This window comes from Agrobacterium sp. ST15.13.015 (genome assembly GCF_027871645.1).
GTDB classification, from domain to species: Bacteria; Pseudomonadota; Alphaproteobacteria; order Rhizobiales; family Rhizobiaceae; genus Agrobacterium; species Agrobacterium leguminum.
Genome location: NZ_JAQAHF010000024.1, coordinates 1 through 53,597 on the forward strand (window position 1 = coordinate 1; position 53,597 = coordinate 53,597).

The window sequence follows — 53,597 nt, forward strand, 5'->3', positions numbered from 1 at the left end:
GCAATAAGGTACCGATCTCGCTGATGAAATCAGGAGGCTCAACCAGCCCGCCTCCCTGAATGAAGCCGGAAAACTCTAGCCTCAGATGGTCCAGAAACCTGGGGCGGTTCATGTATTTCAGGGGTCAGGCGAAGCTCGAAAAGCAGCGCCGCCGGCGACCAACGAGCAATTTTCGAGCGACCGGCGTGAGCCGGACATTTTTTAGCGTCGCAGAAAGCAAGGCCTGTCGCTTTTCACAGCGCGCCTTTCCCATGGCGATGAGCGACATGAAACGGTGTTTTGATGACGAGCAGGCGGATTAAAAAAGCGACATGGAAACGGAGCCTGTTTTCATCGCTCCTCAGGGACCGCGCGGGTACCTTCGCCATCATGACCGCGCTGCTGCTGCCGGTCTTTATCATTTTGCTGGGGCTGCTTTTTGAGGGTGGCAGGGCGCTGGCCTATTACAACCAGTCAAAGCGGGTCATGGCCATGGCATGCGAAAGAGCCACCAAGCCGACACGTACCTACACGTTGCTTGACACTGTCCGGCGCGACAATGTGACCGCGGCCTTCGATGCGATGATTCAATCCACGAAGCAGAAGGTCCTCTCGCGCGACGTGCAAGTGAAATGGACTGAGACAAAAATCAATGCCGAGTTCAGTTACGGGCTGATTTTCTCGGAGATGTTCAATCTCGAGAAGCTGAAATATCGCCTTGCATACTCTTGCGAGGGCATCCCGCCCTATCCCGAGGATGATGCGGTCATCATTGACAATATGTTCGAGAGCAACGCTCTCGGCGTCGAGCGGGTTCTGAAAAACGGCGTCACCAAGGAAACCCCCGGCGGTTGCTGGGGTGTCTATCCCTATTCGGAGATCGGATGGGATGGCGGGACCGGCCCCGGCGTCGAGTTGCAGGATTGGAGCAGCCCCTGCTGCCGCCGCAATCACAACTGGCAGGGCTATCCGGCGGGAATGCAGAGCAAGAAACTCAACGAGGCCCCTACCGCCAACGACAAAGCCTGTACTTTGAAGGAGGTCGATAAGGCAAAGACCACCGACAAAATCGAAATCGACAAGGATCCGGGCACCGAGCTCTCATTGCCAACCCGTTATGTCATGGAGCTCGATAGTGACTGGGGGCCGCCTGCGCCCGGCAAGAAAAAAAATATCGAAGCCAATAGCTCGATCTACAAGGATGTCGAGCTTCATCCCGGAATATATAAGATCATGGTTTGGTATAATGGGCGCCGGGCCGTCGAGGACGTTGAGAAAACAAACGGAATCAAGATCTCGCTCCAACAGCTCCTTCCTGACCTGAAACCCCAGCAGCGGGTGTGGGAGTTGACCCAGGATAAAAACAGTATTGCCTGGACGCCGAGGGATTACAGTTTCAGGGTCAAGGCCTACTCGATCTATCGGGTGACGATTGAGGCAACCGGCCTGAGCGACAGCTTTGGTGGCATCATCACCGGTTTCCAGCTCATCTACGTGGATCGAATGGAAGAGGGCTGAGATGAAGTCCTTACTTTCCCCGCGTCGGGATAAAAGCCGTGGTGGCCCGCGCAGATGCCGGGTCGCGCATGCCAAATGTTATCGGCTGCTCGGCGACCGAAAGGCAGCAACGGCGGTGGAGACGGCTCTGCTGTTGCCGCTGTTTTTTGCGCTGATTTTCGGGACGCTCGAAATCGGCCTGCTGATGCTCTATTATCTTTATCTCTCGTTCGCATCGAATGCGGGTATCGAATATCTCCGCAAGGCGGCGTCGGACGGTAAACCGGCGACCGAGATTGCGTTGCGCAAGGCAATCGCCTCCAATTTCATTGGAGGGACTGACGAAACCACTCTCAAGATCGCCCTCTTGCCGATTCCCGACGACGATATTGCCGAAGCCAAAGTGCCCATACCGATCGTGAACGATTTTCGCCCACCCGCCGATACCGCCGGGCAGTACATTCTGGCCATCGGTTACAACTGGAATTTTTTGATGCCGACGACGCGTTTCCTCGTGCCGGACACGGGCGGCATTCATCAGTTGCGCAACATTTCCCTGGCGATCACTGCCGTGCGGGTGACGGAATGAAAAAGACGACATGGTTTTTGCGTCTTGCTGGTTTCGGGCGTTGCCGTTCTGGCGCTGCGGCGGTGGAAATGGGGCTTTTGGCGCCGCTGCTCGTCCTTATGCTTGCAGTGATCATTGAGGTCGGGCGGGGTTGGCTGAGCTATGACCGGTTCATGACGATAGTCGACAATTCAGCGCGCTGGGCGGCAAGATTCCCCGAATTCGAGGAACGGGTGCGCACGGGGGTTCCGAGCTTCGTCGTCCTTTCCGGCAGCGGCATTCTCCAGACGGGCAAACTCGACCTGACGCTGAGAAGCGTCAAACTGGTGGACAAAGTCGCCCGGCTGCAGTTTCCCGCCCACAATTTTCTGGGATCTGCCGAAGATGTGCCTTGGGAGAAAACCGTGATCGCCAACGGTTTCGTCGCTCAGGACGCTATCATTGTTGTCTCTGGGCGGTACAGCTATCGGCCTCTGATCACTGCGGTGGCCGATATCACGCTCAAATTCGAATATGTTGCGGCCGTCAACCCGTTCTTTTCCCAGCGATATCCTTACCGGAGCGGCAAATCGGATTTCGCAAAGTGGAACCTCAAGCGCTCGCCATTCAAACCGAACTGATCGGCCTCAGACAGCCTCTGTCGCGACCTGGCTTTCGCCGAGCCACGCCGCACAATCCCGCAATGCCCGCGCTGCAATGAGCTGGCGTTTCATGATCGTCTTGTCCTTGCCGCGAAAACGCTTCACGCCCTCCGGCTTGACGATCGAGCCCGGCTCCAGTTCCGGGAAAAGGCCGAAATTGATGTTCATCGGCTGGAAGGAGCGTTTGCCCGGCTCATCATCGGAAGAGAGGTGGCCGCCGGTGATGTGGTTGAGGAGCGAGCCGAGCGCGGTGGTGGCCGGCGGCAGGCTTGGGCTCTCACCCTTTTGCTCGGCGGCGGCGAAGCGTCCGGCGAGAAGGCCGACGGAGGCACTTTCCACATAACCTTCGCAGCCGGTGATCTGGCCGGCGAAACGCAGGTCCGGCCGCGATTTCAGCTTCAGCGAGCGGTCGAGCAGGATCGGGGAATCGATATAGGTGTTGCGGTGCAGGCCGCCGAGGCGGGCGAACTCCGCATTTTCGAGGCCCGGTATCATGCGGAATACATCCGCCTGAACGCCGTATTTCAGCTTGGTCTGGAAACCGACCATGTTGTAGAGCGTGCCGAGCGCATTGTCCTGTCGCAGCTGCACGACGGCATAGGCCTTGACCGTGGGGTTATGGGCGTTGGTCAGTCCCATCGGCTTCATCGGGCCATGGCGCAGCGTTTCGCGGCCGCGCTCGGCCATGATCTCGATAGGCAGGCAGCCGTCGAAATAGGGCGTGCCTTCCCATTCCTTGAAACCCACCGTGTCGCCGGCAATCAGCGCGTCGATGAAGGCGTTGTACTGCTCCTCGTTCAGCGGGCAGTTGATGTAATCCTTGCCGGTGCCGCCGGGGCCGACCTTGTCGTAACGCGACTGGTACCAGCAGATATCCATATTGATGCTGTCGCGGTGGACGATGGGGGCGATAGCGTCGAAGAAGGCGAGCGCATCCTCACCCGTCTCGGCCTGGATGGCGGCTGCGAGATCCGGCGAGGTCAGCGGGCCGGTGGCGATGATCGAGTTGCCCCATTCCTTCGGCGGCAGACCGTTCACCTCTTCGCGCACGATCGTCACCAGTGGGTGACTTTCCAGCTCTTTCGTTACGGCCTCGGAGAACCCGTCGCGATCGACGGCGAGCGCGCCGCCGGCCGGCACCTGGTGCCTGTCGGCGCAGGCCATGATCAGAGAACCGGCAAGCCGCATTTCGGCATGGATGACACCAACCGCATTGGCCGTCGCATCGTCGGAGCGGAAGGAGTTGGAACAGACCAGTTCCGCCAGCGTATCGCCCTTATGCGCGTCCGTCCCGCGCACCCCGCGCATTTCATGCAGGATGACGGGCACACCGCTTTGCGCGATCTGCCACGCGGCTTCCGAACCGGCCAGTCCGCCGCCCACGACGTGAATGGGAGAAGTGGTCTTGTCTTGCATGCTGGCGTCCATGTGCCTCCGCGGGGCAAAGGCTCCCGTCCGGCGGCTGTCTTTCGAGTGATTATTCCGCGCGGGTCCCGAAGGACGCGGCATTGTTTGCGGATGCACTAGCATGCATGGCCGGGGCAGCCAAATGTTTTTGAGGATGGGGATGTGAGAGAGGATGTGGTCTTTATGCTCGCGAGCCGCCCGAACGTAACGAGCGATCTCGTTTCCGTCCTGGATGTGTAATTTGCTGTGATGGTTGGCAGCATTTTGGTAGTGGACCATCTTCCTCCGTCATTCCGGCCTTGAGCCGGAATCCAGCCAGCCCAGGTCTTTGGGCTGAAAGGACTCTTCCCACGGCGCAGACGCGCCGTGACTGGATGCCGGATCAAGTCCGGCACGACGGGAGAGGAGCGTAGCGAACCAGCCACCGACAAGAAAGGGGGGCGGTGCCGCATGGCATGGTTCGCCGGGCCGATGTTCGTCAATCGCCGACTGGCGAGAATTTCCAGTAGATCCTGCCAGAATCAAAAACGGCGCCAGAGGCGCCGCTTTTTTACCTGTCGCTCAATCGTCGCGCCCTGGAGGTCGGGCAGCGGGACGATCGTTTACGCCTTAGCGGAACGAACGGGCTGCTACGTTACGGATGTCGTAACGGGTCAGGCCGATGTCGCTCAGAGCCTGGTTGGAAAGGCTGCCAAGTTCGTTGATCGTGCGGCGGTAGGAGATCCAGTTCTTTGCGATGCGGATGGGGTTCATGGTCGTTTCCTCAATCTATCTCTGTTGATTTCGTCTGCCGGCTCAGCGTTTCTCTGTGCTCTCGGCTGTTGAGGTTTATATATAGACATTGAGCCATGTTGTGCAGTGCAGAATTTAGGCTACTGCCATGCATTTGTGCACTATGTCGGCTAAATTTGCGGCTTTGAATATCACCTGAGCAAAATATGAGCGGAAATGCCTGTGTTTCAGGCGGTTTTGACAGGTTTGGCAGCCTTTGGCGGCGCTAAAGGCGCTTTTCGGTGTAAAAAGGCGCGTCGGGAGGGGGCTCTGACGCTATCCGGGCGCTGCGCAGATGATCGGCCATCGATGCATTTTTCATCTGCCGACCCCGCGAGCGGCTGTGGCAATGCCGCTTCGACCCGGAGAACCGCCCAAAACGAAAAAAGGCCGGAGGCGGGAGCCTCAGGCCTTTTTGGGTAGGTCGTCTCGCATCCGCCGCAAGAAGCGGCGGTGCTTATAATCAGAAGCCGACGGCGGTCTTGGCGACGCGGCGGATGTCCTGACGGCCAATGCCGAGGTCACTCAGTTCGCGGTCGGTCATGCGGCCGAGTTCGGTTACGGTCTGACGATACTTGCGCCAGTTGGTGAGCGAGCGTGCAATGTTCATTTTCATCTTCCTCTTCGTGCTGTTCAGTCTCTGCGGCCAGTCTTGGGAGGCTTTGGTCCGGGGCTGAACTCGATCTCTGTATGACCATGAATATAATCGGTTTAATCAAAACAAAAACAGACAAAGCAAGATGTCACCTATGCACGCATTGCAATGCAAGCCGATGAAACAGGCCGATTGCGGCGATTCATGCATAATTTGTGACCAATTTGTGTGCTTTTGGTGGTCGCCTGGGTCTTCGGCAGTGCGAAGGCGTGAGGGATGACCGTATAAGTGGCGGGGCAGGTTGCGGAAGCCCATCAATTGCTGGTCTGGAGCAGGGGCCGGCAATGCGGTAACCGGGCTGCGGCGCGCGCTATATATAATGTCAATGTAGCCGCATAAATATTGCCTGTTTTCTCCGCCCGCCTGCATGCGATGCGCCGGGCCATGTGGATTGGGAAGGCGATGGGAGGCGGATGCGGCGCGGCTTGCCGTTTCCGCCCAGAATCGCCCCTGTCCGGCTGTTGCGCCCTGTTCCCCGGCGCGGGTGGCGAATAAGCGGAGAGCGCGGCCGCCTCCTGCCACTGGCGCGGGGGATGAGAAAAGTCCGGAGGAAACGAAAGGCGGCGATAAGGCGTGCTTGACCCTTTCTGAACATTGTGACATACCGCCGCCCAACGTGCGGGTATGGCGGAATTGGTAGACGCATTGGTTTTAGGTACCAACGCTTCGGCGTGGGAGTTCGAGTCTCTCTACCCGCACCACAAGCAAGGCATGGCTGCGCCACGCTTGCGCCAGAGTGCATCTTTATAAGATGCGGGGAGCTTCGGGGTTCATTTCTCCCCTTTGGTCTTTTTTCCGGTGCAGGCTAAACGGCGTCCGGCAGGGGCTTGTGTAAAGAAATAAGGGAAGCCACGGCCGGGCAACGATGTTTCCGGCGCAGTGCTCGAAAGTAAACCAACGGCTGTCTGAGCACCGCCGCCATGATGTGAAGGTTAGGAAAATGCAGGTTATCGAAACGCTCGCTGAAGGGCTGAAGCGCGAACTCAAGGTCGTTATTCCGGCTGCCGACATGAAGGCCCGTCTGGACGAGCGCCTGGTTGACGCCAAGGACAAGGTTCGCATCAACGGTTTCCGTCCCGGCAAGGTGCCGATGGGCCACCTGAAGAAGATGTACGGCAAGTCCATCATGGCCGACCTCGTCAACGAGCTGGTTCGTGAAAAGCCGACCGAAATCCTTTCCAGCCGCGGCGAAAAGTCTGCGACGCAGCCGGCCATCTCCATGACCGAAGACGAGCAGGAGGCCGAAAAGATCCTGTCGGCTGAATCCGATTTCGAATTCACCGTTGCCTACGAAATCATTCCGGCCATCGAACTGAAGGCCAATGACGGCATCAAGGTTACCCGCGAAGTTGTTGAAGTCTCCGAAGACGAAATCAACGAGCAGATCCTCAAGATCGCCGAAAGCGCCCGCACCTTTGAGCCCAAGAAGGGCAAGGCCGCCGATGGCGACCGCGTCACCATGAACTATCTCGGCAAGGTTGACGGCGTTGCCTTCGACGGCGGCGCGGCCGAAGATGCCGAACTGGTTCTCGGTTCGGGCCGCTTCATCCCCGGCTTCGAAGACCAGCTGGTCGGCGTCAAGGCTGGCGATGAAAAGACCATCACCGTAACCTTCCCGGCCGACTACCCGGCTGCGAACCTTGCCGGCAAGGAAGCCAACTTCGACATCACCGTCAAGGAAGTTGCTGCTGCCGCTGCTGTTGAAATCAACGACGAACTGGCCACCAAGCTCGGTCTCGAATCGGCTGAAAAGCTGAAGGAAATCGTCAAGGGCCAGATCGAAAGCCAGTACGGCAACATCACCCGCCAGAAGGTCAAGCGTCAGATTCTCGACCAGCTGGACGAAATGTACAAGTTCGACACGCCGGCTGGCCTCGTCGACGCCGAGTTCGACAACATCTGGCGCCAGATCAACACCGATCTCGCTCAGTCCGGCAAGACCTTCGCTGACGAAGACACAACTGAAGAAGAAGCCCGCGAAGAATATCGCAAGCTGGCTGAACGCCGCGTCCGTCTCGGCCTCGTTCTCTCCGAAATCGGCGAAAAGGCCGGCGTTGAAGTGACCGAAGAAGAAATGCAGCGTGCGCTGTTCCAGCAGCTGCAGCAGTTCCCGGGCCAGCAGAAGGAAATCCTCGATTTCTTCCGCAACACCCCCGGCGCTTCCGCTTCGCTGCGCGCTCCGATCTTCGAAGAAAAGGTTATCGACAAGCTGCTCTCCGAAATCTCGGTAACGGACAAGACCGTTTCCAAGGAAGAGCTTCTGGCTGACGACGCCGAAGAAGCAACGGAAACCAAGAAGAAGGCCCCGGCCAAGAAAAAGGCCGCTGCCAAGGCTGACGACGCCGCTGAAGGCGAAGAATCCGCTCCGAAGAAGAAGGCTCCGGCCAAGAAGAAGGCCGCTGAAGGCGACGCCGAATAATCTTCTTCAGTGCAAGCTGATTGAACAAGGGGCCGTAGCGAAAGCTGCGGCCTTTTTGTTTTGGGCGTCCGGTTTCTGGGCGGTCGCGCGGGCTTCCCTGCCTTCGTCCCGATCACAATGCAGTGCAGCATGATTTTTTGCTGCATCTGCTCTTGTTCATCTCCCGTTCATCTGGCACCCTGCGCAGCATGATTTGCCCCGGCCGCTGCATGCGGTCGTTCGGGCATTATGTGCCGCTCTTGTGCGGCCTTATCGCTGCCAAACCATTGGCCTTAAGCTTTTACCGTGCCTGCCGGGTTCTCCCGGTGCGCCCTTAATTTGCAAGGGGACAAGATATGTCGCCACGAACGGGTTTTACCCTTCTATTGTCTCTTTTCACCGCCGCTGGCACCGCGGCACACGCCGATGAGGCCGGGCTGATCTGGAAGCCGGTCAAGAATTCCGACCGTTCCTATACGGCGCGTATCGGCGCGAAACTGCCGGTCGATACGCCCATTCGAGCAGGGCTGGAGATGGGCATGAGCGCTTCCAAGACGGGGCAGGTGGTGGATGCGCCGGTGCGGGTGTGGGGTAATGTCACGCTGCTGGCCGAACAGTTGCCAGGCGTCTCGCTCGCTCGCGATGTCGGCGTCATCTTCAATGCGCTGACGGGGTCGAGCAGCGTTTCCGTGACCTCGCAGCAGAAGCGCATCGTTACGCCGGAGCTGGATATCGAGGCGAACCGCAATTTCACCGTGCGTTATGACGGCACGGCGCAGCAATGGAACGGGCTGGATGTGTCGCAGTCGCTGCGCCTTTCCCGCTCCGAGACCGGCACGGCCTTTGTGCTGACGGGGGCGAGCCGTAACAGTTTCAACGAGTTCAGCAGCGGCGTGGCGGTGGAGCAGAAGATCGGCGACAATCTGACTGTGCGGGGGACGCTCGATCAGGGCTATGCGGATCATTTCCGGCCGGGGGTGAGTGCGCGGTATAGTATTCGGTGGTGAGGGGCGGGCTGGCTGTATACGGTTAGTTCGCAGGTGAGAAAGTCTCTTTAGGGGCGAAAACCTTTCCTCCGTCATGCCGGGCTTGACCCGGCATCCAGTCACGGCGAGTCTGCGCCGTGAAAGAGTCTTTCGCTATCAAAGACTTGATCGCGCTGGATCCCGGCTCAAGGCCGGGATGACGGGGTGGGGATGCTATGCTTTCTCAAAAGGCCGATTACGGCAACTCCGCCGTCTCAAAAGCCGCCCCCCGGTGCAACCTCAATCCTTCTTGATCTCACCCATGCGGTTCCACGCATCCAGCCCGGCAATCTTGTAAGCCTCGGCAAGGGTCGGATAGTTGAACGTATTCTCGACGAAATACTCCACAGTGCCTTTGAGGTTCAGCACCGCCTGGCCGATATGCACCAGTTCGGTGGCACCTTCGCCGACGATGTGGACGCCGAGCAGGCGGCGGGTTTTGAGCGAGAAGATCATCTTCAACAGCCCGCTGTCGAGACCCATGATGTGGCCGCGTGAGGTTTCGCGGAAATGGGCGATGCCGCATTCATAGGGAATGCCGCGTTCGATGACTTCTTCTTCCGTCAGGCCGCAGGTGGAAATTTCCGGTACGGCATAGATGCCGTAAGGGAAGAATTGCGGCGGTTCGCCGGCCGGTGCGCCGACGGCGTGGCGGGCGGCGATGCGGCCCTGTTCCATGGAGGTGGAGGCAAGGCTCGGGAAACCGATGATGTCGCCGGCGGCATAGATGTTCGGCACCGAGGTCTGGAAGGTTTCGGGATCGACCTTCAGACGGCCGCGGCTATCGGCCTCCAGCCCACAGGCCGAAAGATTGAGCGTATCGGTGGCGCCGACGCGGCCGGCGGCGAAGAGGACGGTCTCCGCCTTCAGGACGCGGCCATTGCCGAGCGAGACGAGGCACTTGCCGCTCTCGTCGCGTTCCACCTTTTCCGCCTTCTGGCCGAAGATCAGTTTCATGTTGCGGTCGCGCAGCTGATAGGCGAAATCCTCGACGATTTCCTTGTCGATGAATTCCAGCATGGTTTCGCGCGGCTCCACCACCGTCACCTGCGTATCGAGCGCGCTGAAAATGGTGGCATATTCGATGCCGATGACGCCGGCGCCAACGACGATCATGGAGCGCGGCAGTTCCTTGATTTCGAGAATCTCGTCCGAATCGAGCACCGCTTCGCCATCGAAGGGAATATGCGGCGGCCGGTAGGGGCGGGTGCCGATGGTCAGCAGGATGGAGGTGCCCGTCACGGTCATGATCTCGCCGTCGCTTTTCACCACCTTCATGGTGTTGGCGTCGATGAAGCTTGCCGTGCCGCGAATGTGCTGCACGCGGTTGCGGGCGAACTGGTGTTCCAGCACTTCCACTTCGTGATCCAGCGTGATGAGCAGGCGGCGGCGCAGGTCTTCGGCATCGATCTCCTGCTTGACGCGATAGGCGCGGCCGTAAAAACCGCGCTCGCGCCAGCCGGTGAGGTTGAGCGCCGTCTCGCGCAGGGTCTTCGATGGAATGGTGCCGGTGTGCACGGAAACGCCGCCGACGCGGCTGCCCTTCTCGATGACCAGAACCCTCTTTTCGAGCTTGGCGGCCTGAATGGCGGCCCGTCTTCCCGCCGGACCGCTGCCGACAACAATCAGATCGAACTGGTGCATGAAAAACCCCGGAACAGAATTATTGCGATGACCGGATGTCGCATCCGGCATGGCGTCGCCGCGAAATGGTCGTGATGCCATTTTGACGATGGGGAGTGATTCCCCTTCAGCCTTGCCCGCAAGAGTGCAATGCAACAAACGCCTGCGTCAATCTGTAGCGTAAGAATCTGACGGATTCGTAACTGGGGGTGGGGTTTCAGGAGGTTGTGCATTCATGGAGGGAGGAGGAGCGTGTGGCTTACCCCCCTCTGCCCTGCCGGGCATCTCCCCCTCAAGGGGGGAGATCGGCAGGAGGCGCGACCACCAGTTCATTCGCAAATGTAGAGATGGGCGAAACCTGCCCGCGAGTCGATCTCCCCCCTTGAGGGGGAGATGCCCGGCAGGGCAGAGGGGGGTAAGCGGCTTCAGTCCTCCTTGCGGGTGACATGGCGGTGAAGTGCTGCAAGGTCCTGACGGAGCGCGGCCAGTTCGGCCAGCACCTTCACATCGATCTTTTCATGCAGGGAAAGAACCTCAAGCTCGGCCTTCAGGTTCACCTCATAATCCTTGGCGGCCTCGAAACGGTCGCGGGCGGCCTGGCGGTTCTGCGACATCATGATGATCGGCGCCTGAATGGCCGCCAGCATGGAAAGCAGCAGGTTGAGGAAGATGAAGGGGTAGGGATCGAAAGCGCCGGTCGTCAGGATGATGGTGTTGATGACAGCCCAGAAGATCAGGAAAAAGCAGAAACCGAGGATGAAACCCCAGGAGCCGCCGACCTTGGCGATATTGTCGGCCAGCCTGTCGCCGAAACTCGCGCCAGCGGAAAATTCCGCATTGGTGTCGCTCGAAATCAGTTTCTTCTGGTGCGACAGTTCCAGAATGCGCCGCTCCACTTCGCCGATTTCGCGAGAGGAACGCTTGAAATGCGAAACGATATAGTCGGAGATATCTGACACGGTGTGTCTCCGGTTCTGATGGGGCGATGCGGATGTTATCCCGAGATAAACCCGCATGGCGGCGGAATTCAAACGATTTCCACCGCCATGCGGTTCAGGCGTCCCCGCCGAAAAACATCAGACCGATGGCGCGCCTTCGTGCAGCCAGTTGAAACCGGGGAAGAAGCGCTCGCGGCCATATTGCTGGCCGAACATCATGTCGAATTGCAGCAGGCGGTAGTCGCGCACCACGTCGGGAACGGCGTTCGGGGCAATTGACCAGTCGGGCAGGGCCTTGCCGTCGGTTGCCACCAGCATATGCCGGTCAATGACGGAAAAGGCCTGCTGCACGTCGCCCAGCGTGCCGGTGTAGAAGGGATCGGAGAAGCCCGCCGTTTTCAGCACGTGATAGGGCAAAAGTGCCGGGCTGATGGTGCCGATATTCTTGCGCACGCCCTGCTTTGAGGACCAGACGACGAGCGGCGTCTCGTGTTCCTTCTTCATCACCTCCAGCGGCGCGCGGCGGCTGGCCACCATGCCCGGCATATAGCCGCTTTCCACGAATGTCTGGCCGAGCGGCGGCAGATGGTCGCCGAACAGGACGACGATGGTTTCGCGGTCGCGCTTCTTCGCCCAGCGCATCAGTTTCAGCAGCGCTTCGTCAGCCTCCGCCACCCCTTGCGAATAGGTGGCCAGCGCCTGCGAGGCCGAGGCGGAAAGATCGCCTTCGACGCCGATGGTGTTTTCGGCATAACGGGTCGCCTCGTAGGGACCGTGTCCCTGAAGGGTGACGGCGAAGAGGAAGAGCGGGTTCTGCGCCTTTTCGGCCGTCGCCATGATCTCGTCCATCAGCGCATCGTCGGAGGCGAAGTTGCCGCGTTTTTCCATCGTCGGGAGCGTCTCTTCAGAGCGGAATTCCTCGAAGCCGAAGTTTTTGTAGACCTGCTTGCGGTTCCAGAACCATTCCTGGAAGGGGTGCATGGCGATGGCGGAATAACCTTCGCCACGGAAGAAGCTGGCGAGCGAGGGCACCGGGCGGCGGATATATTGCTGATAGGGAATGCTGCCATAGGGCAGGAAGGCGTTGGAAAAGCCGGTCAGTGCCTCAAATTCCACATTCGCCGTCATGCCGCCGAACTCGGGGGAAAAGACGTTGCCGGACTGTTTGGCGCGGATCGTCGGCATGGGATCGGCGGAGAGGTTCACATTTTCCAGCCGCGTCGGATCCCACAGCGATTCGCTCATCAGCATGATGACATCGGGGTAATCGCCCTTGTTGGCGGCAAAAGCGGCGGGTTCGGAGGTCAGGTCGGCAATGGTGTTTTCGCCGTAATCCTGCGGCGCCGAGACATTGGCCATCGGAATATTGAAGGCAAAGGCCATCAGGAAGCCGTTATGGCGGTAATTTTCCTGCTGATCCCACATCATTGGAATGATGTTGAGGCGATCGCGCACCCAGGAGTAATGTGAATAGTCCATAAGCGAGGCGAGACCCGCAAGGAGCGGCAGCGCCATCGCGAGACCAGCGGCGCGTTCGCGCCAGCTCAAGCCCGGTGAATGGCGGCGCGCCAGCAGCCACAATGCTGCGAGAGCGGCAATCGTGGCGCAGATGCCGAGGGCGACGAGTGCTGCCGTCATCGGCTGGGCCTTCAGCATGGTCGGCAGAAGCTCGAGAATCTGGCGGCCGAACAGCAGGTCGGATGGATAAAGCGGATCGGAAAGATAGGTCTGTTTCTGTGCCGAAATCAGCCCCGTCAGCGCGCAGAGCGGCGCAAGCGCGATCAGCGACAGGTAACGCCTGCCAAGAAGTGCATCCAGCGCCACGAGAAGGGCAAGCACGGCGGCAATGGTGGTCATGCCGGGGCGGGCGGAGGAGGTGAGGAAAGCGCCGACATCCGTGAGCGAGCCGCGGGCGATCCACTCCAGCGCCACGACCAGCACGACGGACGCGATCGTCAGATTGGCAAGCGGATAGGCGATGCCCGAAAGCTTGGAAAGGCTCCTTGTCCATGCAGGCGAAAAGACGAAACCAGCCTTTTCGGAAGCCGTTGTTTTTGGCGCCGAATCTCTCAAACCCATACTCCGGTATTGCAGGCGGCACGGCCGATCCGGGGAGGTGAATCGGGTGTCGCAAAAGTGTCATGTAACTGTCACATAAGCGCGATGAACGCGACATGAACTTTGAAGAGTCTGGCCGGGGCGGCGATAACCTTAGCGTGAACGCGTGCGGACGAAGCGTAACGGACGCCGCCATGCAATTGCCGCGTTGCGGAGCGGCCACGGGCGCGGTATTGAAAAGCCATGAGCGACAGACACGATATAGAGAACCATCTCCGGATTGCCGTCGGGCAGTTCAATCCCACCGTTGGCGACGTGGCGGGCAATCTCGCCAAGGCGCGCGAGGCAAGGGCAGATGCGGCGACGCAGGGCGCCGATCTTCTGCTTCTGACCGAGCTGTTCATATCGGGCTATCCGCCGGAAGATCTGGTGCTGAAGCCGGCTTTCCTGAAAGCATGCCTGAAAGCCGTGGAAGAGCTGGCGGCGGAAACCGCCGATGGCGGTCCGGGCGTCGTTATCGGTTTTCCGCGACAGGGTGAGACGGGCCGGCACAATTCCGTGGCGCTTCTGGATGGCGGCAAGATCATCGCGCTGCGCGACAAGATCGACCTGCCGAATTACGGCGAATTCGACGAAAAACGCGTTTTCTCCGAGGGCTCGATTTCCGGTCCCTATAATTTCCGCGGGGTCAGGATCGGCATTCCGATCTGCGAGGAAATCTGGAACGATATGGGTGTCTGCGAGACGCTGGCCGAAAGCGGGGCGGAAATCCTGCTGGTGCCGAACGGTTCGCCCTATTATCGCGGCAAGCTGGATGTGCGCCATCAGGTGGCGCTGCGGCAGGTTATCGAAAGCGGCCTGCCGCTCGTTTTCGCCAACCAGCTGGGCGGGCAGGACGAGCTGGTGTTCGACGGCGCGAGCTTCGGCTTCAATGCCGATAAGACGCTCGCTTTCCAGATGAGCCAGTTCGAGGCAACACTTGCCGTCACCGACTGGAAACGCACGGCAGACGGCTGGCATTGCGATAGCGGACCTTTCTCGAAGATTCCCGAAGGCGAGGAGGCGGACTATCGCGCCTGCATGCTGGGCTTCCGCGATTACGTCAACAAGAACGGCTTCAAGAGCGTGGTTCTCGGCCTTTCCGGCGGCATCGATTCGGCGATCTGCGCCGCCCTTGCCGTTGATGCGCTGGGTGAGGAGCGGGTGCGCTGCATCATGCTGCCTTACCGTTATACTTCGGAGGAATCGCTGAAGGACGCAGCCGATTGCGCGAAAGCGCTGGGCTGCCGTTACGATATTGTGCCGATCGTCGAGCCGGTGGAAGGATTCCTCTCGGCGCTTTCCGATCTCTTCGAGGGCACGGAAGAGGGCATTACCGAGGAAAACCTGCAGAGCCGCACGCGCGGCACCATTTTGATGGCCGTCTCGAACAAGTTCGGCTCCATGGTGGTGACGACGGGCAACAAGTCGGAAATGTCGGTGGGTTATGCGACGCTCTACGGCGACATGAATGGCGGTTTCAACCCCATCAAGGACCTCTACAAGATGCAGGTCTATGCCATTTCCAGCTGGCGCAACGCCCATGTGCCGCCCGGCGCGCTCGGCCCTTCGGGCGAGGTGATCCCCGCCAATATCATTTCCAAGGCCCCATCGGCCGAATTGCGCCCCAACCAGACCGACCAGGATTCGCTGCCGCCCTATCCGGTGCTGGACGATATTCTGGAATGCCTCGTCGAGAAGGAAATGTCGGTTGAGGAAATTCTGGCTCGCGGCCATGATGTGGCGACGGTGCACCGGGTGGAGCATCTGCTCTATCTCGCCGAATACAAGCGCCGGCAATCGGCCCCGGGCGTGAAGATCACCAAGAAGAACTTTGGGCGTGACCGGCGTTATCCGATTACCAATCGGTTCCGGGATAGGTGATTGAAGGAAGGCGCGGGTAGCGGATGTTTTGCCCGACGTTGCTGCTCGTTTCTTCTCCCGGGGAGAAGGTGGCCCGACGGGTCGGATGAGGGGGCAACGTTGCCGTAACTCACTGCCCTTGCCCCTCATCTCGCTGCCGCGGACTTCTCCCCGGCGGGGAGAAGAAACAAGGGGCATTCGCTCGTTCCATAACCTTCGCGTTTAAGCAAGCGGCGCGGAGAAATCCCCGCGCCGTTCGCTGATCTCAAATAACCTGCCCCACATCGATGCGGTTGCCATCCGGGTCCTCAAACACAAAGGCCCTGAGACCGTAATCCTTGTCTTGCAGGCCCTTGATGATGCGCAAGCCCTCACTCTTGCAGAGCGCATGCAGCGCATTGACATCGCTCACCATCATATGCGCCACATTGAAAGGCGCTGCCTTGTGGGTGGGCTGCAATGTCAGGTGCAGCTCGGCATTGCCCTGTTTGAGAATCATGAAGCCGACGGGAGTGCCGTTTTCGAAGGTTTTTGTGAAGCCCAGCACACCGACATAAAAGTCATGGGCTTTTTCGATATTTTTGACAGGAAGCATTGCGGCGATCCGGCCGAAGCGGATGCCGTGATCGGCGATGGTATTCATCGCGGAACCTCGGTTTTAGGAGAAACGGCAAGGGTCACGGACGGTGCCGGAGCGCTGGCGTTTTTTCCGGTTTGAATTTGCAGGACGGTGCCTGCCGCCCTAGGATCATAATCGAGGCGATGGTGGATGCAAACGGAATGTCTGCATTGCCGGGCGCTTTGAACGAGACACGGACACGCCCGGGAGGCAGAATGCGCAGCTCCATCGAAATCTTCAACATCCGCACCCGGCAGATGCGGGTGGTGTGGCAGACGCCTGATCTTTTTGAAGCGCCGAACTGGTCGCCGGATGGAAAATATCTGCTGCTGAACAGCGAAGGGCTGCTTTACCGCCTGTCACTTGCCGGTGATGTTTCGCCGGAAAAGGTCGATACCGGCTTTGCGACGCTCTGCAACAACGATCACGGCATTTCGCCGGATGGTTCGCTTTACGCCATTTCCGACAAGGTGGAATTTGGCAAGAGCGCCATCTACCTCATGCCCTCGGTGGGCGGTGCGCCGCGGCTGATGACGAAAAATCTTCCCTCTTACTGGCATGGCTGGTCGCCGGATGGGAAAGGTTTTGCCTATTGCGGCATTCGCGATCAGGTCTTCGATATCTATTCGATGGATATAACAAGCGGCGTCGAGACGCGGCTGACCCATGGCGAGGGCCGTAATGACGGGCCGGATTATTCGCCTGACGGTGAGTGGATCTATTTCAATTCCAGCCGCACCGGGCGAATGCAGATCTGGCGCGTGCGGGTGGATGGTTCAGCCGTCGAGCGCATTACCGACAGTCCCTATGGCGACTGGTTTCCGCACCCGTCTCCGAAGGGAGACAAGGTGGTGTTCGTTTCCTATGACGGCGACGTTTTCGACCATCCGCGCGATCTCGATGTGCGGGTGCGGCTGATGGATATGGATGGCGGCGATGCCGAGACGCTATTCGAACTTTTCGGCGGGCAGGGAACGATGAATTCGCCCAACTGGTCACCGGATGGGGATGAGTTCGCTTATGTCCGGTATTTCCCGGTGGAATAATGGGGGTGAGGCGGGCCACATTGCCGCACCACCGGCAGGATGCTTGCATTCGCAAACTTTTTTGCCCATAGCTTGCCTGTCAGGTGCCTGCCCTTGCGGCGGGAGAATCGGGAATCCGGTGAAAGACCGGAACGTGCCCAGCGCTGTGAGGCGGACGTTCTTTTTTTAAAGCCACTGGAGCAATTCGGGAAGGCGAAAAGGGCGGATGAAGCCTAGTCAGAAGACCGGCCTGACGGGGTAGACCGAACCGCGCGGACGGCGGCAGGTTGTTGTCGAGGCGGGGTGCGCATTTGCGCCCGGCCTTCGCATTGTTGGGGATAGACGATGCCAGCCAGTTCGTTCGATCATGCGCTCTCGCCCGCCCGCCCGTTTTCCTGTGAGGAACGCGAGGCCATTTACCGCGCCATCGAGACCCGTCGCGACGTGCGCGACCAGTTCCTGCCGGACCCGCTGCCGGATGATCTGGTGGAACGTCTTTTGAAGGCGGCTCATTCCGCGCCCTCGGTCGGTTTCATGCAGCCGTGGAATTTCACACTCATCACCGATGGCGCGATCCGTCAGGCGGCCTTCGTGGCCTTCAGCCGCGCCAATGAGGAGGCGGCGGCGATGTTTACGGGCGAGCAACAGGCGCTTTATCGCAGTCTCAAACTTGAAGGCATCCGCAAGGCGCCGCTCAGCATCTGCGTTACCTGCGATCCGACGCGTGGCGGCAAGGTGGTGCTGGGCCGCACCCATAATCCGCGCACGGATGTCTATTCCACCGTCTGCGCCATTCAGAATCTCTGGCTCGCGGCGCGCGCCGAAGGCATCGGCGTCGGCTGGGTGAGCATTTTCCACGATAGCGACATTCGCACCATTCTCGATATTCCCGACCATATCGAAATCGTCGCCTGGCTTTGCCTCGGCCGTGTCGATGCGCTCTATAACGAGCCGGAACTGGCGGTGAAGGGCTGGCGACAGCGCGTGCCGCTGGAGGAACTGGTGTTTCGTAACCGCTGGGGCGGGGTTTAGAAGCGGAGGCCTGTGAACAAGGCGGGGCCTTGCCGTGTGTTTCTTCTCCCCGCCGGGGAGAAAGTGGCCCGAAAGGTCGGATGAGAGGGCAAGCTCTCCGAATATCGCTGACGCCGCACTCTCATCGCGCTGCCGCGGAGTTCTCCCACTCGGGGAGAAGAAACAAGCGGCGCCTGCTCGCTCCGCGATTTATGTCACTGCTGCGGCTGTATACCCTTCAATGCCGGGTTCTTCAGGTCGATCCGGCCCGTCTGGTCGGGCAGGAATTTCGGGCCTATGACGCGGACGCGGCTGTCGTTGGGGTCATAGTCGCGTTCGGGAACGGGCTGTTCCGGCGGCTTGGCGGCCTGTCGCTGTTCGGTGGGTTTCTCAGCCTTGTCACCTTGCGGTGATGGAATGGTGGTGATGCCGGAATAGGGTTTTTCGGGCTGCGGCCGGGCGGCCTCTTCCTGCTTTTGCATTTCCTTGTGATAGGCGGCCATGTTGCAGGCGCAGCCCGGCGCTTTTGCCGTGGCGTTCCTGTAGGCGAAGGCGGTTGGCAGGTCCCTGTAGGGCTTGCCTGTTTCCGCAGACACCATGTCGGCGGTTTCCTGATCCGTCATGGAATGGAAATAAAGCTCCGTCTCGGTGCCCGGACACATTTTCTCGCACTGCTCCGCCTGGGCGCGGAAATCAAGCGGCGAGGCATTGGACGCGATGGGGAAAAACGAGCCGTCGCAGGTGCGCACGCAGAGTGTGCGAAGCCCACCCTCGGCGGCGGCGTTGGGGTAGGGCGAAAGCCCAGCCTGTCCCGGCTCGTCGTCGTTCTGCGGGCCATTCTGCCGAAAGGCGTCGGGATAACGCGTCACGTCCGGAGGCGGAGGCAATTGTGTTTCCGTTTGCGGCAGGGTGTTGCAGCCATTGGCATCGAGGGCGGCGAGGATGCGCTGACGCCTGATGTCGCCGTCGTTGTCACGCGCGGCCGCCATGGCGTCGTCGCGGTCACGGATGATGGCGTCGCGCTCGCTTTCCGCTTCCGCCAGCGCATCGCCGATCTCGGCGCAGATACCGGCATTGGGATTGCCATAGACGATGACGCTGCCGGATGAGCAGCCATAGCCGCGCAGGTCGTTCCTGATCTTGCGGATGACGATGTTCTGGCGGGCGAGCGCATTGGCATAACGGCGCACCTCTGCCGTGTTGCCGATGACGCGTGGTGGTTCGCGCAATTGCGCATAAAGCGTATCGCAGACCTGATCCGCGAAGGCGGCCGCCGGGGCGAGGAAAACAAGGGGAAGCAGGAGGCCGATGATGCGGCTGCGGCGGGTCAATTGTTCGATCCGTTCGATGTCCCCGGCTGGTGGCAGGGGCGTTATACTTCACGACATCCGTGTTTCGGGAAGATAACATAAGCTGTTGCCGCAATGCGGCAACAGCCTGTTCAAAATTACGTTAATGCGCCCGCAGCATCACACCGAAGGGTGCGAGGCCTGCACCACGGCAAACGCCGCCATGTTGACGACGCCGCGCGAGGTGACGCTGGGCGACAGGATATGGGCGGGCAGGGCCGTGCCGAGCAGGATCGGGCCGACATGCAGGCCTTCCGTCAAGGTGCGGGTGACGCCGAGCGTGATGTTGGCGGCATCGAGGTTCGGGAAGACCAGCAGGTTCGCTTCGCCGGTCAGCACGCTGTTCGGCATGGCGCGCTTGCGCAGCGCTTCCGAAAGGGCCGAGCCGCCCTGCATTTCGCCATCCACTTCCAGTTCCGGTGCGGCCTCCTGCACGATCTTCAGGGCGCGGCGCATCTTGCGGGCGCTTTCGGAATCGCGCGAGCCGAAATTGGAATGGCTGGCGAGGGCGATCTTCGGCGTGATGCCGAAGCGGCGGATTTCCTTGGCCGCGAGAATGGCCATTTCCGCCACTTCCTCGGAGGTCGGGTCGTAATTCACGAAAGTATCGGTGAGGAACAGCGCACCCTGCTGGGTGATGAGCAGGCTGAGGCCCGCGAAGGAACGCACGCCTTCCTGCTTGCCGATGATCTGGTTGACGTCGCGCAGGTGGCGGTCGTAACGGCCTTCGAGGCCGCAGATCAGCGCATCCGCTTCGCCGCGCTTCACCGACAGCGCGCCGATGACGGTCGTGTTGGTGCGCACGATGGTGCGGGCTGCTTCCGGGTTGATGCCGACGCGGCCGACAAGGGCGAAATAGTCATCGACATAGTCGCGGTAGCGCGGATCGTCTTCCGGGTTGACCACGGCGAAATCCGTATGCGGGCGGATGCGCAGGCCGAAGCGCTTCAGGCGCGTTTCGATGATCTGCGGACGGCCGATGAGGATCGGGATGCCGGTGCCTTCTTCCAGAAGCACCTGGGCGGCGCGCAGTACGCGCTCGTCTTCGCCTTCGGCAAAGATGATGCGCTTCTTTTCGGCGGCTTTCGCGGCATTGAAGACCGGTTTCATGATGAAGCCGGAACGCCAGACGAAACGGTTCAGCTGGTCGAGATAGGCTTCGAAATCGGTGATCGGCCGGGCGGCGACACCGCTTGCGGCCGCAGCGCGGGCAACGGCTGGCGCAATGCGCAGGATGAGCCGCGGATCGAAGGGCGAGGGGATGAGGTAGTTCGGGCCGAAGACCGGCGTTTCGCCGCTATAGGCCTTTGCGGCCACTTCTGAAACTTCCTCACGCGCGAGTTCGGCGATGGCCTGCACGGCGGCCATCTTCATTTCCTCGTTGATCGTGGTTGCGCCGCAATCCAGCGCGCCGCGGAAGATATAGGGGAAGCAGAGAACGTTGTTCACCTGGTTCGGGAAATCCGAACGACCGGTGCAGATCATCGCATCCGGACGGGCCGCACGCGCCGCCTCCGGCATGATTTCCGGATTGGGGTTGGCAAGCGCCAGGATCAGCGGGTTCTCCGCCATGCGCTCCAAGAGTTCCGGCTTCAGCACGCCTGCGGCGGAAAGGCCGAGGAAGACATCCGCGCCGTCGATGGTTTCGGAGAGAACGCGCTTGTCGGTCTTCTGGGCGTAAACTTCTTTCCACTCGTCCATCAGCGTGTTGCGGCCATCGTAAACGAGGCCTTCAATGTCGTGGACCCAGATGTTTTCTTTCTTCGCGCCCATGGAAACGAGCAGGTTGAGGCAGGCAAGGGCTGCCGCACCGGCGCCCGAGGCGACGATCTTGACGCTCGAGAGCGATTTTCCGGCGAGTTCCAGCGCATTGGTGACGGCGGCGGCGACGATGATCGCGGTGCCGTGCTGGTCATCGTGGAAGACCGGGATGTTCATCTTTTCGCGCAGCTGGCGCTCAACCTCGAAACATTCCGGCGCCTTGATGTCCTCAAGGTTGATGCCGCCGAAGGTGGGCTCCAGCGCTGCGATGGTGGAGACCATGTCGTTGATGCCGGGCGCATCGATTTCGATATCGAAAACGTCGATGCCGGCGAATTTCTTGAAGAGGACGGCCTTGCCTTCCATCACCGGCTTGGAAGCGAGCGGGCCGATATTGCCGAGGCCGAGCACCGCCGTGCCGTTGGAGATGACGGCGACGAGGTTGGCGCGGGCGGTATATTCCGCCGCCGTTTCCGGATTTTCATGGATGGCGAGGCAGGGGGCGGCAACACCCGGCGAATATGCCAGCGCCAGATCGCGCTGGTTGCCGAGCGGTTTGGTGGCCTGGATTTCCAGCTTGCCGGGGCGCGGATAGCGGTGGAAAAAGAGCGCCTGTTCCTCGATGTCGGCCTTTGCCGTGTTGGCGGGCGTGTTGTTCTTATCGTGAGAGGTCATTCTTCCACCGTCATGTCTGGTTCAATTCCGGACCCCTGAATACAACAAACTTCCCCGTGGTACAGCCGTTATTTGACCGCACCTTATGCAAATGCGGCCATGGCTTATTCGCGTTTTCGTGAAGGCTTTCGTCATATTCCCTATAAAAACCGGCGTCTGTCATGTTGCTGAAACACGAGTCTGGTTCTGAGAGGTAAGAAAGCCGCAGGGACGCAACCGAACAGGGGGATGAAATCCGTGGCCGGTCAAATCGAAACCAGACAGTTCAGAACGCTTTTCATTTCGGATGTCCATCTTGGCTCCAAGGCGGCCAAGACGGATTATCTGCTCGACTTCCTGAAACATCACGAGGCCGAAACGATCATTCTCGTCGGCGACATCGTCGACGGCTGGCGTCTGCGCCGCAGCTGGTACTGGCCGCAGGGCTGCAACGACGTGGTGCAGAAGCTCCTGCGCAAGGCCCGCAAGGGAACGCGCATCGTCTATATCCCCGGCAATCACGATGAATTCCTGCGGGAATTTCCGGGCATGCATTTCGGCGGCATCGAAGTGGCCGAGCGCATGATCCATGAGGCCGCCGACGGCAAGAAGTACCTGATCATCCATGGCGACGAGTTCGACGTGGTGGTGCGCAACGCCCGCCTGCTCGCCTATCTCGGCGACTGGGCCTATGACGCGGCAATTGCGCTCAACATCGCCATCGCCGCCGTGCGCCGCCGCATCGGCCTGCCTTACTGGTCGTTCTCGGCCTGGGCCAAGCTGCAGGTCAAACACGCGGTCAACTTCATCGGCGAATTCCAGCGCGTGGTGGCCGACGAGGCGCGACGCAACAATGTCGACGGCGTGATCTGTGGGCACATCCACCACGCTGTCATGGAAGACATGGACGGCATCCGCTACATCAACACCGGCGACTGGGTGGAAAGCTGCACGGCGATTGCCGAAAATGCCGATGGCAGCTTCGAGCTGATCACCTGGATGCAGACGAGCGACGTTACCGCCGAACACACATCGGACGAGATGGAGCCGGTGGATATTCCAGGGCTGATCGGGAAGCACGCGGCCTGAGTCGGCGCGTTTGGTTGCAGGCTCACCTGTAAACGAAGTGTTTGGCAAAAATTGTGGCATCCGCATACCGTCATCCCGGCCCTGAGCCGGGATCCAGTGCGACCAAGTCTTTGATCGCGTAAGACCTATTTCTCACGGCGCACACGCCGTGGCTGGATGCCGGATCAGGTCCGGCATGACGGAGGTGAGGCTTTAGAGCCTTCCCAGTAACCTTCCGGTTAGGCACCGGCGAGATGGTGCGAACGCAGCCTCTCGACACGAACCCAGTGCGGACCCTTAACGAGAGTTCTACCCCCACAATTCCGGCCGTGCCGGATAAACCAGCGAACCCTCATAAACCAGCCCCGGCTCACGATCCTGCGCCAGCAGCAGCGGTCCGTCGAGATCGGCGAAGGCCGCGCCCTGCGCCGCCAGCACGGCGGGCGCCATGCCGAGGGAGGTGCCGAGCATGCAGCCGACCATGATGGTGAAGCCGAGCCGTTCCGCTTCCGCCTTCATGACAAGCGCTTCGGTCAGGCCGCCGGTCTTGTCGAGCTTTATGTTGATCGCATCGTAACGGTCGCGCAGGGCGGCGAGGTCCTTCGTGGAATGCACGCTTTCGTCGGCGCAGATCAGCACCGGATGGTCGATGCGGGCGAGGATGTCATCCTTGCCGGCGGGTAGCGGCTGCTCGATCAGCGATATCTTCAGCTCTGCCGCAAGCCGCAGATAATATTCGATATTATAATCGTTCCAGCCCTCATTGGCGTCGATGATGATGCGCGCTTCGGGTGCGGCGGCGCGCACGGCCCTTAGACGCGCTTCGTCGTCCGCCGTGCCGGTCTTGATCTTCAGCAGCGTGCGGCCTGCGTTTTCCGCCGTTTTCGCGGCCATGGTCTCGGGGTCGGCAAGCGAGATGGTGTAAGCGGTGACGAGCGGCTTTGCCGCCTGTCGAACGATGCGCTCGGCAACGGTTTTGCCGGTGATCTTGGCTTCGAGGTCCCACAGCGCGCAATCCACCGCATTGCGGGCGGCGCCGGGTTGCATCGCCTGTTGCAGTTCCTGCCGTGTCACACCGCCGGCGATCTGCTCCGCCATCGCCTCGATATCGGCAATGACGCCTTCAATACTTTCGCCATAACGCGGATAGGGCACACATTCGCCGATACCGGTAAAGGAACCATCGCGGATGGTGCACGTTACGACATCCGCGTGGGTGCGGGTGCCGCGTGAAATGGTGAAGCTGCCGGCGACGGGAAAACGTTCCGTTGTGGCTTGAAGGTAACGGGGCATGTTTTTTTCACTTCCGATTGGGCGGCAAAAGACACATGACGCCAAATTTATCACGAATTGTCGGCCGTCACTGTGGCTTGCCGGAGGCCAAAACGTTATGAAACCTTTAAGAATCTCGTGACGGCTGCACTCGCTCGGAGCATTATGCAAGAACAGGACACACGGCAACAGGCGAACCCGGCCGCAATCACCGAAGACGATAGCGTCTCCGGCGGCGGCTTGCGTTTTGTCATGAGCGGTTCCTGGCGCAACAGCAATCTCGCCGGTGTTTTCCCCAGTCTTGAAAAGCTCGAAAAGAGCAAATCGGCCGGCCCGGTGGAAATCGATCTTTCTTCCGTCGAGGCCATCGATACGACGGGCGCATGGATCATCCAGCGCCTGCGCAAGGACCTCGAGGCAAATGGCGCCACCGTCACCGTGACGGGCAATGACCGTATCGAAGAGGTCATCGGCCAGTTGCCCGAAAAGGTGGAGATGGAGGGCGAGGCGCCCAAGAAGGTGGGGCTCGCCGAGCGTATTTTTGCGCCCATCGGCAAGGCCGTCATTCAGAACGGCGCGGATTTCCTGGCGGGCATGTATATTCTCGGCTCGGCCGTGCGCGGCGCGCAGATGAAGCTCGGGCGCGGGCGCGGCGTCTCGCCGGCGGCGATCGTCAACCAGATCGACCATATGGGCGTGCGCGCCGTTCCGATCATCATGCTGATGTCGTTCCTGATTGGTGCGATCATCGCCCAGCAGGGTGCGTTTCAGCTGCGTTATTTCGGTGCGGAAGTCTTCGTTGTCGATCTGGTCGGCATTCTGCAATTGCGTGAAATCGGTGTGCTTCTGACCGCGATCATGATCGCCGGCCGCTCCGGCAGTGCCATCACCGCCGAAATCGGCTCCATGAAGATGCGCGAGGAAATCGACGCGCTGAAGGTGATCGGCCTCAACCCCGTCGGCGTGCTGGTGTTTCCGCGGTTGGTGGCGCTCACCATCGCGCTGCCGCTTTTGACCATTCTCGCCAATTTCGCAGCGCTTTTCGGTGCGGCCATCGTGGCCTTTGCCTATTCCGGCATAACCTTCGAGGTGTTCCTGTCGCGCCTGCATGGTGCCGTGGAGGAATCGACCATTGCCGCCGGCATGATCAAGGCGCCGTTCATGGCGCTCATCATTGGCATCGTCGCGGCCGTTGAAGGCATGAAGGTGGGCGGTTCGGCCGAATCGCTCGGCCAGCACGTCACCTCCTCGGTGGTGAAGTCGATCTTCGTCGTCATTCTGGTGGATGGTCTTTTCGCCATCTTCTACGCAGCCATCGATTTTTAGGGAGGGCGCGTTGGAGAAACTGGACCAGAAACCGCATGAGACAAGAACCGGGAAAGACGGACGCGAGGTGGTGCTTTCCGTCGAGGGCGTGACTGTCGGTTTTAACGGCCGCAACGTGCTCGAAAATCTCGACCTCGATGTCTATCGCGGTGAAATTCTGGGCTTCATCGGCCCCTCCGGCGCTGGCAAATCCGTGTTGATGCGCGCGATCTTGCGGCTGCTGCCACGGCAGGCGGGTGCTATCCGCATTCTCGGCACCGATTACGACAAGGCGAGCGAAGACGACCGCATGATGCTCGACCAGCGGCTTGGCGTGCTGTTCCAGCAGGGCGCACTGTTTTCCGGCCTGACGGTGAAGGAAAACATCCAGCTGCCAATGCGGGAATATCTCGACCTGCCGAAGAAGCTGATGGACGAGCTTGCCTACCTCAAGATCGAGATGGTGGGGCTGAAGCCCGATGCGGGCGACAAGTACCCTTCCGAGCTTTCCGGCGGCATGATCAAACGTGCGGCCCTTGCCCGGGCGCTGTCGCTCGATCCCGACCTCGTCTTCCTCGATGAGCCGACATCCGGCCTCGATCCCATCGGGGCGGCGGAATTTGATATGCTGATTGCGCGCTTGCGCGATTCGCTCGGCCTGACCGTCTATATGGTGACGCACGACCTCGACAGCCTGTTCTCCGTCTGTGACCGCATTGCGGTGCTGGGACAGAAGAAAGTGCTGGTGGAAGGGACATTGCAGGACATGTTTGCCTGCGACGACCCGTGGGTGCAGTCCTATTTCCGCGGCAAACGGGCCCGCTCTGTCGTTCTTCCGGACGGCAGACACGAAAATCCGGTGGAGTAACAAGAAGCATGGAAACCAAGGCGAACTACACCATAGTCGGAATTTTCACGCTGATCGTGATCGCCGCCGCATTCGGCTTCGTTTACTGGATGGCCGAGTTTGGCCGAGGTGGCCCGACGGCGCAGCTTGTCGTGCGTATTCCCGGCTCCGCAAACGGTCTTTCCGTCGGGTCTCCCGTGCGCTTCAACGGTATCCCGGTCGGAACCGTGCGCGGGCTTGCGATCGACCGCGACGATCCGGCCTATTCCATCGCCTTTACCGAAGTGCAGGCCGATGCCCCGGTTTTCCCGTCCACTCGCGCCGTGCTTGAAATTCAGGGCCTGACGGGTGCTGCCTATATCGAGCTTTCCGGCGGTAACAAGGATGGCGAGCGCATTCTGCAGAAAGCTGTCGAAAGCGGCGTTCCGGCCGAGCTGACAGCCGATCTTTCGAGCGTTACCAACCTGCTCGCCACCGCCGACAAGATCCTGAAACGCGCCGATGGCGCCATCGGCGAATTGCAGGGTTTCGTGCAGGATGCGCGCGGCCCGCTGACGCAGACGGTGCGCAATGCCGAGAAATTCTCCGATGCGCTGGCGGCCAATTCCGACGGCATCAAGAATTTCATCGCCAGCCTCAGCTCGCTTTCCACCACCGTGCAGTCGGTCTCGGTGCGTCTCGATGGCACGCTCACCGCTATCGAGGATCTGGTGAAGGCGGTGGATGCCGGCAAGATCGATTCCATCCTGTCGAATGTCGACAAGGTGACGAAGGATGTGGCGTCCGCCTCCAGCGATATTCAGGGCATCATGGAGACGGTACAGAGCACGGCGAAAAACTTCGAGGCGGCGAGCACGGAAGTGCAGACCGTGGTGAAGCGCGCGGATGAGCTTCTCGCCTCCGTTGATCCCGCCAAGGTGGGCACCGTGGTTGATGACGTTTCCTCTGCGACCGCCGATGCGCGCGATGCCGTGGCGAACTTCAAACGCATCGCCGACGATGTCGGTGCCCGCCGTGCCGATATCGACCAGGCGGTTTCCGACTTTACCGAAATGGGCCGCAAGCTGAACCTCGCCTCCAGCCGCGTCGACGGCATTCTCGCCAAGGTGGACGGTATGCTCGGCACCGATGACGCCAATTCGCTGTTTGCCAAGGCGCGCGAAACGCTCACCTCCTTCAAGGCGGTGGCCGACAATCTCAATGCCCGTATCGGGCCGATTGCCGACAATCTGACGCGTTTCTCCAGCTCGGGCCTGAAGGATTTCCAGGCGCTGATCGGCAGTACGCGGGTTACGGTCGACAATCTCAACAATGCCATCACCAATATCGACCGCGATCCGCAGCGGTTGATTTTCGGCGGCGAAACCGTGAAACAATATGATGGCAGAACAAGGCGCTAAGAGGGGTATGGGCCAATGACACGATCGATGAACGGCCGTCAGCGACGCGCCCTCATTCTGGCTCCGCTGCTTGCCGCCTTGATGGCCGGCTGCGCGGGTGCGCCGAAGAACGACACTTTCGATCTTTCCGTCTCTTCGGCGGCGGTTACCCAGGGGCCATCGCTGAAAAACCGGCAATTGCTGATTGCCGATCCGACCGCCCTGAAGGCGCTCGACAGCGAAAACATCGTGGTGCGCCTTTCCGGCTCGGAGGTGCAATATCTCGGCAATTCGCAATGGAGCGACCGCCTGCCGCGCATGGTACAGTCCAAGCTGGTGGAAGCCTTTGAGGATACCGGCAAGCTCGGCGGCGTCGGCCGGCCGGGGCAGGGGCTGGCAATCGACTATCAGGTCGTGACCGATATTCGCGCCTTCGAAATCGATACGGCGAGGAATATCGCCAATATCGAAATATCGGTGAAGCTGCTGAACGACCGCAACGGCACGGTGAAGGCGCAGGAGGTGTTCCGCGCCAGCGCCCGCGTCAGCGGTTCCGGCAACGCCAATTTCGTAAAGGCGCTGGATCAGGCTTTTGCCGCCGCCACGCGCGATATCGTGGCCTGGACGCTGAAATCGCTTTAAGCGTTCGGCGTCATTGCCGCCACAGGAAACCGCTTTATGTTCGCGTAGCGCCGGTCACCGATCGGCCTGTGCATAATGGTCCCGATCCGTGAGTTGGCGATGCGATTTCTGCTGCTGCTTTGCCTTATGTTTTCCGCCCTGTCTGGAACGGGCGCCGCCATGGCGGCCGGTCTTCGGCTGATCGACGTTCCAGCCGCGAACGGCAAAGCTGCCATGAAGGCTGCGGTATGGTCGCCCTGCGCGGCCGCGCCGGAAGAGGTCAGGATCGGTCCCTTCCTTTTGCCCGCCGTGCGTGATTGCCCTGTTCCTGAAGGGAAGTATCCGCTCGTCGTCATTTCCCATGGCTTTGGCGGCACCTATTTCAGCCATCGGGACACGGCGGCGGCGCTGGCGGATGCCGGCTTCATTGTTGCGGCTATCAATCACCCCGGAGACAATGCGCTTGAAATGAAGAAGGCGGGCGAGCTTTCCGCGCTGACGGGCCGGCCGTCGGATATTGCCCGGTTGCTCGATCATCTGCTTGAAGGTTTTAGCGACGCCGGTTCCATCGATGCCGGGCGGATCGGCGTCTTCGGATTTTCGCGCGGCGGCTATACCGCGCTGGTGCTTGCCGGCGGCACGCCTGATTTTGCCAATGCCGGGCTGCCCTGTCCCGACCCTCAGGCGCCGATTTGCACGCAGATGCGGCAGAATACGACATTGCCGCAGCATGGCGGTCAGGATGCGCGTGTGAAGGCTGTGGTTGCCGCCGACCCGTTGAATGCCTTTCCCGGCGCGGGCGACCTGAAGAATATCACGATCCCCGTCCAACTCTGGAGTTCGGAACGCGGCGGCGATGGTGTCGCGCCCCAGGATGTTGCAAGGCTGCGCGACGATCTGTCGGTGAAACCGGACTATCGGATGGTAAAAGGGGCGGGGCACTTTTCCTTTATCGCCCCTTGCCCCGCCGAGATGGAAAAGGCCGTGCCCCAGATTTGCAGCGATGCGGCGGGTTTCGACCGGGCTGGGTTTCACCGCAGCTTCAACGCCGAGGTGGTCAGCTTCTTCAAGGCGTCGCTGCTCTGAGGCGCTGTTCCTTTCCGTGCCGGTCAGGCGGCGTCCTGCTGCGACTTCCATTCAGGCAGCGGGAAAACCCGGTCGTAGCTCCAGTTGAAGACAAAAGCATAGACCACGTAAAACAGCGCAAACGAGATATCCATCACCAGCGCGTGGGCAAGGCTGATATTCAGATACCAGGCGATGAAGGGCATCAGCACGATCAGGAGGCCCAGTTCGAACAGCACGGCATGGGCGACCCGGAGGGCGGGCGTCTTCAGCGTCGTGCCTTTCAGCCGCTGCATGGCGTGGTCGAAACCGAGATTGTAGACATAGTTCCAAACCGTCGCCAACGTGGCGCTGACGAGGCCGACAATGCCGATATCTTCCATAGGCATGCCAAAAAGCAGCGCGCCCAAGGGAATGACGAGAAGAAGGCCGATGATTTCGAAACTGAGGGCGTGGCGGATACGATCTTGCAGGGAACGCATTTCATTCTCCGGTATGTGACCGGGCCGTCCCGCATGCTGTCGCCACTGTGGCCGAGGTCGTCCTCGCGCTGAGGCATATACAGGTTTTGGGCGAATTTTTCAAGCGCGGGCGTTGAGGACAGTCGATGTCACGGGGAGGGCGCCACTTGTTTCTTCTCCCCGCCGGGGAGAAGTCCGCGGCAGCGGGATGAGGGGGCAAGCTCTCCGCATATCTCTGCGCTAGCCCCCTCATCCGACCCTTCGGGCCACCTTCTCCCCGGCGGGGAGAAGAAACAACTGGCAGCACCTTGACCTCTCTCGGAGCAAAGAGAGGGCGATGGGGAACAAGACCGGCGCATTTTCGTTATCGCTCATGGAAGGAGGCGTGCCATGCAGCAGAATTCCTCTGAGGGGAGAACGATAAAGGCCGCCAACACGGCGAAGGTTTCGACTTACACGCCAAGCCTCATTTCTCTTAAGGGAAGTTATGTGGCGATGATATTTCGCAGACCGCTTTGCCGAAATCCGCTGGATGTGCGGAAGAAATAAGGGCGACGGCATTTGCCTGTTGTCTGCCACGCACATCGATGACGACCACTGCCGAAATGATCATGAGCTTTAGATGTCTCTAAAGTGTGATTTTCAATCCGGCCCGTCTCCACCTAGACTGGAGATCGCCACCAGAGCGAAGGGAGAATGACATGAAATCAGTTCTCAGTATCGCCGCTGTCTTTGGTTTTTCCGCCAGTGCAGCGCTTGCGGAATGCGCAGGTCATCAACAGATCAACGCTTCCGTTCCTGCCGTAGACCGTGAATTCAAAACCGCAAGCATCGTTCCGCCGACAGATCCGGTGGAAAAGCCAGTCGTCATCCTGAAAAAGACCGACCGCCTTCCGCCAGCGGTTGCGACGACCGGTGAACCAGAAGCCGCAATGCAACGCATGCAATAAACACGCACAACAACCTCTTCATTCTAAAAATCCCGTGCGTGAGTTGATCCGCACGGGATTTTGCTTTCGGGAGGAAAGTGGGGCAGCCTCCGCTTTCACAGCGCCACGCTTGCCGGTTCTTTGCATCGGCGAGTAGAGCATTTCCAGTAAAAGTGCGAAGCGGTTTCACGTCCGGAAATGCGTAAAAACAGAGAGGTAGAGCACGCCCACCGATTCCGTTTAAACCGGGCGTGCCCTAGCTGTCGAGTTTCAGCGACAGCTGTTTCGGACCTTCGTTCTTTTTGAGCACGTAAAGCGGCCGGGTGATGATGACTTCCGTTCGCCGCTGCAGCTCGCGCCGCCGCTCGAGCGCGCGTTCGCGCATATCGCGGGAGCGGGCGACAACGGAAAGGGCATTTTCTATGGCTGCGTCTGCTGTGTTCATCGCTGACCTCCATAATGTTCACTTTATGTTCTCATTATTGGTGGCTTGTGTCAACACTATGGCGGGGTTGGCGGCAGGCGGTTTGGCGCCCGGCGCGGTGAACGCGGCGCGACGGGCTGCGTCCGGGTGCCGTGCGGGATCGACTTTGCCCAGACGTCGGCCTGCACCGCACGAACCTGTTCCGGCAGTGTCTACAGGGACACTCCGGACCTGCTGTGTTGATTTTTGCGATGATGTTTCGATGGCGCCGGCGCTGATCCGCCCGGCTTAAGGAGGGTATCAGGAGAGGGGGCGTTGATCCGGCGCGGGAGCGCCGCCGGCGGACAATAGATCGGTGAGATGCTCGCTGGCGAGCGCGACGATGGCAAGGGCGGCTTGCTGGCGGTTCCAGCCGGCATGTTCGGCTTTTTCGATCAGCCCGTGAATGGAAGGTTCCAGTGCGAACTGGCACTCGGCCTGATAGTCCATGGTGTCGATCGAAAGCGACGGGGAATTGATTGCGGCCCGCATCCTTTGGTCTCCCTGTTTTCCGTCATGTCCACATACGCGAGACGCAAATCGGAACATGCACATTCAGAGGCCGGTGATATCGGGTTGCTCATGAGGCCCGCATATCACTGGCAGCGAATCCCCCAGCAGGCGGACGTTAGCGGCAAGTCTTGATCGCTGTCAACGCGTGCGCGGCGGCGATGACGTCGCCATCTAAGTTTTCAGAGCCTTCCGTTCCGGAAAGGCTTTCGCCGCCAGATCAGCAGCGCCATCACATAAAGCGCAAAAAGCACGAACCATGTGACGGGAAGCACCATGAAAAGCGCCGCATAAGCGCAATTTCCTTCAAAACAGGAGCCGAGAAATCCGGAATCGGCGAGCGCTGCCGATAATAAAAACGCACATATCCCGCTCCCGACCGCGCCGAGAATGAAAAGCAATATGTTGATGAGCAATCTCATGGTCCCGATCATAAGGACGATTGAGACAGCTTTGGGGAAACGGCGTCACGGAGAGATCTATATTCACCGTTTCGGCCGCCTTTAGAAGGAATGAACATCTTTTCGCGCCGCAGCGAGTTGATGAAAACATTAAGTCGAATTTTAAATATGACTCGCGTTTTACGGGAATTATGGTTTTATTACTTCGGGGTTATAAAGGGGGATTTTCAGATGATCAGGGTCGTTTTTATTACGCTTGCATTTTTTCTCTTCGCCATATCGCCCTCCGTTGCTCAGGATTCAGCTCCTGACTGGAAAAGATTTGGTTCCGAATATTTGACCTATAACGGTCAATCCCTGACGTTCGACGCGGCAGACCTGCAGCGCCATCAGAACCGCTTGCGTTGCGTAAAAATGAATAATTACGGATGCGTTATGGGGCGAAGCTGGCAGGGAGCAGTTGGCAACGACAGGGTCGGTCATGCCATCTTCGAGCATCCGAAATGGTCGGTGCGCGCAGTTGTCCGGGATTATTGCTCTAAGAACCGCAGGGGATTGCGATCTGCAATGCAGATTGCCGAGACCTACTCACCATGGTGCGATACGCTGGGCACCGTCGGGGTTCGAAACGGCTGGGGCAGATCATGCACTGGCGGTCCGCAGCCGCCTGCAGGCTTCAACGGTCCTCTCTGCGCAAAACCTGCAAACGGCACTCCGGTGGCCGGCCAGTGCGGGAGCTGCAATTGCCCGGATGGCGTTGCGCGGGGTATGGCGGCCAGCGTGAACGTCGGGGTCAATGACAATCTTGAGCTTTTCGGTGCTGACGGCTCCCCGAATGTCAGCAATCTGGTTGCCGTTCTCGGTAGCAAATTCCGGCGGGAGACCGGTTTTGCGGTCAATGAAGGGTTGATCAAGGAAGGTGTCGAGCTGGCGGGGCAATGCCGCTGAGAGGCTTCTAGCTACGCGTGAACAATGCGCTTTGGAAACACCCACAGAGGCGGCGCAAGCCGCCTTTTTTAACGGGCGGCGTCCAAGGCTCGCAGCTTACCCCGGGCCTCATCGGCCCGTATGGCCGACGCTGGCTGCGTCCGTTAATTTTATGATAAATCAAGGAGTTAATGGTGGGTGATGTAGGGCTCGAACCTACGACCCGCTGATTAAGAGTCAGCTGCTCTACCAACTGAGCTAATCACCCGACCGGCACCGTGTGGCGGTGTGAGGGGGCGTATAAAGGGGAAGTTTGGGCTTGTCCAGCGCGGAAATGAAATTTCTTCGATTTTTGTGACGAAAAAATTTCAGTCGCGCTGGAAAAGTCTGGAAATCCGGGGTTTTACGGATTTTTCCTTTTATTCATCCGCGCCTGAAAGCCCGGCCGATAAGGATGAGGATGCAGGCGCCGATGAAGCCGGCGATGAGATAACCGAGCCAACCTTGCAGAACGATTCCAAATACCGAAAGGATGGCGTTGGCGACGATCGCGCCGACGATTCCAAGAAGGATGTTCATGAAAACACCCATATTGCTTTTCATGAATTGTTCGGCGAGCCACCCGGCGACACCACCGATGATGATGGCTGCGATCCAGCCAATGCCAGCAGATTCCATGATTTCCTCCCATGTTGCTGCATCATCAAAGGTGATGATTCTTGTGGTGAAAAGCAAGGCAAACTCCTGAAAACCTCGCTTTATGCGGGTGGTTTTCCGCGCGGCAGGCGCTAAAAAGCCTGATGCGGCGCAAAGAGACGAAAGGCATGGATGTGCGGTTGATGTTCGGCGGATTGATGGACGGCAGAAGGATGTTCGACGGCCTGGTGCGGGATCGACGGCAAAGGGGCGCCATGGCGGTGATAATGGCCATGGTGCTTTTTCTGGCCGGCGGTCTTTTGTCGGCAATGCCGGCGGCGGCGCAGGGGGAAACAACATCGCCCGCCCCGGTGGCTATCCAGGCCTCGACCGTCGAACAGGCGAGGGCGGAGCTGGAGAAATGGAAGGCCGATGTCGCGGCGATCGCCAAACAGGTGGAAGCGGGCGGCAGCGACGATGCGCAGCTTGTGGACCTGAAGGGCCGCGCCGACACCATTGCCGCCGATGCCGCCGCCGCCAACACCAAGCTGCGCACCCGTCTCGACCAGATCAAGACCCGGCTGGATGCGCTGGGTGCGGCGCCTGCGGACGACCAGCCGCCGGAAGCCAGCATGGTGACGGAGGAACGAAACCGGCTGACGGCGGAACGGGCCGAGGTGAATGCGATTGCCGGCGAGGTGGAGAGCACGGCCACCAATGCCGCGCAAATTTCCAATAACATCACCGCCGTTCGCCGGGCGCTTTTCGCCGCCACGCTGTTCAAGCGCACGGAAGTTTCAGCACAGACGCTGGGCGATGCCTCCTCCGCCTTTCTGACCGAATTGACCAACCTCAACAACGCTTTCAGCAGTTGGGCGAGTTTCGTCTGGAATTACAAGCGCCTGCCGATGTTCGGGGCGGTGACGCTGTCGATCATGGCTGCCCTGCTGTTCCTCGTGGGCGGTTACCGCTTTTTCGGCAGCCGCATGGACCGGCGGGCCTTTACGGGCGAGCCTTCCTATCTGAGACGGCTTTCGGTGGCCTTCTGGTCGACAATGGTGCAGTCGCTGTCGCTGTTCCTGTTTCTCGTCACCTCCGCCTTCTTCCTCGATAATTTCAACGTGCTGCGGTCAGACATCGCGCCGATCCTGTTCGGGGCGATGGCGATCACCGGTTTCGTTTATTTCGTCTCGCGGCTGAGCTATGCGATCTTTGCGCCGACGCAGCCGGAATGGCGCCTTCTGAAGGTGTCCAACAAGGGCGCGCACACGCTGTCCTCGGCGGTGCTGCTGATGGCGCTCGTCAACGGGCTCGATTACCTGCTCGGCACGATCAGCGAGACGCTTTATTCGCCGCTGATCGTTACCGTCGCCAAGAGTTTCCTCGCCTCGATCATCATCGGCCTTATCCTGCTGACCGTATCGTTCCTGCGGCCGGTGATCGGCGAGGGGCAGGATTACGAGACCGGCAATCAGCGCCTGCCGCGCTGGCTCGTCATTTTGCTGCGGGTGGGCGGCCTCGTTCTCATCGGCGCCTGCCTGACGGGTTATGTCGGGCTTGCGCGCTTCCTTGCCACGCAGATCGTCGCCACCGGCGCGGTGCTGGCGACGATGTATATCGGCATTCTCTCGGGCAAGGCGATTTCGCGGCAGGGCGCCTTTGCGGAATCGCTTGCCGGCCGTTATCTCGCGCGGCGTTTCGGTCTCGGCGTGGTGGCGCTCGATCAGGCCGGTCTTGCCGCGGGACTTGGCATCTATGCCGTCGCGCTTGCCTTCGGCGTGCCGCTCATCCTGTTTTCCTGGGGCTTCCAGCCGGGCGATATCGAAAGCTGGGCCTATCGTCTGTTGACCGGCATCACCGTCGGCAATGCCTCCATTTCGCTGATCGGCCTCTTCGGCGGCGTCCTCGTCTTCGCCATCGGTTACATCATCACCCGCTGGTTCCAGAAGTGGCTGGACAATAACGTCATGGCGCGCGGCCAGGTGGATGCCGGGGTGCGCAACTCGGTCAAGACCGGTATCGGTTATCTCGGTATCGCGGTGGCGGTCATCTTCGGCGTGTCGTCGGCCGGTCTCAACCTCTCCAGCCTGGCGCTGGTGGCTTCGGCCCTTTCGGTCGGTATCGGTTTCGGCCTGCAGAACATCGTCTCCAACTTCGTCTCCGGCCTCATCCTGCTGGTCGAACGCCCCTTCAAGGTGGGAGACTGGGTGGTGACAGGCACGACGGAAGGCACCGTCAAGCGGCTCTCCGTGCGCGCCACCGAAATCGAAACCTTCCGCGGCCAGTCGATCATCGTGCCGAATTCGGAATTCATCAATTCCTCGGTCGGCAACTGGACACACCGCAACCGCATCATGCGCGCGGAAATTCCCGTTTCCGTCTCTTACGATTCCGATCCGCAGAAGGTGATGGATATTCTGCTGGAACTGGTGCGGGCCCAACCGCCGGTGTTGCGCAATCCCGAGCCGCATGTGGAGTTCCTCCGCTTCGGCGATTTTTCGCTGGATTTCGAACTGCGTTTCCACCTTGCAGATCTCTCCAACGGGCTTGGCGTGAAAAACGCGCTCCGTATTGCAATCCTTCAGCGCTTCCGGGAGGAGGGGATCGACATCCCGTTCCCGCAGCGCAACCTCAATATCCACGTGGAAGGCGACGCCAACCCGCAGATGCTGGCGGCGCTGCTTTCAGAGGAGGGCGACAAGGCGGTGGTGGCCCATACGGGGGCGGCAACGGCAGAGAAAGAGGCCTCGAAGAGCGAGAAGCTGACTGAGCCGAAGGAGAAACCCGACGCGAAAGCGTAGATCGCTGTTGCTTGTGGACGTCGAGTTCCGGGCAGCGGGACGAGGGGGCTAGGGTAGACGTATTTAGACAGCTTGCCCCCTTCATCCGACCCTTCGGGCCACCTTCTCCCGGCGGGGAGAAGAAACGAGCAGCAAGCTGTGCTGCATTCATCCGGCGTGCTCCGCAATTTCTTCCCTGTCGCAGCACCCTATGGCCATGTCGCAATCAGGCGGCTGAACAACCCGCAAGCGCTTCATATTCCTCCCATCCAATGTCGGCGGAATAAGGCAAGGCCGGCGCTTTTCAGGGGTTCTGTAAATGAAGACACATGCACGGGCGGTGGTGATCGGTGGCGGCGTCGTTGGCGTTTCGACGCTTTATCATCTTGCCAAGAAGGGCTGGAGCGACAGCGTGCTCATCGAGCGCAAGGAGCTGACTTCGGGTTCCACCTGGCATGCGGCCGGGCTTCTGCCGCTGTTCAACATGAGCTATTCGGTTGGCCAGATTCACAAATATTCGGTGAAGTTCTATGAGGAGCTTCAGGAAGAGACCGGCATGAATGTCGGTTTCTCCAAGGTCTCGAATATCCGTCTCGCCCGCACCAAGGATCGCTGGGACGAATATATGTATTATGCCGGCATCGCCGAGACCATCGGCGTGCGCGTCAACATGCTGACGCCGGAGCAGGTGAAGGAAATCTGGCCGCTCTGCGAGACGGACGGCCTGCTCGGCGCCATCCAGCATCCTGATGACGGTTATATTCAGCCTGCCGATCTGACGCAGGCGCTCGCCAAGGGCGCGCGTGATCGCGGGGCGACCATCTATCGCAACACCACCGTCACCGCCATCGAGCAGCTGGAAGACGGTCACTGGAAGGTGACGACCGACAAGGGCGAGATCATCGCCGAGCACATCATCTCCTGCACGGGCTCCTTTGCCCGAAAGACCGGCGAGATGGTCGGCATCAACATTCCGGTCATTCCGGTCGAGCATCAATATATCGTCACCGAGCCGCACCCGGCCATTCAGGAGCGCCGCCGCCAGGGCCTGCCGGAAATGGGCGTGCTGCGCGAATCCGACTCCGCCTGGTATATGCGTGAGGAAGCGGGCGGCCTGATCCTCGGTCCTTATGAAGTCGGCGCGCCGGTCTGTTATGTTGACGGTCCCTCCGACGACAGCGAATATGAGCTGTTCCAGGAAGAACTCGACCGCCTGATGCCGCATATCGAAACCGCCATGGTGCGCGTTCCGGCCTTCGGCGAAGTGGGCATCAAGAAGGTCTATAACGGCGCTATCGCCTATACGCCTGACGGCAACCCGATTGTCGGTCCCGCGCCGGGCCTGAAGAATTTCTGGCTGAACGAAGGCCATTCCTTCGGTATCACCGCTGCTGGTGGTGCCGGCTGGCAGCTGGCGGAATGGATCGTTGATGGCGAGCCGACGCTCGACCTGATGGGTGTCGACCCGCGCCGCTTCGGCCCTTACGCAACGGAAGGGTACCTCATCGCCAAGAACGAGGAAGCCTATGCCAATGTCTTCACCATGCATTACCCGGATGAGGAGCGCTCCGCCGCCCGCCCGCTGAAGACGACACCGGTTTATGATCGTCTGAAGAAGCTCGGCGGCGTCTTCGGTTCCGTCTATGGCTGGGAGCGTGCCAACTGGTATGCGCCGGAAGGTTATGCGCTGCGCGAGGAAGATCTCGGCGTGGGTGCCGATGTCATCACCAGCCACAATCACGCACCGGCCCTGGATGACGGCCGTATCGTCGAGAAATGGTCGTTCCGCCGCTCGAACTATTTCGAACATGTCGGCAACGAGGTGAAGAATGTCCACCAGAATGTCGGCGTGCTCGATATGTCGGCCTTCGCCAAGATGGAGGTCTCCGGCCCCGGTGCGCGGGCATGGCTGGACAGCATTCTCGCCAATGCGGTGCCGAAGAAGCGTGGCCGTATCGCGCTCACCCATCTTCTGACGCCGAACGGCGGTGTGAAGGCGGAATTCACGGTCTATGAATGGGCGCCGGGCCGCTTCTACATGGTTTCGGCCGGTGGTCTCGAAGCCCATGACCATGACGTACTGTTCCGCCTTGCGCCGACCGATGGTTCGGTTGTGCTGCAGCCGATCACCCAGAAATACGGCGTGCTGGTTCTTGCCGGTCCGAAGTCGCGTGATCTGCTTAAGAAGTTGACCCGCACCAGCCTTGAGAACAAGGACTTCCCCTGGCTCACCGGCAAGCAGATTTCCGTCGGCGTTGCGACGGCGCATGCGCTGCGCGTCAACTTCGTGGGCGAGCTTGGCTGGGAACTGCACCACCCGATCGAGATGCAGAACTACATCTTCGACCGGCTGATGGAAGCGGGTGCCGAATTCGGCATCAAGCCCTTCGGTATCCGCGCCATGGTGTCGATGTCGCTCGAAAAATCCTATCGCAATATGGGACGCGAGCTTTCGGTCGAATATAACGCCTATGAATCGGGTCTCGACCGCTTCCTGCGCCCGGAGAAAAGCTTCATCGGCCGCGATGCGCTGGTGGCCTATAAAGAGGCTGGGGTGAAGTGGGTGTTCTCGACGCTCACCGTGTCAGGCAATACGGATGTCGATGCGCGCGGTTCGGAGGCAATCGTCGATGAAAACGGCGCGCTTGCGGGCCGCGTGACGAGCGGCGGTTTCGGCTGGCGTCTCGGCAAATCCATCGCGCTCGCCATGCTCAAACCGGAATATGCGGCCGTGGGCACCAAGCTCAAGATCCGCATTCTCGGTACGTCCTATGATGCCGAAGTGGTGGAAGAAAGCCCGTTCGACACGGATAATGCGCTTCTGCGCGCCTGAGACAAAATACCCCTCCCAAAGTCGGAATACGGCCCCTCGCGGGCCGTATTTCCGTTTAGGTAAGCATGTGCTCAACTGCTTTTCCGGCAAAAGTGTTATTAATGATTTTGAAAAATGAGCCTGCTATCTTTCCCTGACATACGATGGGGAATCGGGGCAGAATGAATTTTCTAGGCATTACGGGCATGCAATATTCTGGCGTGCCTTTTACCAACAGCCGCATCTTGCTGGCGGAAGATACCAATGTGTTCACTCAGATGGTGAGCATGCGCCTGAAGGAACTGCTGGGCGTTACCGTGGAAGTGTGCCGCAATTTCGAGGAATTGCAGGCCTGTTACGAGCATTCTCCCGAACCGGTGACGCTGGCGATTTCCAACATCAACCTGCCGGGGGCGGAAAAGGGCGAGGCGCTGGAATATCTGATCGATCTTTCGATCCCGACCATCGTTTTCACCAGCACTTTTCATGAGGCGACGCGCGAAACGCTGATCGCCAAGGATGTGGTCGATTATATTCTGAAGGACAATATTTTCGCCGTGGATATGCTGACGGAATCCGTCTGCCGCTTTCTCACCAACCATCGCCATCACGTGCTGATCGTCGATGACAGCCCGACGGCGCGGGCACTGCTTTCGAGCCGCCTCAAGCGTTATAATTTCCGCGTCAGCCTGGCGGTTAGCGGTGCGAAGGCGCTCGATATTCTGAAGGCCAATCCCGATATCGGCCTCGTGGTGACCGATTACAACATGCCCGATATTGACGGCTTCGAACTGACACGGCGCATCCGCACCATGCGCGGGTCGCATGAGCTGCGCATCATCGGGGTGTCTTCCTCCACCAACCGGCTGCTTTCCGCGCGGTTCCTGAAGGCGGGCGGCAATGATTTCATGCTGCGCCCCTTCATCGACGAGGAGTTTTATTGCCGGGTCAATCAGAACCTCGATACGCTGGTTCAGATACAGCTGGCGAAAGCGGGGGTAAGGCCGGCGGCCTGAGCCCAGGCTTTTTCCGCTAAAGCTGCGATTCCAGCGGCAGGAAGCGCATGATACCGGCAACGATGCGGCGGCTGATGGCAGCGTCGGGTTCGCGCCGGTATGTCCTTGTCCGCCCCTGTTCTTCAGTCATCCAGACGATGTGCCTGCCTTTGTCGATTTCCAGCTCGAAGCTCATGGTGCGGCGGATTTCGCCGGCAAATATCTCGTCCATACAGGCAACCAGCGGCGCCGAGTTGAAGACGACGCCCATTTCCGTATTCAGCGAGGCGGAACGCGGATCGAAATTTAGCGAACCGATATAGCCGGTCCTGCCATCGCGGGTGAAGGCCTTGGTGTGCAGGCTCGCCTGTCCCGAGCCTCGCAGGGTGAAGTTCGACTGATCCGCCTGCGCGCGCAGCTCGTGCAGGCGCACCCCGCCGGAGAGAAGCGGTTTTCGATAGCGGGCATAACCGGCGTGCACGGCGGCCACATCTGTCGCGGCCAGCGAATTGGTGAGGATGGCGACCGACACGCCGTTTTCTGCGAGCTGTTGAAATATCCCCACACCCTGTTTGCCGGGAATGAAGTAGGGGGAGGTGATGTGCAGACTGTCGCTTGCCGCCTGCATCAGCGGCAGCAGGCTTTCCATCAGGAAGTTATGACCCTTGCGGCGTTTGCCCGCCGCCTTTTCCGGCGGGTCGGCGAGGATATCCGCCGCCTCGACCCAGTGCAGACGGTCCGACATCAGGAAATGGTCGCGGCCATACTGGCTATCGACGCGCTCCAGATAGGGTTTTGCCGCTTCGCTTTTCGGCAGGGCATCGAGTTCGCGCCGCAGCTTTGCGAGTTTGCTCGGTCTGCGCGCCAATAGCGAACGCACGGGCACGGAAACGGCGCTGTTCCAGTAATCGTCGAAGATTTCGGTGGCGTCGGCGACGATGTTGCCGAAACCGAGAATATCAAAATCGTGGAAATTTGCCCGCTCGGCGGCGTCGAAATAAGCGTCGCCAATGTTGCGCCCGCCGACGATCACGGCGCGGCCATCGGCAATCCAGGCCTTGTTGTGCATGCGCCGGTTGACGCTTCGGAAGCGCAGTACCAGCTCGATGCTTCGATGCAGAATGTTTTCCCGCGCCCGGGTGGGGTTGAACAGTCGCAACTCTATATTCGGATGGCTGTCGATGGCGTGGAAGATACGGTCGGAGATGGAAACACCGAGATCGTCAAGCAGAAGACGCACGCGCACGCCGCGATCGGCGGCGGCGATGACTTCGCGCATCATCAGCCGTCCGGTCAGGTCGGCATTCCACATGTAATACATCAGATCGAGGCTGCGCCCGGCGGCACGCGCCGCCGCCACGCGCACCGCAAAGGCATCGAGGTTGGAATGTAGCAGGCAGAGCGCATTTTTCTCGTTCCAGCCGTTTCTTATCGATTGCCAGTGCCGGTCCAGCGTCGTCGCGTCTTCGGCAAGGGGCAGGGCGGTGGAGGGGCGCTTGGGAATGGCCTTTTCCCGCTGTTTGCCGATGACGACAAACAGGCTCGGTCCAATGACCATAAGAAGAATGATGATGAAGACCGTAAATGCAGTCACTTGTTTTGATCGCTCCCGGCCCGAAGAGTATCAGGCGGGATGAAAACGCGCGAGGGGATAAAGCGTTCACGGCACCTCGTGCCATCAGCGTGAAAAAGACGCGTTTTCCACGCGCCGAAAGGGCTTGTGAATCACATAAGTGTGTGCTTATGTGTTGTCATGACAGAGAACGATATTTTCCGGGCGCTGGCCGATCCGACGCGCCGCGCCATTTTCGAAAAGCTGGCGGATGGCGCCATGAACGCTTCCGCCCTGCGTGAGGGGATCGAGATCAGCCAGCCGGCCATGTCGCAGCATCTTTCCGTGTTGCGCGGGGCAGGGCTGGTGGTCGAGAAGCGGCAGGGCCGTTTCGTCAATTATGAGGTGGATCCGGACGGGCTGACGCGCATTGCGGTCTGGCTCGGCAAATATCGCGCCTACTGGCCGCAGCGCATTGAGGCTCTCAAACTCCTGCTGAAGGATATGGACCAATGAACAGGCAGACACCGGAAGCGCCGAAAAACGGCATCGAGCTTGAATATGATCTGGACGAGCCGCCGCAAAAGGTCTGGCGCGCCATCAGCATTCCGGCGTTTCGTGAAAACTGGCTGCCGAAGGAGGCTTTGGCGGAGCCCGAGGCGATCGATATCAAGCCCGGCGAGGAGGTTCGCTACCGGCTGCGTGAGGATAATCCGCCATTTCTGGAAAGCACCGTCACCTTCAGGATCGCGGCGAATGCCCATGGCGGCACCAGCCTGCGCATCATTCATGACCTGCCCGTCAATACCGGCCGGATGATAAAGGCCGCCGCAAACCACAACGGTTCGCCGATCAAGCTCGCCGCCTGATCCGTAACCTTCCCCGACATTTCAACGACAGGAGTTCGCCGATGCGCGAAGCGATGCAACTCGTCCCTATGGTAGTCGAACAATCGTCAAGGGGAGAAAGGTCTTTCGATATCTATTCCCGGCTGTTGCGGGAAAGGATCATCTTCCTCAACGGCGAGGTGAACGATGCGGTTTCGGCGCTGGTCTGCGCGCAATTGCTGTTTCTGGAGGCGGAAAACCCGAAGAAGCCGATCCATCTCTATATCAATTCGCCAGGCGGTGTGGTGACCAGCGGTCTCGCCATGTATGACACCATGCATTATATCCGCGCACCGGTTCATACGCTCTGCATGGGAACAGCCCGCTCCATGGGATCGTTTCTGCTGATGGCGGGGGAACCGGGCGAGCGGAGCGCCCTTCCCAATGCCAGCATCCACATTCATCAACCGCTGGGCGGTTTCCAGGGGCAGGCTTCGGACATGCTGATCCATGCCGAAGAGATGAAGCAGACGAAGCACCGTATGACGCGGCTTTATTCCGAGCATTGCAAACACAGCTATGAAAAATTCGAAGCGGCCATGGACCGGGATTTTTTCATGACGGCGGAGCAAGCTCTGGAATGGGGCCTGATCGATCGCATTCTGGGCGTTCGTGAGGATGTCGCGGCATAAGGCCGGACGTTTATTCGGATTTCCTGCTGATATTGGCGCCCACAGGCAGGACCTCCAGACTGCGCCGGTCCAATTGTGCAAGTACCTCGCCGAAGCCGAAGCGGGATGTCCAGCCCAGGCCCTCGGCGGCGCAAGCGGGTGAATAGATCCGGTCAATCGTTGCCGGTAGCGCCCATTCCCTTTGCGTGAAAGCGTCGGCGAGGGCCGGGGTCCGCTGCCGGAGAAAGGAAGCGGCATCCTCGGCGAGGCTGCCGCAGTCATCGGCGGAAAACGGGGTGGTTGCCGATATGATATAGCGCTGGAAATCGTCTCCCGCATTGGTCAGCGCCAGCACATGGGCATCGGCGACATCGCGCATATCGACGCCGCGATGCAGCCACTCGGCCCGGCCTCGTAATTTTCTGAAGCTGCACCATGCCGTGTTTGCTTGGAAAGTGCGGGGAACTGAGCCGGTGTCACCTCTCAGTGCCAATCACTTCAGAACGCCATGAACCTGAGAAATAGCCCGGATCAGGACACAACAAGCGCCATATTTGACCACTCTCTCTACAGCGAAACTTACGCTCGGTCGGTTCAAAAACAGCCGAGGCTCTAATCGCAGCCGGATGAAACTTCAGTGGCAGGTCAGATATGCCAGACCAATTTTCACAAATTCAAGTTTCCGGAAGCAAAATCCAGAAAAAAATCATATATACTCACGTCAAAAACCTTGTTAATGTTCGGACCTATAATGCACATTCTACTTTCCGAATAAAATAGAGTGTCCATATATATATAGTTTCCAAATCCATCTTCTGAGATCGCAATTAGACTTGGCCGCTCCGCCCCCACCTGTTTCCATTCTCTCAATTGTTGAGTCACTGAAACAACGTTTTGCCAAAGGGGCGGATCGTTATTTTCGGCGCTAGGTAAGCCGAATATCGTGAAGCCATCAGCCAACACAGCACCATACGTTCTTAACAAATCCGCGTATTCTAGGGGGAATTGGACACCCAACTCCGCTTCTGCGTGTTGAATTTCATGAGTCTCAACTGGTCCTGAAATTTGCCCCTCGTAGCATAGTGCATCAAACTCTTTGCGTCGTGTTGTCACCAAAATTCTCCTCAGGGTACAATTTGTCCAGAGCTTACAAAGCTTTGATAACGCTGCTTCCAATAAGATTGCGAATAACCCGATTGTCGCACAGGTCCTCCCGGACCAGGAATATGTAGTGGGCCACCATTCACAGAATTATAGGCATTTTGTGAGCGGGTCACCTCAATCAACTGACCTGTCTCGCGTCCAACGTGGTGCAACTGCACCGGTTCCCAATTACCGTCGGCACCCCGAACGAAGGGAGCTTGGCCATTCTTCATCAAGATCACATTCTGTGGACTCAGTTCAATATCTGAACGTTGGACGACCAATTCCCCATTATGACGAGTAACTCCCGTCCAGACGGTACTGTTACTGAACGTTGTTTTAACATTCGCTATAAATTGCTCTTCATCGATGTTTTGAGCTTTAACATTTTCAAAACGTCCCGTCGTGCCTTTAACACTTTCAAATTTTCCATCATAAAACCTCACGCCAATTGCCGCCATAGCAACGGACATGGCGATGCCTTGTGCAAGAAGCTGCTTAACTTCCTTGGCTTGAGGCGAATCCGGGTTCTCGGCGATGAACTTGTGCACCTGCTGCTCGGCTGCCGCATCTGCCACATAATCGTCCAGCATCCTGTGAGAGAGAGCTTTCAGATAGGCCGAACCGGCATCGCCGAGCGTTCCCAGAGCAACCGCAATTCGGAAGCTTGCCGCCTGACCGCTTGGCCCGTCAGTTTTCAGGATGTCGATCAACTGATTGAATTGCGCGGCGTCGATCCGACCGTTTTCGCTGGCCATGACGATCTTTGTTAGCGCCATGGTGATGTCGATACCATCGGCAGCAAGAGCGGGGGCCTCGTTCTGCAGATTGCTACCGACGATGCTCGTCGCCGCGTCCGCGTATTTCTGGATCGCCACAGCATCAAATTTGCCTGATGATTTCAGGGTTTCAAAGTGACTTACGTCCCCACGAACGAGTGCATAAGCCAAGGCACATTCCAGTGCCTCCTGTAGGGCTGCATCGTCCCCTTTTTCCAACCTCTGTTCGATGAAACGCGCGACGGTCTCCGTTGCTTCCAGCCGCAGCTTGGAGATCTCGACACCACAGGGCCCGTTTGTGCCGCAGGCGGTGCGAACCATAAGGTTACCGCTTGTCGGATCGCGATAGAGTTCCTCGCCCTGTTGGATCAGCATAATCGATTTCAGCAAGTCCTCGCTGTTGAGGGCGCCCTGCTTCAAAGCGTCGAAGGATTTGCGCTCCTGCAGCATGGCCTGGAAGCGCGGTGTCTTCATCAACTCTTCGGCTTCGGCAGGTGTCGCCCCGCCATAGAGGATCGCCTCACGATACTGGTCGATAGCGTGCGGGCCTTCTGCCGCAATCCAGCCTGGAACGGCGGCATCCTGCGCCTGGCTGTATCGAAGAGCAAAATCGAGATTGCGTTTCAGATTACGCAGAGCCTCGACATCGAGTTCGCCCGACAGCTTGGTGTAGCTGTCCTTGGTGATTTCCTGATACTTCGAGGCATCCTTGTTGATGGAGGCGAGAAGCTCCTCGGCGGCAGCCTTGTCCGCTTCCGTTCCGGCAACACCATCCTTGTCGGCATCACGAATCGTGACATTCAATTCACCGGAGGCATCGAGCGTCGTGCGGGTCTCGCCCTGCTTGTCCTTCTTCTCATAAGAGAAACCGACGGAGTTCAGCCCACCGCCGCTGATGCCGATAGACCCGCCAACGTTCTTGTACTGGTCGGTATCCTTCAGGTCGGCCACCGTCAGTGTGCCGGTATCGAGGCTGATATCGCCATCGGTCGCCTGAAGCAGCGCGCCGACCAGCGTGGTGTCTTCGGCAACCTTGATGTCGATGCCCTGTGCCGCGACAATCCCAGAGCCGGAGGACCATGCCTTGAAGCCGTCCTCCTTCGAGCCGCGAACACTCCAGTCGGCGGGGTTGACGCCAACCGTCAGGCCGAAGGAAAAGCCGTCGCGCCAGCCCTGAGCCTGCGGCGAGAGGATGGCGAGGTCGCGCCCGACATCGAGATCGACCGTCCTGCCGATGATGTTGCCGCCCAGAAGCGCCGTATCGCGGCCCGATGTCAGCGAAACATTGCCGGCGGAGGTGATGGAGGCATTCGTCAGCGTCTCGTCATAGCCCTTCGACTTGCCGATATCGAAGCCGATCGAGGACAGGGAGAGCTGCAGGCCGAAGGAAGACGACTTGTCTTTTGCATAATCGACAAGCGCTGCCATGAGGATATCGCGGCCGGCATCGATGGAGACATCGCCGCCGGAGACCATCTTCGTGCCCTGATCCAGAATGACGTCCAGCCCGGCCTTCATGACGATATCGCCGCCAGCCGTCAGTTCGGAAATCTGGCTCTCGCTCCAGCGCTGCTCGCTCTTCCAGACGGACAGGTTGATGCCAAAGTTCTTGGCCGAGAAGTTGCCGTTTTCATCAGTGAATTGCGATAGCGGATTGAGGCGGTCGTTTAATCCTTTGCCAACCGCCGCACCACCGCCATCGATACCCAATTTGCTGAGTTCGGACGCTGGCTTCCCGAAAACGGAAGCACCTGTGGTCGCCAGATTGACGGCAGCCAGCCCCGCCGCAAGTCCATTGTCGGCATTGGCAAGCGTTGCGAGTTTGGCGGTGATGGGATTGATGCCGGCAAGGCCGGACAGGATCTGTCCGCCGGAGCCGCCCTTCAGTGCGGCGTCTATGCCGGCCGATCCCGGGAAGCTCAGCCCGACGTAAAAACCCTTCTCCGTGAAATAAAGCGCATCCTGCGCCGCTTCCAGCCGGATCGTGTCATCGGTCTTCATCAGAAGGTCGTTGACGGCGGCGATCTTCACGCCCGTACCGGTGATCGGACCCTTGGCATTGAGCGAGACGTCATTGCCCGAAAGGCGGGTGACGGTCGTATCGACATCGTTCCACGCCTGTTTGACCGAGCCCCAGCCCAGACCCTTGAAACCCCATTCCTTGTAGCGGTTATGGACTTCCTCACTAACGACACCCATGTCGATTTTGCCGGTGGCGTCGATCGAGAGCTTGTCGAAGGCGCTGACCAACGCGCCGTTCAGAAGAACATCGCCGGGAGCGGTTCCCTTCGCGCACAGGCTGCCACCGTCGCATACGCTGTAACCGGCAAGGATCGAGACATCGCCAACCAGCGACTGGACCTTTGAGCGCTCGGCTTATATCTTCGCAAGGTTCCTTGCTCAAAATATTTTTGTCAAACATGTATCAAGAATCTACGACAAGTTTTATCTTTCTATACCGTTTGAATGAATAAAATCTTCGACTTTTATTATAAATCGACGGATTTCATCGTCTGTAAACCCAGTGTAAGTTGGTAAAGATTTCTTTGGGACATGCTGAATAACAGTAAAGCTCGCAGCCACGATATATAGTATCTCCTCTTCAGTGAGACCTAACTCGAATAACTTTGTCATTTCAGTAAGTTCTCCCGTTCGGTACTGAATCATGCTCCAGCGGCAATTTATTTTTCGGAACACTTGAGGAATTGATGTAGGTATCCCACCCTACATCGAATTCGGGTCTAAATGCGGTTGCTTCCCCTCTCTGTCCACTTATGACAACCGTTCTAGTTTTGTGATCCAGATAAAAAACTGTTCCATCTTTAGTGTATCGACGATCAACTGCTGGATTGGATACGATTCCTTCAACGAAATCCTGAAATTGTCTTCGTGTGGTTATACCCAAATCAGCAAACTCTCCGCCCAGCAAGTGCTTCTCAAACGCATGGCCGCTTGCAACCTCCAGCCCGATCAGTTGGCTATTCAGACGTCTTCCTGTCGCGATGTTTTCCGCACTTTGCCGGAGCCGCAACGCGTCAGCAATATCGTCCGCTTTTGCGATCGCACCGGCACTTACTACCAGCGTCCCGCCGCCGAGGGCATCTCCCGCCGCGATTTCCCCAGCCGTTATACCGATGGTTTGAACAGGGACTCCTGCAGCAGCATAACATGCTGGGCTAATACCGCACAATTTTACGATCGCAACAAGCTCAGGCGCGACAGCAATAGTAATCCCGCCGACAGCTACTGTGGTAATAATAGTACCGACAACTACGAGCTCTGCCGTGGTCATTGCGCGTGTGGCGCCTGTAAAGCTTTCAGCGAATACAGTCCCGTTACGATCCTGTTCGAAATCAAGAAGGGCGGAAATGACACTCGATGCGCTTGCCTGACCTTCCGCTTGCCGCAACATGGAGTGGACAAGCGTCTGATTGCCCCTATAGGCTGCAAGCAAATCCTCTGCTCCGCCAGCGGGGTCGCCCTCGACACATTGAAGGAGCGCCTGAAACGCGACATAGGCCGCCGCCAGAGGGCTGCTGCTGTCGATGATTGCCGAAACAAACCCTCCGCACCAGCGCAAGTTGCTTATTGACCGCCTCGACGTTGTTAGCAAGCGACGCCTCGAATTCTGCTAACTCAACGCTGCATGTCCCGAATGTGCCGCATGGAACGGAAATCCGTACTCCTGCATCACCGCCAGACTGGCCGAAGAGAACAAGCTGACCAAGCGCTATTGCCTGACGAACGGAAACGGGAATCGCAGCCTCCGAGCCGTAGTGCCGCAGGGCAGAATCATGGCTTTCTAGCATCGAGACCGTTGACGCAAAAAGATCGCTCTTACCAAGCGCTGTTGCTTCTTCCGGTGACGCACCATTGATGATCATTTTGCGCCAGACATCGACAGCCCGGCCACCCTGAGCCGCGATCTCTCCCGGAGCCAGCGCATTTTGGGCTCGCTGATAGTTCTGGATCGCCTTGATGTTATCGCCAAACTCGATCAGGTTCTGAACATCAAGCTCACCCGACAGCTTGGTGTAGCTGTCCTTGGTGATTTCCTGATACTTCGAGGCATCCTTGTTGATAGAGGCGAGTAGCTGCTCGGCGGCAGCCTTGTCCGCTTCCGTCCCGGCAACGCCATCCTTATCCGCATCGCGAATGGTGACGTTCAGATCACCGGACGCATCGAGTGTCGTGCGGGTCTCGCCCTGCTTGTCCTTCTTCTCGTAGGAGAAACCAACCGTACCGAGCTTGCCGCCGCTCATGCCGATGGACCCACCGACATTCTTGTACTGGTCGGTATCCTTCAGGTCGGCCACCGTCAGCGTGCCGGTATCGAGGCTGATATCGCCATCGGTCGCCTGAAGCAGCGCGCCGACCAACGTGGTGTCTTCGGCAACCTTGATATCGATGCCCTGTGCCGCGACAATCCCCGAGCCGGAGGACCATGCCTTGAAACCGTCCTCCTTCGAGCCGCGAACGCTCCAATCGGCGGGGTTGACGCCAACCGTCAGGCCGAAGGAAAAGCCGTCGCGCCAGCCCTGAGCCTGCGGCGAGAGGATGGTGAGATCGCGCCCGACATCGAGATCGACCGTCCTGCCAATAATGTTGCCGCCGAGAAGCGCCGTATCGCGGCCCGATGTCAGCGAGACATTGCCGGCGACGGTGATGGAGGCATTCGTCAGCGTCTCGTCATAGCCCTTCGACTTGCCGATATCGAAGCCGATCGAGGACAGGGAGAGCTGCAGGCCGCTTCATAACGTCGAATACAGCCAAAAACGTTAACCCGCCTCAAAATTTTTGCTGAAGGAACTCAGAATCTACGAAATATCCAGATCCCAACTCGTCCTGTAATTCTCGGGATAGCTCAACTCCTGCGTCGATATAATTAAATTTCTCTTCTTGGTCCGTAAATCCAGATCGTTCTGGATCATTCTTGTTAAAAGTAAGCTGGTAAATCTTGTTCCATTGGCGGAGATTTACTTTCATTCTCTCTGTGATTGGTAAATCGTCTATTTCGACATGCCCTATATAATTATCATCACTCCGAAAAATTGGAGTATCAGCTAAATATTCGGGCAAAAAAATTAACCTTATCATCTCAAGGGCTTCCATTCAGTTACGGGGTTTGCTCGCACAATGTATCCGTTTGATCCGATTCCAACGGCAACGTTTTGTTCCACTCCGTTGAATATGACTCGGTATACTGGAGCCGACCCCGACGTACCCACTATATTTCCTGCCTCGACGGCATTCATGATTAATTTCGGAATTTCAGCAGGCTTTATTCCCTTATTTAAAAAATCGCTTTCGTGGCGTGTAAGTACGTGCTGCAATCCTGCGCTAGGTGTGCCTTTCTCAAGCCAAACGATTCTGCCGTCATTTAATCGTCGGATGTCGATCACGTTAGGCACAGTAATCTTTTCTCCGTTCCTTAGGACGACATTGATAAGTTTTAGTTTGTCCGCACCCAATGCAAAAGATGGTAGTTTAGACCAAGCGGGCCCTTGAGCCTCATTGTGGCGCGTCCCACGGGAACAGCGAAATCCCCGCTCAGTTCGTTGGTCTCGACGCCGCTTCTAAGCGTCAGCCCCCACATGTCGTTGATGCCGATCAGATTGTCTTTCTCCGCCGTGATCCCAAAGCGAAGCTTGTCGACGCCTTCGATGGATTCCGTGTCGTAACCGCCGTAGAGCCTGAACGCGTCATTGATGCGGTTCGTGATCTGCACGTCGGAGGTCGCCGGCCTCTTGCCCGGAACAAGCTCCGCCTTTGCCTTGTTCGAAGGAACCCTGTTGAGGCTATCGAGTGTGTCCTGCAGGCGATCGACATGCAGGACATCGTCTTTGGCAATTGTGCCAGTCATCGCGATCCGGGCGGATGGCGGCAGCAAGGTCAGGCGTTCGAGATCGTCATCAAGGCCCTCCCACCAGGCATCTGCCTGCTGCACGAACTCGGAAATGGACGAGGATCGTGCAACGTTGCCACTTAGTTCGGCCATGCGGGGAAAGAACGCCTTATAAGGCTGCTGCTCCTCCTTGTAGACGACCGCATCGATCCGCCCGGGCACAACGCGCAGGACCAGCGTTCTGCTGGCGGCAATGTCTTGCTCCGGCAACCAGGCCTGCGTCGTGGCAAAACCCTTGTCGGCAAAAAGACCGTTTACCGCCTTGAGCAATCCGCCGACGCTTTCATTGCTCTGGCAGGACAATGCGAAGGGTCTTGTCACGTCCTCCACAGCTTCGCTGCCAATGAGTTCGTGGCCGCCTTCGATACGGATCGTGTCCACGGGAAAACATGGTGAAACACCGGACGTCGCATTATCAGATGCGGGACCCGCAAATGTCTGGATGGTCAGGGCAGGCTCCTGCGATACGGCAACACCTGGATCTGCCTGGTCGGCGTTTGCCTCTGCCGGCGGCCGCCCTTTGAGATCATCCCGTGACGATGCCGTTTGTGGAGCAAGGCAAAGAGCTGCGCAGAGAACGACGACCGAGTTTCGCAACACGGGTGAGGCGGGTGCGATACCGCCGATCACCTTCCTGTCGAAACCACCTGCTGTAGATGATTTGGTAGCTGCCGGAACGACAAATCGCGCTCTGGCCAGATATCTGGTCATCAATAAACTTCAACCCCATGTTGCCCAATGCGACGCATTAATCAATAGAGGGTATTTTGCAAGACAACTCTGGCGCGCTTATCAAAAGAATGAGAATTGAGTTACCAATTTGCATCAGTTATGCGTTGCATTTCGTTGAGATCGAAGCTCGCACGGTGCTGGCCAGAGTGGATTCAAGGGGCGATACTTCATGTCAGAATTATAATTAACTGTTTAATATTGATTGTTTTATTGCGCTATCCGAGATTAAGAACGCAGCCGTTTGCCCGCGCTTGGATTGGTCATGGGGTAAAATGCAAAAAGTCATATGTGATTGTTTGTGATCTGCCCCGAATGCCGGCATGGGCACCAGACGCGACGAAATCCGGGGCAGATTTTTGATTTTTCCGGCCAGTAAGGGCGAATATGAACGACCTTTGCGTGTATTTTTCATGGGGGCGATCGGGAAGGGCCGGCGGGCTCGCAGGCCTGGCCCTATTTTGGCTGAAGCCGGAAAGAGCCAAGCGCTCGGGGCTAGAAATCCACCTTTCCAGCCGGAGATCGGGTAGTTTCCCCTGACAAACAGGTAACTCGCTTAATCAGAAGTGGTGGGCCGTCTCCACCCTAAACGAAAGGCGTTCAGTTTGGCCCGGGGTATACCGCACGACGACATCATCGAAGCTCTTTGGGCCATTGGTCTCGTACGAGACCTCGACGACATACGGGGTCTCAGGATTGCGAAGGCCTGAAGCATATATCCAGAAGAACCGAGCCTGATAGTCGTGCCCGTCCCAACTTGCAATCACCGCATCTGCCATAACCCAACACCGGGCCTGTCTAGTCTATCCTGTTTTGTTCCTTAAGGCATTCTCCGGGCACCTTTCAGCACCCGGAAACAGTAGAATGTGGTTTGGCCAGTTTTAGCTTCCAAAATGGCCAGATCTAACGCCTTTTGGTCAATACTTAGATCGGTTTCCCATCAGATGAGAAATGTAACCGAATACTGGCCACTCCCGCTCTAACCCTTTGACACTTGAACCCACGAACCTCAAAGCACAAGTAGTTTTGGCCACCCAGGATGTCAAAATTGGCCAATGGCATGAACCGAAAGAAAAGCCGGGATGAAACCCGGCTTGAATTCGCGTAAATTGTCTCGATGTCTACAGTAGCAATTGCCGATTGGGACTGCCGTGCGGCTGAGGTCCCACCATTGAACGCTTGCTCTGCCGATCCGAAATGATCGAGTTTTGACGCATCATCAGAAGCCGCATTTCGATTGGATCGACTCGAAGGGCTGCGAGTCCGATTTTACTTTCGTCCCAGCCAACTTTTGAGAGTTTTTCAGAGCGGATCAAATTGATTGCCTCGATGAACGTGCATCCGCAACGCTTGATCGAACTATGTAAATCGTGGAGCTCGCTCATGTCCGTGCAGTTGGCGACGGCTCGAAGGTTCGCGAGTAGAGTGATAACTTGCTCGGCCGGGTATCGAGGAATGATCCTGGCGCCGGGTCGCTGTTTCACTTCGAAGGATGGCTTCAGAAGGCCGCCGTTGATGAGCTGCCGGCCTAGTCACCTGGAACCAAAGTAAGCCTCATTTTGTTCAGCTTCTGTCACAAGAGCAGGAGTTTGTTTTATGGTTGGCAGGCAGGCGGACCTCGTCGTTCTGAGCGACGAGG

At 58.7% G+C, this 53,597-nt stretch carries 46 protein-coding genes, 2 tRNA genes and 1 riboswitch; of the genes, 24 read left to right on the forward strand and 24 right to left on the reverse strand.

The genetic code is table 11. The features are described 5' to 3' along the window. Positions 1–110 precede the first annotated feature (110 nt). The 4 genes from PIB16_RS24630 (at position 111) to PIB16_RS24645 (ending at position 2,664) form a co-directional block, all read left to right on the forward strand. Positions 111–302, forward strand: coding sequence for a hypothetical protein (locus tag PIB16_RS24630; RefSeq protein ID WP_271046514.1), 192 nt, complete (start codon positions 111–113; stop codon positions 300–302). A 67-nt stretch (positions 303–369) separates the two neighbouring features. Next, entirely contained in the window at positions 370–1,497 is a 1,128-nt protein-coding gene (locus PIB16_RS24635; protein WP_271046515.1) for a pilus assembly protein, read from the forward strand. Position 1,498: 1 nt separating this feature from the next. Next, on the forward strand, positions 1,499–2,065 hold the full coding sequence (locus tag PIB16_RS24640) for a TadE/TadG family type IV pilus assembly protein (protein ID WP_078053059.1): 567 nt from the start codon (positions 1,499–1,501) through the stop codon (positions 2,063–2,065). Further along, entirely contained in the window at positions 2,062–2,664 is a 603-nt protein-coding gene (locus PIB16_RS24645; RefSeq protein ID WP_271046516.1) for a TadE/TadG family type IV pilus assembly protein, read from the forward strand. Before PIB16_RS24640 ends, PIB16_RS24645 begins: the two co-directional genes overlap by 4 nt. A 6-nt stretch (positions 2,665–2,670) precedes the next feature. Here PIB16_RS24645 and trmFO read toward each other — a convergent pair whose 3' ends face one another. The 3 genes from trmFO to PIB16_RS24660 all read right to left on the reverse strand — a co-directional run bounded on the left by trmFO (position 2,671) and on the right by PIB16_RS24660 (position 5,473). Beyond that, on the reverse strand, positions 2,671–4,113 hold the full coding sequence (gene trmFO, locus PIB16_RS24650; RefSeq protein WP_161987884.1) for a methylenetetrahydrofolate--tRNA-(uracil(54)-C(5))-methyltransferase (FADH(2)-oxidizing) TrmFO: 1,443 nt from the start codon (positions 4,111–4,113) through the stop codon (positions 2,671–2,673). Positions 4,114–4,701: 588 nt separating this feature from the next. Further along, a complete protein-coding gene (locus PIB16_RS26815) occupies positions 4,702–4,845 on the reverse strand; it encodes a DUF1127 domain-containing protein (protein ID WP_003495735.1) in 144 nt (47 codons plus the stop codon). Positions 4,846–5,326: 481 nt separating this feature from the next. Beyond that, entirely contained in the window at positions 5,327–5,473 is a 147-nt protein-coding gene (locus tag PIB16_RS24660; protein WP_004433052.1) for a DUF1127 domain-containing protein, read from the reverse strand. Positions 5,474–6,136: 663 nt separating this feature from the next. Here PIB16_RS24660 and PIB16_RS24665 point away from each other — a divergent pair. The 3 genes from PIB16_RS24665 to PIB16_RS24675 all read left to right on the forward strand — a co-directional run bounded on the left by PIB16_RS24665 (position 6,137) and on the right by PIB16_RS24675 (position 8,923). After that, positions 6,137–6,219, forward strand: a tRNA-Leu gene (locus tag PIB16_RS24665). Positions 6,220–6,458: 239 nt separating this feature from the next. Further along, complete coding sequence (gene tig / locus PIB16_RS24670; protein WP_271046517.1) at positions 6,459–7,937, forward strand: trigger factor; 1,479 nt, start codon at positions 6,459–6,461, stop codon at positions 7,935–7,937. A 335-nt stretch (positions 7,938–8,272) separates the two neighbouring features. Next, positions 8,273–8,923: a hypothetical protein gene (locus tag PIB16_RS24675; RefSeq protein WP_271046518.1), complete on the forward strand. Its 651-nt coding sequence runs from the start codon at positions 8,273–8,275 to the stop codon at positions 8,921–8,923. A 258-nt stretch (positions 8,924–9,181) separates the two neighbouring features. Here the strand turns inward: PIB16_RS24675 and sthA are convergent, their stop codons facing one another. The 3 genes from sthA to PIB16_RS24690 form a co-directional block, all read right to left on the reverse strand. Then, positions 9,182–10,585, reverse strand: a complete 1,404-nt coding sequence (gene sthA / locus PIB16_RS24680) for a Si-specific NAD(P)(+) transhydrogenase (RefSeq protein WP_271046519.1) — start codon at positions 10,583–10,585, stop codon at positions 9,182–9,184. Positions 10,586–10,989: 404 nt separating this feature from the next. Then, positions 10,990–11,523, reverse strand: coding sequence for a DUF1003 domain-containing protein (locus PIB16_RS24685; RefSeq protein WP_065656128.1), 534 nt, complete (start codon positions 11,521–11,523; stop codon positions 10,990–10,992). A 117-nt stretch (positions 11,524–11,640) separates the two neighbouring features. After that, complete coding sequence (locus tag PIB16_RS24690; protein ID WP_271046520.1) at positions 11,641–13,581, reverse strand: LTA synthase family protein; 1,941 nt, start codon at positions 13,579–13,581, stop codon at positions 11,641–11,643. 222 nt (positions 13,582–13,803) lie between these two features. Between PIB16_RS24690 and PIB16_RS24695 the strand changes: the two genes are divergently transcribed. Next, positions 13,804–15,483 (forward strand): NAD+ synthase, encoded by a 1,680-nt coding sequence (locus tag PIB16_RS24695; protein ID WP_125146645.1) that lies wholly within the window; start codon positions 13,804–13,806, stop codon positions 15,481–15,483. A gap of 244 nt (positions 15,484–15,727) precedes the next feature. Here the strand turns inward: PIB16_RS24695 and PIB16_RS24700 are convergent, their stop codons facing one another. Next, positions 15,728–16,105 (reverse strand): glyoxalase superfamily protein, encoded by a 378-nt coding sequence (locus PIB16_RS24700; protein ID WP_271046521.1) that lies wholly within the window; start codon positions 16,103–16,105, stop codon positions 15,728–15,730. Positions 16,106–16,296: 191 nt separating this feature from the next. Between PIB16_RS24700 and PIB16_RS24705 the strand changes: the two genes are divergently transcribed. Next, positions 16,297–17,127 (forward strand): TolB family protein, encoded by an 831-nt coding sequence (locus PIB16_RS24705; RefSeq protein ID WP_271046522.1) that lies wholly within the window; start codon positions 16,297–16,299, stop codon positions 17,125–17,127. A gap of 64 nt (positions 17,128–17,191) precedes the next feature. After that, a riboswitch (cobalamin riboswitch) is annotated at positions 17,192–17,374 on the forward strand. A 77-nt stretch (positions 17,375–17,451) separates the two neighbouring features. Beyond that, positions 17,452–18,138 carry a 5,6-dimethylbenzimidazole synthase gene (gene bluB, locus PIB16_RS24710; protein ID WP_142846531.1) on the forward strand — a complete coding sequence of 229 codons (687 nt, stop codon included), beginning with the start codon at positions 17,452–17,454 and terminating at the stop codon, positions 18,136–18,138. Positions 18,139–18,332: 194 nt separating this feature from the next. On the opposite strand, the gene PIB16_RS24715 is transcribed toward bluB, so the two are convergent. Continuing rightward, positions 18,333–19,448: a DUF2865 domain-containing protein gene (locus PIB16_RS24715; RefSeq protein ID WP_174044370.1), complete on the reverse strand. Its 1,116-nt coding sequence runs from the start codon at positions 19,446–19,448 to the stop codon at positions 18,333–18,335. Between the two features lie 138 nt (positions 19,449–19,586). After that, complete coding sequence (locus PIB16_RS24720; RefSeq protein WP_078053050.1) at positions 19,587–21,902, reverse strand: NADP-dependent malic enzyme; 2,316 nt, start codon at positions 21,900–21,902, stop codon at positions 19,587–19,589. A gap of 228 nt (positions 21,903–22,130) precedes the next feature. Between PIB16_RS24720 and PIB16_RS24725 the strand changes: the two genes are divergently transcribed. Next, positions 22,131–22,970 (forward strand): UDP-2,3-diacylglucosamine diphosphatase, encoded by an 840-nt coding sequence (locus PIB16_RS24725; protein ID WP_271046523.1) that lies wholly within the window; start codon positions 22,131–22,133, stop codon positions 22,968–22,970. Between the two features lie 288 nt (positions 22,971–23,258). On the opposite strand, the gene dgcA is transcribed toward PIB16_RS24725, so the two are convergent. Further along, positions 23,259–24,242, reverse strand: coding sequence for an N-acetyl-D-Glu racemase DgcA (gene dgcA / locus PIB16_RS24730; protein WP_271046524.1), 984 nt, complete (start codon positions 24,240–24,242; stop codon positions 23,259–23,261). A gap of 144 nt (positions 24,243–24,386) precedes the next feature. On the opposite strand from dgcA, the gene PIB16_RS24735 reads away from it, so the two are divergent. The 5 genes from PIB16_RS24735 to PIB16_RS24755 all read left to right on the forward strand — a co-directional run bounded on the left by PIB16_RS24735 (position 24,387) and on the right by PIB16_RS24755 (position 29,459). Beyond that, positions 24,387–25,547: an ABC transporter permease gene (locus PIB16_RS24735; RefSeq protein WP_080856411.1), complete on the forward strand. Its 1,161-nt coding sequence runs from the start codon at positions 24,387–24,389 to the stop codon at positions 25,545–25,547. Between the two features lie 10 nt (positions 25,548–25,557). Then, positions 25,558–26,394, forward strand: coding sequence for an ABC transporter ATP-binding protein (locus PIB16_RS24740; RefSeq protein ID WP_065656139.1), 837 nt, complete (start codon positions 25,558–25,560; stop codon positions 26,392–26,394). A gap of 8 nt (positions 26,395–26,402) precedes the next feature. After that, positions 26,403–27,773 (forward strand): MlaD family protein, encoded by a 1,371-nt coding sequence (locus PIB16_RS24745; RefSeq protein WP_065656140.1) that lies wholly within the window; start codon positions 26,403–26,405, stop codon positions 27,771–27,773. A 15-nt stretch (positions 27,774–27,788) separates the two neighbouring features. Next, on the forward strand, positions 27,789–28,394 hold the full coding sequence (locus PIB16_RS24750) for an ABC-type transport auxiliary lipoprotein family protein (protein WP_271046525.1): 606 nt from the start codon (positions 27,789–27,791) through the stop codon (positions 28,392–28,394). Between the two features lie 99 nt (positions 28,395–28,493). Further along, positions 28,494–29,459 carry an alpha/beta hydrolase family protein gene (locus PIB16_RS24755; RefSeq protein ID WP_271046526.1) on the forward strand — a complete coding sequence of 322 codons (966 nt, stop codon included), beginning with the start codon at positions 28,494–28,496 and terminating at the stop codon, positions 29,457–29,459. 23 nt (positions 29,460–29,482) lie between these two features. Here the strand turns inward: PIB16_RS24755 and PIB16_RS24760 are convergent, their stop codons facing one another. Beyond that, complete coding sequence (locus PIB16_RS24760) at positions 29,483–29,920, reverse strand: PACE efflux transporter (RefSeq protein WP_065656143.1); 438 nt, start codon at positions 29,918–29,920, stop codon at positions 29,483–29,485. Positions 29,921–30,600: 680 nt separating this feature from the next. Here PIB16_RS24760 and PIB16_RS24765 point away from each other — a divergent pair. Then, positions 30,601–30,849, forward strand: coding sequence for a hypothetical protein (locus tag PIB16_RS24765; protein ID WP_271046527.1), 249 nt, complete (start codon positions 30,601–30,603; stop codon positions 30,847–30,849). 235 nt (positions 30,850–31,084) lie between these two features. Here PIB16_RS24765 and PIB16_RS24770 read toward each other — a convergent pair whose 3' ends face one another. The 3 genes from PIB16_RS24770 to PIB16_RS24780 all read right to left on the reverse strand — a co-directional run bounded on the left by PIB16_RS24770 (position 31,085) and on the right by PIB16_RS24780 (position 32,235). Beyond that, the gene (locus PIB16_RS24770; protein ID WP_003524758.1) at positions 31,085–31,273 is read right to left on the reverse strand and encodes a hypothetical protein; all 189 of its coding nucleotides are present in this window, start codon (positions 31,271–31,273) and stop codon (positions 31,085–31,087) included. Positions 31,274–31,552: 279 nt separating this feature from the next. Further along, positions 31,553–31,783 carry a hypothetical protein gene (locus PIB16_RS24775; protein ID WP_020810466.1) on the reverse strand — a complete coding sequence of 77 codons (231 nt, stop codon included), beginning with the start codon at positions 31,781–31,783 and terminating at the stop codon, positions 31,553–31,555. A 200-nt stretch (positions 31,784–31,983) separates the two neighbouring features. Continuing rightward, positions 31,984–32,235, reverse strand: coding sequence for a hypothetical protein (locus PIB16_RS24780; RefSeq protein ID WP_020810465.1), 252 nt, complete (start codon positions 32,233–32,235; stop codon positions 31,984–31,986). A gap of 78 nt (positions 32,236–32,313) precedes the next feature. On the opposite strand from PIB16_RS24780, the gene PIB16_RS24785 reads away from it, so the two are divergent. Beyond that, the gene (locus PIB16_RS24785) at positions 32,314–33,150 is read left to right on the forward strand and encodes a hypothetical protein (RefSeq protein WP_271046528.1); all 837 of its coding nucleotides are present in this window, start codon (positions 32,314–32,316) and stop codon (positions 33,148–33,150) included. 171 nt (positions 33,151–33,321) lie between these two features. Here PIB16_RS24785 and PIB16_RS24790 read toward each other — a convergent pair. Both PIB16_RS24790 and PIB16_RS24795 read right to left on the reverse strand, forming a co-directional pair. After that, a tRNA-Lys gene (locus tag PIB16_RS24790) sits at positions 33,322–33,397 on the reverse strand. A gap of 155 nt (positions 33,398–33,552) precedes the next feature. After that, positions 33,553–33,807 carry a GlsB/YeaQ/YmgE family stress response membrane protein gene (locus PIB16_RS24795; RefSeq protein WP_065655036.1) on the reverse strand — a complete coding sequence of 85 codons (255 nt, stop codon included), beginning with the start codon at positions 33,805–33,807 and terminating at the stop codon, positions 33,553–33,555. Positions 33,808–33,929: 122 nt separating this feature from the next. On the opposite strand from PIB16_RS24795, the gene PIB16_RS24800 reads away from it, so the two are divergent. From PIB16_RS24800 to PIB16_RS24810, 3 genes are all read left to right on the forward strand, one after another. Next, positions 33,930–36,566: a mechanosensitive ion channel family protein gene (locus tag PIB16_RS24800; protein WP_271046529.1), complete on the forward strand. Its 2,637-nt coding sequence runs from the start codon at positions 33,930–33,932 to the stop codon at positions 36,564–36,566. Positions 36,567–36,864: 298 nt separating this feature from the next. Continuing rightward, on the forward strand, positions 36,865–39,378 hold the full coding sequence (locus tag PIB16_RS24805) for a GcvT family protein (RefSeq protein ID WP_271046530.1): 2,514 nt from the start codon (positions 36,865–36,867) through the stop codon (positions 39,376–39,378). 161 nt (positions 39,379–39,539) lie between these two features. Next, positions 39,540–40,373 carry a response regulator gene (locus PIB16_RS24810; RefSeq protein ID WP_271046531.1) on the forward strand — a complete coding sequence of 278 codons (834 nt, stop codon included), beginning with the start codon at positions 39,540–39,542 and terminating at the stop codon, positions 40,371–40,373. 16 nt (positions 40,374–40,389) lie between these two features. Here PIB16_RS24810 and PIB16_RS24815 read toward each other — a convergent pair whose 3' ends face one another. After that, a complete protein-coding gene (locus tag PIB16_RS24815) occupies positions 40,390–41,946 on the reverse strand; it encodes a phospholipase D family protein (protein ID WP_065654978.1) in 1,557 nt (518 codons plus the stop codon). A gap of 159 nt (positions 41,947–42,105) precedes the next feature. Here PIB16_RS24815 and PIB16_RS24820 point away from each other — a divergent pair, with 159 nt between their 5' ends. The 3 genes from PIB16_RS24820 to PIB16_RS24830 are packed head-to-tail and all read left to right on the forward strand — an operon-like array spanning position 42,106 to position 43,423. Continuing rightward, positions 42,106–42,420, forward strand: a complete 315-nt coding sequence (locus tag PIB16_RS24820) for an ArsR/SmtB family transcription factor (protein WP_271046532.1) — start codon at positions 42,106–42,108, stop codon at positions 42,418–42,420. Continuing rightward, entirely contained in the window at positions 42,417–42,773 is a 357-nt protein-coding gene (locus tag PIB16_RS24825; protein ID WP_271046533.1) for an SRPBCC family protein, read from the forward strand. The genes PIB16_RS24820 and PIB16_RS24825 overlap by 4 nt, the downstream gene beginning before the upstream one ends. Positions 42,774–42,814: 41 nt before the next feature. Continuing rightward, on the forward strand, positions 42,815–43,423 hold the full coding sequence (locus tag PIB16_RS24830; protein WP_142779272.1) for an ATP-dependent Clp protease proteolytic subunit: 609 nt from the start codon (positions 42,815–42,817) through the stop codon (positions 43,421–43,423). 10 nt (positions 43,424–43,433) lie between these two features. Here the strand turns inward: PIB16_RS24830 and PIB16_RS24835 are convergent, their stop codons facing one another. The 7 genes from PIB16_RS24835 to PIB16_RS24865 all read right to left on the reverse strand — a co-directional run bounded on the left by PIB16_RS24835 (position 43,434) and on the right by PIB16_RS24865 (position 51,940). Further along, positions 43,434–43,781 (reverse strand): hypothetical protein, encoded by a 348-nt coding sequence (locus PIB16_RS24835; RefSeq protein ID WP_271046534.1) that lies wholly within the window; start codon positions 43,779–43,781, stop codon positions 43,434–43,436. Between the two features lie 287 nt (positions 43,782–44,068). Then, entirely contained in the window at positions 44,069–44,515 is a 447-nt protein-coding gene (locus PIB16_RS24840) for an SMI1/KNR4 family protein (protein WP_065654982.1), read from the reverse strand. A gap of 11 nt (positions 44,516–44,526) precedes the next feature. Beyond that, entirely contained in the window at positions 44,527–47,574 is a 3,048-nt protein-coding gene (locus tag PIB16_RS24845) for a hemagglutinin repeat-containing protein (protein WP_271046535.1), read from the reverse strand. A gap of 385 nt (positions 47,575–47,959) precedes the next feature. Then, a complete protein-coding gene (locus PIB16_RS24850) occupies positions 47,960–48,778 on the reverse strand; it encodes a hypothetical protein (RefSeq protein ID WP_271046536.1) in 819 nt (272 codons plus the stop codon). Beyond that, on the reverse strand, positions 48,762–50,069 hold the full coding sequence (locus PIB16_RS24855) for a hemagglutinin repeat-containing protein (RefSeq protein WP_333780004.1): 1,308 nt from the start codon (positions 50,067–50,069) through the stop codon (positions 48,762–48,764). The genes PIB16_RS24850 and PIB16_RS24855 overlap by 17 nt, the downstream gene beginning before the upstream one ends. A gap of 43 nt (positions 50,070–50,112) precedes the next feature. Next, entirely contained in the window at positions 50,113–50,436 is a 324-nt protein-coding gene (locus PIB16_RS24860) for a hypothetical protein (protein WP_271046537.1), read from the reverse strand. Between the two features lie 340 nt (positions 50,437–50,776). Beyond that, complete coding sequence (locus PIB16_RS24865; RefSeq protein WP_271046538.1) at positions 50,777–51,940, reverse strand: POTRA domain-containing protein; 1,164 nt, start codon at positions 51,938–51,940, stop codon at positions 50,777–50,779. Between the last annotated feature and the right edge of the window lie 1,657 nt (positions 51,941–53,597).

What these genes read in the sequence shown, in the direction of transcription:
- PIB16_RS24675 (WP_271046518.1), top strand. Translation starts at nt 8,273, where the DNA reads ATGTCGCCACGAACGGGTTTTACCCTTCTATTGTCTCTTTTCACCGCC.
- PIB16_RS24695 (WP_125146645.1), top strand. Translation starts at nt 13,804, where the DNA reads ATGAGCGACAGACACGATATAGAGAACCATCTCCGGATTGCCGTCGGG.
- PIB16_RS24810 (WP_271046531.1), top strand. Translation starts at nt 39,540, where the DNA reads ATGAATTTTCTAGGCATTACGGGCATGCAATATTCTGGCGTGCCTTTT.
- PIB16_RS24785 (WP_271046528.1), top strand. Translation starts at nt 32,314, where the DNA reads ATGAACATCTTTTCGCGCCGCAGCGAGTTGATGAAAACATTAAGTCGA.
- PIB16_RS24645 (WP_271046516.1), top strand. Translation starts at nt 2,062, where the DNA reads ATGAAAAAGACGACATGGTTTTTGCGTCTTGCTGGTTTCGGGCGTTGC.
- PIB16_RS24690 (WP_271046520.1), bottom strand. Translation starts at nt 13,581, where the DNA reads ATGGGTTTGAGAGATTCGGCGCCAAAAACAACGGCTTCCGAAAAGGCT.
- dgcA (WP_271046524.1), bottom strand. Translation starts at nt 24,242, where the DNA reads ATGCCCCGTTACCTTCAAGCCACAACGGAACGTTTTCCCGTCGCCGGC.
- PIB16_RS24780 (WP_020810465.1), bottom strand. Translation starts at nt 32,235, where the DNA reads ATGATCGGGACCATGAGATTGCTCATCAACATATTGCTTTTCATTCTC.
- PIB16_RS24825 (WP_271046533.1), top strand. Translation starts at nt 42,417, where the DNA reads ATGAACAGGCAGACACCGGAAGCGCCGAAAAACGGCATCGAGCTTGAA.
- PIB16_RS24835 (WP_271046534.1), bottom strand. Translation starts at nt 43,781, where the DNA reads ATGCGCGATGTCGCCGATGCCCATGTGCTGGCGCTGACCAATGCGGGA.
- PIB16_RS24775 (WP_020810466.1), bottom strand. Translation starts at nt 31,783, where the DNA reads ATGCGGGCCGCAATCAATTCCCCGTCGCTTTCGATCGACACCATGGAC.
- tig (WP_271046517.1), top strand. Translation starts at nt 6,459, where the DNA reads ATGCAGGTTATCGAAACGCTCGCTGAAGGGCTGAAGCGCGAACTCAAG.
- PIB16_RS24765 (WP_271046527.1), top strand. Translation starts at nt 30,601, where the DNA reads ATGAAATCAGTTCTCAGTATCGCCGCTGTCTTTGGTTTTTCCGCCAGT.
- PIB16_RS24755 (WP_271046526.1), top strand. Translation starts at nt 28,494, where the DNA reads ATGCGATTTCTGCTGCTGCTTTGCCTTATGTTTTCCGCCCTGTCTGGA.
- PIB16_RS24700 (WP_271046521.1), bottom strand. Translation starts at nt 16,105, where the DNA reads ATGAATACCATCGCCGATCACGGCATCCGCTTCGGCCGGATCGCCGCA.
- PIB16_RS24805 (WP_271046530.1), top strand. Translation starts at nt 36,865, where the DNA reads ATGAAGACACATGCACGGGCGGTGGTGATCGGTGGCGGCGTCGTTGGC.
- PIB16_RS26815 (WP_003495735.1), bottom strand. Translation starts at nt 4,845, where the DNA reads ATGAACCCCATCCGCATCGCAAAGAACTGGATCTCCTACCGCCGCACG.
- bluB (WP_142846531.1), top strand. Translation starts at nt 17,452, where the DNA reads ATGCCAGCCAGTTCGTTCGATCATGCGCTCTCGCCCGCCCGCCCGTTT.
- PIB16_RS24635 (WP_271046515.1), top strand. Translation starts at nt 370, where the DNA reads ATGACCGCGCTGCTGCTGCCGGTCTTTATCATTTTGCTGGGGCTGCTT.
- PIB16_RS24860 (WP_271046537.1), bottom strand. Translation starts at nt 50,436, where the DNA reads ATGGAAGCCCTTGAGATGATAAGGTTAATTTTTTTGCCCGAATATTTA.
- PIB16_RS24865 (WP_271046538.1), bottom strand. Translation starts at nt 51,940, where the DNA reads ATGACCAGATATCTGGCCAGAGCGCGATTTGTCGTTCCGGCAGCTACC.
- PIB16_RS24795 (WP_065655036.1), bottom strand. Translation starts at nt 33,807, where the DNA reads ATGGAATCTGCTGGCATTGGCTGGATCGCAGCCATCATCATCGGTGGT.
- PIB16_RS24630 (WP_271046514.1), top strand. Translation starts at nt 111, where the DNA reads ATGTATTTCAGGGGTCAGGCGAAGCTCGAAAAGCAGCGCCGCCGGCGA.
- PIB16_RS24660 (WP_004433052.1), bottom strand. Translation starts at nt 5,473, where the DNA reads ATGAACATTGCACGCTCGCTCACCAACTGGCGCAAGTATCGTCAGACC.
- PIB16_RS24735 (WP_080856411.1), top strand. Translation starts at nt 24,387, where the DNA reads ATGCAAGAACAGGACACACGGCAACAGGCGAACCCGGCCGCAATCACC.
- trmFO (WP_161987884.1), bottom strand. Translation starts at nt 4,113, where the DNA reads ATGGACGCCAGCATGCAAGACAAGACCACTTCTCCCATTCACGTCGTG.
- PIB16_RS24745 (WP_065656140.1), top strand. Translation starts at nt 26,403, where the DNA reads ATGGAAACCAAGGCGAACTACACCATAGTCGGAATTTTCACGCTGATC.
- PIB16_RS24725 (WP_271046523.1), top strand. Translation starts at nt 22,131, where the DNA reads ATGAAATCCGTGGCCGGTCAAATCGAAACCAGACAGTTCAGAACGCTT.
- PIB16_RS24640 (WP_078053059.1), top strand. Translation starts at nt 1,499, where the DNA reads ATGAAGTCCTTACTTTCCCCGCGTCGGGATAAAAGCCGTGGTGGCCCG.
- PIB16_RS24830 (WP_142779272.1), top strand. Translation starts at nt 42,815, where the DNA reads ATGCGCGAAGCGATGCAACTCGTCCCTATGGTAGTCGAACAATCGTCA.
- PIB16_RS24770 (WP_003524758.1), bottom strand. Translation starts at nt 31,273, where the DNA reads ATGAACACAGCAGACGCAGCCATAGAAAATGCCCTTTCCGTTGTCGCC.
- PIB16_RS24760 (WP_065656143.1), bottom strand. Translation starts at nt 29,920, where the DNA reads ATGCGTTCCCTGCAAGATCGTATCCGCCACGCCCTCAGTTTCGAAATC.
- PIB16_RS24720 (WP_078053050.1), bottom strand. Translation starts at nt 21,902, where the DNA reads ATGACCTCTCACGATAAGAACAACACGCCCGCCAACACGGCAAAGGCC.
- PIB16_RS24750 (WP_271046525.1), top strand. Translation starts at nt 27,789, where the DNA reads ATGACACGATCGATGAACGGCCGTCAGCGACGCGCCCTCATTCTGGCT.
- sthA (WP_271046519.1), bottom strand. Translation starts at nt 10,585, where the DNA reads ATGCACCAGTTCGATCTGATTGTTGTCGGCAGCGGTCCGGCGGGAAGA.
- PIB16_RS24705 (WP_271046522.1), top strand. Translation starts at nt 16,297, where the DNA reads ATGCGCAGCTCCATCGAAATCTTCAACATCCGCACCCGGCAGATGCGG.
- PIB16_RS24800 (WP_271046529.1), top strand. Translation starts at nt 33,930, where the DNA reads ATGCGGCGCAAAGAGACGAAAGGCATGGATGTGCGGTTGATGTTCGGC.
- PIB16_RS24820 (WP_271046532.1), top strand. Translation starts at nt 42,106, where the DNA reads ATGACAGAGAACGATATTTTCCGGGCGCTGGCCGATCCGACGCGCCGC.